Here is a 57,671-nt window from a genome sequence, read left to right as displayed (position 1 = left end):
TCCACATAGGAGATATATTCCGGTGGCGGGTCCACCATAAATTCATTTATAACAACAGATGATTGCCCAAAGAGATTACTACCCGGAAAGGCTAATAAACCGGCCAAACATAATAATCCAACAATCTTATGTAGAATTGTCCCCATTTCAATTCTATTTTTCTCTCTGTTTTTTTACTACAATGTTTTCAATTTACATTTTGAAGATGATCACCGCAAGAGAATCTATATTTTGATTCACAACCGTCATAAACGATCAGCCATGAAGACAGATCCTTATCACCTCTACAGGCTATCTATTTTCTCTCAACCTGATATTTTGTGATTGGGATTACCAAAGATTCATACTTAATGCCTATCTGCTGGCTAGGCACCTTCTAAAGGTAAGTTGCTAATATCTTCGAAAAAAGAAGGGAGAGCTTCGCTACACCTGAAATCCGCTATGAATGGGTGGAAATGAAAAACTCTATAAGATTTATGATGTTTTGAACAGTAATGATTTTGAATCATTCATAAATACAATACTTTAACCAACAGAAATTTCAATCTGAGTATACTATGAGCAGGCGAATTCCTTTTCGAATTAAAAATCTAAACTACGGCCTGACAGAAGCGAAGGGCTTACTCCATATTGGAGAGGATGAACTCGTATTGGAATTAGAAAGCCAGGATACCGTTGTTGGCCTCATTAAGTCCGAATTGAAAGAGATTGTCATTCCTTTCGGGGATGTAGAAGAAATAAATTACAAAGCGGGCTGGTTTAGTGCCAAGATTGAAATTGTAGGAAAATCGATGAAAGTGATGAATGATCTCCCTGGGGCTGATCACGGCTCAGCCACACTACATATTCGCCGAAGAGACAGGGAAAAAGCCGAACGCGTGTTAAGCCGCGCCCGGCTTGAACTTTCAGAGTTTAAACTCAAAGAGCTCGAAGGATAAATTCTCTTTATCTACTTGGCAAATATCTGACTCTCGTCTCTAAACGCCTTAAATTCAAGTGCATTTCCACTTGGGTCCAGAAAAAACATTGTGGCCTGTTCGCCGGGCTTTCCTTCAAAACGAACATAGGGTTCGATCACAAAGTTGATCTCATGCTCCTTTAATCGATCTGCGAGCTCTTGAAATTCATCCCACTCAAGGATTACCCCAAAATGTTTGGCCGGCACGGCGTGTCCGTCCACTTCGTTTGAAGCCGACTTGCCCGCGTCATCCGGACTTACATGAGCCACTACCTGGTGCCCCCAAAAATCGAAATCAATCCATTTATCGGAACTCCGACCGGTTTTGCAACCAAGAAGATCTCTGTAAAAGGTCATTGTTTTTTTTAACTCTTTAACGGGAAAAGCAAGATGAAACCGGGGAATTTTAGAATCTGACATAATTGCTAGTTCATTCATTTGGTGATTGGAATTTCTATAAATATACGTCCAGCAGTTTTGATGAGCAAAATCCGTTTAATAAGTATACTTTCACAATTCGCACTAAATATTTCTTGATTGTGAAACTTCCTGTTGTAAAGTTTCACCCAATCAATCATTCACTTGTCAACCCCTTTGTGCTTTCTGAAAAGTTTACTCAAATCTATTTTCAAGGTCGTCCAAAAATTGTTCGATTCGTTTCGCATTCACGCCCACATCACTTCGGCCAATTCTGGATTTAGAGCGCATGTCAACACGAGTTCCTTCACTGGTTTCAGAAAATCGCAAAACAACATCATCCTTAAATCCAAACCACGCCAGCTTTTCTGTGGCCTCAATCCTGCCTTGCTGCCGGTTAATGGCTACTAATTCCCACCTACGATTTACAACCAGCATTACCGCTTCATCCATTACATCTTGCAGATCTGCATCCAGTATCAAGGGCTGAATTTCGGGATACGCTTCACGCTGAGCATTTGCAGTTTCTTCACCCGCATATTCCGGAGGATTCGGGGCGTCAGTACGTAATCTTACCATAGCGTTAAACTCAGGCGGTGACTCCAGATCTGTAGAGATATCATGTATTGCCGGCACAGACTGTGCTCTTTGCTGCCAGTAGAGTGCTGTACCCGATGCCGCCCCCGACAGAAATAATATAATTACGAGGTAAGAGGTTGCCTTAAATCCGGACTTCCGTAAAAACCAGAGAGATACCGCACTGACTACAAATATCCCAATCAATGCATAAGCGGCATACCGTAGCAGTGTAAAACCTGTACCCAGCTCCCAGACATTCCACTGATAACCATAACCGGACATCAAAAATATCAAAGCAACAAAGAAGGTTAAATAGAGAAGAATTCTAGCAAATTTCATAAGAATAGTGTTTTAGTTAATCTCTTTAGGGGCCATTATCAAGAAGCAATCGGATTTGATTAGCCTTCGTTCATAAATCGCCGTATTTTTAAAAGCTAATTAAATTTCACCATAAAACAAGTTTCATGGAAGGATCAGTACGCGTTCGTTTTGCACCATCACCCACAGGATTTTTACACATCGGTGGACTCCGAACAGCACTATACAACTATCTGTTTGCAAAATCCCACAAAGATGGGAAATTTATTTTAAGAATAGAGGATACCGATCAAAGCAGATATGTAGAGGGAGCAGAACAGGACATCATTGACTCGCTGAATTGGTGTGGCATGGATATTGACGAAGGGCCAGATGAAGGCGGTGATTTTGGACCTTACCGGCAAAGTGAACGCCAGGAGATCTATAATAAATATGCCAAACAGCTAATTGACGAGGACAAAGCCTACTACGCGTTCGACACTACCGATGAAATCGATCAGATGCGGGAGCGCCTGAAGAAATCAGGGAATCCATCTCCAAAATATGACGCTGTTACACGTCAATCGATGAAAAACAGCCTCACTCTTCCACAGGATGAAGTTGAGAAAAAACTTGAAGCGGGTGATGAATATGTTGTTCGCCTAAAAGTACCGCGAAGAGAAACCATCCGTTTTGAGGATCTCATTCGCGGACATGTTTCATTCGAATCAAAAGGATTGGACGATCAGGTTCTGCTAAAATCTGACGGGATGCCTACCTACCATCTTGCAAATGTTGTGGACGATCATTTGATGGAGATCTCTCATGTTATTCGTGGAGAGGAGTGGCTCAGCAGTACGCCAAAGCATATTCTTCTGTATCAGGCGTTTGGCTGGGAACCCCCGCAAATGGCACACCTTCCACTTATCATGTCGCCAAGCGGGGGCAAACTCTCCAAGCGGAAAGCAGAGGAAGAGGGAATTCCTGTGAACACCAAAGAGTATATCAAACAACATTATGAGCCGGAAGCACTGGTCAATTTCCTGGCGTATCTAGGCTGGAGTCCGGGAGACGACAGTGAAATTCATTCTCTGAATGAACTCTGCCAGCTCTTTACGCTAGATCGGGTTAGCAAAGGCGGTGCGGTGTTTAATCACAAAAAGTTACTGTGGTATAACGAGCACTACCTGCGAGAGCAAACAAACAAAGCCATTGCCGAACGATTAAGGCCAATCGCAAAAACCAAAGGTGTTGAATTTCCGGATGATGAATATCTGCAGAAAGCAATTTCGCTTTTGAAAGACCGCGTCAGTAAAATTGATGAACTTCTGGAAATGGGAAGTTTCTTTTTCGAAGATCCTGAAGAGTATGATGAAAAAGCTCTCAAAAAGTGGAAATCCGACAGCTCAGACCTGGTTTCTCAATACAGAGAGAAAATTAGCGAGCTTGAGGATGACGAATTTAAAGCAGCCACATTAAAGAGTCATCTCGAAGATGTGATCAATGCAAATGATGTTGGTTTTGGTAAATTAATGATGCCTCTTCGTATTGCCGTAACAGGACAGGGTTTTGGGCCCGACCTATTCACCTCAATGCAGCTTCTTGGAAAAGAAACGGTACTCGAAAGAATAGATACTGCACTCGAGAAACTAGGATAAAGCGAAAATCAACTCGGATTTTTTAAAAGCCTGTTTTGCTTAATCATTTAGCACTACAGGCTTTTTTATTTTGGATCATAACTTTCCTGTACTCGAAAATTAGCCGAAACCTGTTATCTTATAAAAAATAGTACAATAACAATCGGAGACACATGAAAACCTTCCTCAAGATCTTCGCAGGCTTCATCATCCTGCTCACCATTATCATTGTAGCGCTGAACCTCTATTTCACTGATGACCGTCTAAAAGGAATGATTCTACCCGAAGTCCGGGCCATCACCGGCAGCGATGTTCAGGTTGAAAATATGTCGCTTACCTTTTTCCGAACCTTTCCACAGTTTGGTGTTGAGCTGGAGAATTTTCTACTTCCCACTCCGGAGGGAGATATGTTAGCAACCGTTGATGATCTTGTTGTAGGTGTTGAGCTCTTACCACTGATTAAAAGTGAGTTATCCATATCAGAGCTCTCGATTAATCGGCCTTCAATTTCGTATCATATTTATGAGGATTCCACATCTAATGTAGATTTCTTACTCGCTTTAGCTGACGAAGGATCTGCCGAGGAAGAGGAAGGTATGGCTATCGATATTTCCCGGTTCACGATCCGTGAAGCAGAACTCACATACAGAGATGAAACCACCCGTTCTCTGTTCAACCTATCGGAACTGGATGCCGACATTTCACTCCGTTTCGCCGACTTGATTGAAAGTACTGTGGATGCTCAACTCGGCTCCCTGAGTGCCACTATTGACGAAACCAATTACGTCAGCAATCTATCCCTAAGTCTAAACCAAACCTCCACACTTGATCTCGAAAATGAAGTTTTAACTCTGAGTGAAGGTGTTTTTTCCATTCGTGAACTGGCCCTGAACCTTACGGGTAACATCTCGAACTGGAGTTCTGATGCACCGTCAGTGGATCTCCAATTCTCATCCAGCTCAGATAATTTTGGGGAACTTCTGCGTCTGGCGCCGCCGGAATATGATGAAGTTCTTGCCGGACTCGAAACCCGTGGCTCAATGCGTCTGGAAGGATCAGTTTCAGGGCAACTAACGGAGGAGGATCTGCCTCAATTCGATCTTGTTATTGATGTGGCCGACGGATTCCTGCAAAATCCGGATCTTTCCGACGCTATCGAGGATATAATCATTCAGGTAGATATTAGTAACGACCTTGCTACCATCCGTGATTTTCGTGCACGGGCAGGAGACAATACCGTAACAGCAACAGGTACTCTCGAACGTCCGCTTGACGATGATGGGGTTTTCTCTGTTGAACTGGACGGCGATGTGGATCTCGGGACGCTGAGCCGTTTTTACCCTATCGAAGAGTTTGGAGTTGATGAACTTGCCGGAATAGTGGAAGCAAATGCCAATGCAAATGGTCAGATGGATCAACCTGAAGAGGCAACCTTTTCGGGAATTTTCAAGCTTACAGATGGCAGAATTAAATATGCGGATGTTCCTCGACCAATCGAAAATATAGAAGCCGATATTGAAGCGAATCAAGATCGAATTACGATCAATCAGTCGGGACTCAGAGCAGAGTCTAATCTGTTTACTATGACGGGATCTGTTCTCAACCCATTGAATGAAAATACCCGATCGGTTGACCTTTCAGCCAATTTGAATTTTGACCTGGCTACTGTCAAAGAATTCTACCCGATTGATGAGGACACGTTGATGATGCGAGGACAGCTGGATGCACAAATTCAACTTCAGGGAGAACCTGACCCGGATCAAATTGAAGCCCTTCTTCAAAGCAGTACAATTGAACTGCAGGACGGCTACCTATCGCACAGCAGTGTGGCCCGTCCGCTGGAAGACATCACCTTTGTTGCCGAAGCTACGGGTACACGCTTAACAATCAGCAATTCACGATTCCGAACCGGCGAAAATGCCCTCGCCATGACCGGTAGTGTTTCCAACTATTTAAGTGAAGATCCTACATTCGATCTAACATTCGATGGAAATGCTCTTTTTGATGACATCTCCACATACTACCCGCTTGAACCCTGGATTCAGGAACTGACAGGTAATGCAGTCATGAATCTGAATGCGCGGGGTCCGGCCGGTGATCCGACTCAAATTGCTCTGAACGGATCATTACAGGTAAGCAACGTCAATGCCATCGGAGACTCCATCCCCCTACCGGTAACGGATCTTCAGGGAAGACTGAGTGCAACCCCTGAGGTGATGACGCTGGAACAATTCTCCATGAATTATGGCTCGTCAGACTTTGAACTGGAGGGCTCACTCCGCAGATATCTCGGTTTCCTTGAAGAGAGTCACAATTCGGAAGCAACGATGCCAAATATGACGGGAAACTACCGCAGCCGATTCCTCAACATGGATGAAATGATTGACTGGGAGGAAGAAACAGATGAAGAGCCGCTGCCCATCAACCTGCCAAATCTGACCGCAGATGTAACGGCAAATATTGATAGTCTCGTAATATTTGGGTTGCCGATCACATCAATCACCGGTTCAGGACGAATGAACCCCGACGAGCTGATTCTGGATGAATCTGAAGCCAGCATGTTCGAAGGCGCTGCTACAGGTACAATGATCTGGAAAGTGCCCGATCCGCTTCGAACCAATGTTCAGTTTAACGGATCTCTTACCGATTTACGGGCAAAGGCATTTTTCCGTGACACCGGTTTTATGGGAAGCGACAGTAAGTTTCATGAATACATCAGCGGACTATTTAGCTCAGAATTTGAATATTATACCGAACTGGATGAAACGGCTGCACCGGACATCACCACAACGGATGCCTCAGGAACTTTCGGGCTGGCCGAGGGACGAATTGAAGGACACCCGATACAGCAACGTCTGGCTCAGTTCCTCCGGGCAGATGAACTCAACCGAATGAACCTGGATGAATTCACTTCCACTTTTGCCATCAAAGATACCGTAATGACACTGGAAGATTTCAGTCTAACCAGTGACAACATCGGCATGGAGTTGGAAGGAACGCAGCACTTGGTAACCGATGCAATTAATTACAAAGCCACACTTTTCCTTCCCGAACGGTTTAAACGTGGCATTGCAACAGTCATATCAAAAGAAGCGGCCGAGGCACTTCAGCGGGAAGACGGTACACTTGCAGTACCGGTTCTCATTACCGGAACATCGGAAGATCCACAGGTACGCCCCGATACGTCAGTCATTCAGGATATTCTCCGCGATCGTGCGGGAGACGCTCTTCGCAGAATTTTTGGAGGAAATTGATGATTTTGGAGCTGCCAATAATTTGAATGCAGCTTCCATCACTCTTTTGTATTTTGGACGGCGCCACTTGAACTAAAATCATCTTATGAACAACAGTAATCATATTGTCTGGGATTTTGACCCCGTATTGGTCAACATTCCTGAAATCACTTTTCCGGTTCCAATTTCTATCTGGGGGCTTGTAATTGCGGCAGCTCTCATCTATTTCGGATGGAGCAAGATTAAGCCTCCTGCACAAAATGGAAAACCGGCACCCGAACCGAAAGGATGGAAAGCTGCAGGGTTGATCATTGGAGCATTTATTGTCGGGCAGCTCCCCTTCCTGTTTATTAATTCTCCTACAATCAGTTCATTTGGTCCCTTGCAGCCTCGCTGGTACGGACTAATGTTTGCCATGGCGTTTATGTCCGGTTATTTCGTTGGGTTAAAAATGTACCGAGATGCGGGACGCAGCCAGGAAGAGCTCGACAGACTCCTTATCTACGTGATTGTAGCTACGGTAATCGGAGCGCGACTGGGGCACGTATTCTTCTATAACCCAGAGTATTTTCTCAGAAATATCCATCTGATTCCTCAGGTCTGGACCGGCGGTCTCGCAAGCCATGGAGCCGCAATTGGAATTATCATTGCAATGTATCTCTATGCCAGACGAACAGCCAAAACTTCTTTTATGTGGGTAGCCGACAGGGTTGTTCCGGGAGTTGCAATCGGCGGAATGTTTATTCGGTTTGGCAACTTTTTTAACTCTGAAATTATCGGAAATCCAACAGATCTTCCCTGGGGTATTATCTTTAAGAACTCCGCTTATCTTACTGAAGCGGAGAAGATGGTACCGCGCCACCCTTCTATGCTTTATGAATCTATGCTATGCGTGATTGTTCTCGCAATACTTTGGGTCATATACAAGAAATACAAAACAAGCCCGCCGGAAGGGGCGCTCTTTGGCACCTTTCTGGTTACATTGTTTACGGGCCGTTTTCTGATTGAATTCACTAAGGCAACCCAGGCCGATTTTCTGGTCGGTGCCGCTTTTGACATGGGTCAACTCCTGAGTGTTCCCTTCGTACTTATTGGAATCTGGATTCTATGGAAAAAAGTGAAGTGGTAAAATTTATTTAACCGAAATAAAAAAAGGAGTGTCAGGTTAAACCTGACACTCCTTTTTTGTTTTCAAGATGTTGCTTAGAAGTGAAACTGAAGATTGCCGGAGATTCCGGCCTGATTATCAACTCCATCGTTGAATTGGAGTAAGCCGTTTAGCTGAAAACTGACCAACTGCGTTGTCTGGTAGTTCCATCCAAGCACTACTCGGTTCGAATCATTTCCAAGTTCATCGTATGATAAATGGTCAACTCTTGCCAATAACTGACTCTGTTCTGAGATGTTACTTCCTACCGTTGCATAAAATCCTGTAATGGTTTCGTCCAAACCGCTTCCTGCTAACTCAAAATCAGTCTGAAGAAATTCAACGGTTCCAAAAAACGTGTCACTGTCGTATTTCACAAACGTTCCGTAAATCGTTCTGTCACCGGCAGAAATTAAGCCTGTATTTCCAACCGATTCTCCTTCAGATGTATTTACAGCACCGTTCAATCCAAAGTCGACTGTACCATTATCTTCGAGATTTACTTGATAGCCTAGTCGTACGGTGTAGAGAAAATTATTGTCATCGTTTCCAAGCTGGCGCCCGTTTCCATTATATATTCCAAAACGGTAGTTGAAACCTTCAGTTTCTCCTAAAGCTGTAACACCCAATTCACGGGAATTCAACATAGACCCCACTAATCGGGCACGGTTAATAAAATCTGTTGCGGCCGGACTCGGATCCAGATCAGAACTCAAAAAAGGTTTAAACATTCCGGTTACAATTCTGAACTGATCTGAGAACCGGTAGCCCACCTGCGCATCTATGATACTGGGTGATCTCCTGAAATCGAGCTGCATTCTGTAAATAAAATTGCTGGGAAGCTGCCCTTTGATGTCCAGTCGGGTTGCACCGAGTTCAAATTGTCGCCCCCCGTTAAAACTATCATCATCAAGCGAAAGTACCCCCACGGATTGAAGCAGCAGACCTACATTAAATTCTTCCGATTTGAGGCGGTTTTCCAAATCATCTACGGTATCTGAATTTGTCTGTCCATATGCCAGCGAAAGAGGCATTAATAAAACAACAATAAATAACGGCACCTTTTTCATAGAATCTTCTTTTTTAATTTTCTTAGTGATTGGCACTTATCGGCTGATCTGCAAATCAATTAAACATGGCGCATCTCAGCCTATTTTCAGTGATGTATAGGGTAATCTTTGATATCTGTTCCTTACAGTAGTTGAGATATAATTTCTTTAGAAATAGAACTGAAAATTCCCGGATACTCCGGCCTGACTATCAGAAACCTCATTTACCTGATAGATTCCGTTTAGTTGAATACTCACCAATTCTGTCATTTGGCGAGTCCAGCCCAACAGAATCCGATCTGAATCCTCAATTCCCGAAACATCGAACGAGAGGTGATCCCATCGAATCAATAAATCATCTTTATCAGTAGCATGATATCCAACCGTTCCATAAAACCCGGTGATTTTTTCTTCCAAAGCTGTATTGTTCAAGTCGAATTGGCTTTCCAGAAATTCGGCAGTTCCAAAAAAGGTCTCGCCATCATATTTGATATAGGCGCCATAAATAGACCTGTCACCGGCCGACTCTAAACCTGTGTTTCCAACAAATTCTTCCCGGGTCCTGTTCAGTGAAGCGTTCAAACCAAAATTAAAATCATCGGTTTTATAACCGATTCTACCCGTATAGAGAAATCTATTATCGTTGGCCCGGCTATAACCGGTACCATTATAAATCCCCACACGGTAGTAAAAGCCGTCAAAATCACCCAGGAAAGTCAAGCCTGTCTCTCTTGCATTGACCATAGCCCCAACCAGCCTGGCGCGATTGATCATATCTGTTTTGGCAGGACTAGGATCCAGCTCCAAGACCATAAATGGCTTCCTTTCACCGGCAATCAACCGGAATTTTTCTGAAATTCGATAACCGACAAATGCATCTATTACAGATGGTGTACGAGTAAGCTGCAATTGTAGCCGGTACATAAAATTATTTTGCAGAGATCCCTTGAAATCCAGCAGTGGGACCCCTATTCTAAATTCTCGTCCGCCGTTGAAATTATCATCCTGAAAAGAGATTGCCGCCGTAGATTGTAAAAGCATTATTACATTAAACTCCTCTGTTTTGAATCGCTCATTATACTCTTCGAGAAGTACTGAACTACTGTCTTGAGCCAGTGACATTGAGCTAAATAGAAGTGTAATTACTGTAACAAATAGAATTTTTTTCATAGCCTTACTTTATCTTGCTTATGGTTTCTCTATTTCTCTAAATATTTTTTACTAACAATCGGCTTTTTGGACACCTCCGTATCAATCTTATTAGATTCCGTGAGGCATTAGCAGTTAGCATTTTTCTTACCAATCAAAATAAGCACGCTTTCTCTTCATATCATTTTTAATTGATGAAAAAAGCTTTAATTGAAGAAAACCGCTTACAATCTTCTATCTATTTACGGTTCGATTAGCATTCTGACCACTCCATTTTTTAATAAATCAACAGACAGCTTAATCACACATTTTTTATTTTATAGAGAATTATAAGAAGCAAGTTTGAGAAAATAGTCTCGTTAACCTTACAGTAATTTTGATATCTATTTTTGAGTTGTTATTGATCTATTCACCGATGGAGCCGGGTGTAATTAATCATGGAAGAAGTGCTCTTATTGTTGTATTAAATAGACTTAGACTTCTAGGTTGAGGCAGGTTGTTATCCGATACTGAGTTAATTTTCCTAATCTACTGAATATTTACTTTCTTAATTCTTAAAGAAACAGTGTCAGGTACGTGCCGTTATAAGTAATTTGTTCCCAAATTAATTACAGAAAATGATGATGGTGTGGAAAAAACCGAGTTACGGGTTTCTGTTGATGTCCATTTTTTGGTTCTCAGTTAGCTTTTTGCAGGCAGATGCTCAGGAGAACAAAACGTATCAAAGTTTGCAGCACGCACTATTCTCAAGCGGGCAGTTAACCGGAAATCCGGGGCCATCAAATATTCGTTGGATTGACAATGGAAATCAATACTCATATCTGGAGAAAAACCTGCAGCACTTTGCACCTGAAATCAGAATTCATGATCTCACAACACAAGAAGACTCACTGCTGTTTCACCCGGCTGAACATATTTTTCCTCATACTTCCATGCCTTTTTACTTTGAGGACTACCAATGGTCGAAAGACGAAACAAGCATTCTATTTAAAACAAATACTATATCTCAACCTAACACCTCATGGAAATACAACATTTCAGGTATCGCCGACTACTTTCACTTTGATATCTCTTCGAAAGAGATCACCTACGTTGTTAATAGAGCATTCAACGCCAGGCTCTCGCCCGATGGCAAAAAGGTAGGGTATCATAAAAACGGTGAGATGTTTATTTACGATATCGAGACGGGAATAGAAAAGCAGCTCACAAATTCTTCTGTAGAAGATCTCTACAACGGCCGTTTTGGCTGGGTTTATGAGGATGCATTTAAGTTGACTCAGGCATGGGAGTGGAGTAACGACAGCCGGCACATCGCCTACTGGCAAAGTGATGAGCGAGATGTAAACCAGCTCAGTCTGCCCAATTATGAGGGACTTTACACGGAATACAACACGTTCCCCTATTCAAAACCCGGAACTAACAACCCAACTGTAAATATTGGGATATTGGACGTTAAAACCGGGGAAAATCAATGGGTTGACCTGGAAGACGAAAATGGCCTGATCCCACGTATTTATTGGACTGCAAATCCCTCAGAGTTAGCTGTTGTATGGATGAACAGAGAGCAAACAGAAATGAAGCTCTATTTTTATGACGTCATTTCACAAAAGAAACGACTGGTTTTGGAGGAAAAATCAGATGATGGGTGGATCGACATCCTAAGCTTCTTTTCGGACGCAAATAATTATCTCTTTTTTCCATCCGACCGAAACGAGTTTTTCCGGATGTCTGACAGAAACGGATTTAATCATATCTACCGATACGACTATGACGGAAAACTTGTAAATCAAGTCACTGAAGGAGATTGGGAGGTTACTCAGATTTTGTCAATCAATACCGAGACAGAGACAATCTATTATGAATCGACAGAAGCAAGCCCCCTTGAGCGGCATCTTTATTCCATCAGTTTCGACGGTACAAATAAAGTGCAGTACTCAAACTCACCGGGCAAGCATTCTTTTAATATGAGCCCCGACGGAAAATACTATTTCGACAGATGGTCCAATACAGAAACCCCGCACAAAATCGATCTCAAAACTACCCTGAATGGCGGTAAATTGATTGAGACTATTGACAATGGCGAAGCTGTTGAATCATATATTGAGGAGTATGCCTATCAGCCCAGGGAACTTTTCAATTTTACAACAGAACAAGGCGTGGACCTGGAGGGGTATCTGATACGACCGCACAATTTTGATCCCGATAAAAACTATCCACTGGTACTGATGATCTACGGTGGGCCGGGCCATCAGGGAGTATTCAATGAATTTGAAACATCAACGTGGGTGCAATATCTGGCCCAACAGGGCTATGTAATAGCCAATATCAACAACCGGGGAAGTAGCGGTTACGGCCGGGGTTTTAAAAAGTCAGTCCATAAAAAACTAGGGTTATTGGAAGCAGAAGATTATGCCGCTACGGCGAAACACCTTTCGAAACGATCCTGGATAGATGAAAACAGGATCGCTATTCGCGGGCACAGTTACGGTGGTTTTATGGCCGCACTTTCAGCAGTTCTACATCCGAACGTTTACAAACTAAGCCTGGTTGGCGCACCGGTAACCGACTGGCGACTCTATAAGTCGATCTATACAGAACGCCACATGGGGTTGCCGGATGAGAATGAAGAGAACTACGATAACATTTCAATTATGAAGCATGCCCATGAACTAAAAGCCAAAATGCTTGTAGCTCACTCCTCCTTGGATCAAGACGTTCATATACAGAACACCATGCAGATGATTACAGCTTTTACCGAAGCCGGCAAAGACGTAGATCTGAGGATCTTCCCAAAAGGAAGCCATGCGGTGACTTACAATTCTCAAAGTCATCTTCTTCTTTACCAGATTTACACAGATTATCTGGAAACACATTTAAAATGAATTTAAAGAGAATACAACTTTTATATGATCAAACCTGACCTTCGAATTATGAAAGCGGCCATAGAAATTGCCGAAGAAAATAGCACACCTTTTGGAGCCGCTTTAGCCATGGGAGATGAAATATTTATTACAGTAGCCAATCAAACAAAAAAATTACACGACCCAACCGCTCACGCCGAACTGTTGGCCATTCGAAAGTTAAGTAGTCTAGTTAAAAAAACAGACCTTTCAGGTTTTTCACTCTACACTACTTGCGAACCCTGTCCGATGTGTATGAGTGCTGCGATATGGGCAAAGATAGATGTTATTTATTTTGGTTGTGACATCCCCTCAATATCTAAAAATATGGACCAGATTGATATTCGGTCCAAGGATATCAACGAAAAAAGTTTCCACAATGTAACCATTCAAGGAGGAGTTCTGGAAAACAGATGTATGGAGTTACTGCAACTTTTCTCATAAGCTTTCTAAGACATGGATTGTAACTCCTGTACCCGGTATGTTTCCAATTTAACCTATTGTTCAGACTCTGCTTTTACAGAAAAAAATGATAAGTTTGGGCAGTTTGAAGTACAATTAATGAATTTACCATTTTGAAAATACTTATAGCAGGTGCCGGTGAAGTTGGCTTTGAGCTGAGCAAAGTGCTCTCCGAAGAACGACATGATGTAACAGTCATGGACAAAACACAACAATGTCTGCAGAAAGTCATTGACAATCTAGATGTACTCACCGTAGAAGGTAATGCAACCTCACCCAATGCCCTCGTAAACGCCGGCGCCAAAGAAGCAGATATGATGGTGGCGTGTACCAGCGTTGATGAAGTAAACATCATTGCCTGCATGATGGCTAAGCGGCTTGGAGTAAAAACCGCAATTGCCCGTGTGCGTAATGACGAACTTTCTCAAAAAGATGCTCCGGTTACTCCTTCTGAACTAGGCATTGATGTTCTCATTCACCCGGAAGAGAGTGCTGCCACTGAGATTCATCAGCTCATCAAAAGAGCTTCGGCAAGTGACATTGTGCCTTTAGCTGAAGGAAGAATGCAGCTTGTAGGTATCAGGGTTGAAAAAGGCGCGCCGGTAATCAATCGTACACTCCGCGAACTTGCATTGGAATATAGAGGTAGCGCATATCGTATCGTTGCCATCTCAAGAAGGGGAACAACGATATTACCAACCGGCAAGAATCGAATCATGGCCCTCGACCATATTTTTGTTTTAACAAAAACGGAAGGAATTGAAATTTTATCTAAGGCTACCGGTCATACGAATGAGAAGATTCGCCGGATTATGATTGCCGGCGGGAATGAAGTGGGACGAATCCTGGCCCGTAAGCTTAGTGCAGATGATCAAAAATGGGATATAAAACTGATAGAACCGAATAAAGAAGCTGCTACTGAAACAGCCAATGAACTTCGTGATATTTTGGTACTGCATGGAAATGCAACAGATCCTAACCTGCTTGCCGTAGAGGGAATTCAGGAGATGGACGCATTTATCTCCGTAACGGATGATGAAGAATCCAATATCATCTCTGCATTAATGGCAAAGCATTTAGAGGTTAAAAAAACAGTTGCTCTCGTATCTAAATCTCAGTACGTGCCGCTCAGCCAGACTATAGGTATCGACTCCATTGTGAATGTGAAAGCCTCTGCAACAGACGAAATACACAGAAATATTCGTCAAGGTACCATACTCATGGTAAAAGCACTTCATGGTATTGATGCTGAAATAATCGAAGTCATTGCAAGTGAAAATTGCAGTATACTCGATAAAACTATTAAATCCGTTCATTTTCCACACGGAATGATCATTGGGGCAATTATTAATGACGGAGATGTAGAAGTCGCAACCGGCGACTCAGTTATAAGGAAAGGAGACCGGGTTATTATCTTTGTTCAGCCACATGTTATTCAAAAGGTAGAAGAGATTTTCAATGATTGATCTGCTTGAGCAAGGTACAAACCGACCCCGAATTGATTTCAAAATTGTTATCGGGATTCTTGGAGGGCTGACTTTCTTTTTAGGCCTCTCACTGCTTGCTCCATTGGGAGTAGCTTTAATCTATAACGAGTCCTCCTGGCAGGCCTTTTTATTTACGGCGGTTCCCGCAATGATATTAGGGGCTTCTCTTTTTTATATTTTCAAACCGCAGTATGAGCTTCGCATGAGGGAAGCATTTCTGATCGTTTCCCTAACCTGGCTCCTCGGCTCTTTAATCGGTGCTTTTCCTTTTACACTTTCCGGAACGCTACATAGCTATACAGACGCCGTTTTTGAAACGATGAGTGGGCTTAGCACCACCGGAGCAACTATTTTGGGCGGAGTAACCAGCGACGGAATTCAAAATCCTGCCATTGAGGATATCGACAAAAGTCTGCTTTTCTGGCGGTCGCTCTCCCACTGGCTGGGGGGTATGGGAATTATTGTACTCACACTTGCTCTGCTGCCACTTCTGGGAATTGGCGGAATGCAGCTTTACAAAGCAGAATATTCCGGTTCCACATCCGATAAGTTAACCCCAAGAATTCAGGAAACAGCGTTTTTATTATGGTCTGTCTATGTAGGCATGACCGGTGTCCAGTTTCTACTGCTCTGGGTTCACCCCTCAATGGATTGGTTTGATGCAATTAACCACGCATTTTCAACTCTTGCAACCGGTGGATTCTCAACTAAAAACGGTTCCGTAGCAGGATTTGATTCAGTCTATATCGATGTAGTCATTACTGTTTTTATGTTTTTGGCCGGTATCAACTTTGCGATGCATTTCAGATTATTGAGCGGTGATACCAAAAGCTTCTTCGAAAACAGGGAAATTCGGTTTTTCTCCCTGCTTGCTGTCCTTTTTATAGTATTGGTTTCGGGCGGTCTCTGGCTAATCGATAACTACGAGTTTGGAGATGCCCTTCGCTACGGTTCCTTTCAGGTCGTCTCTATTATTACAACAACCGGATTTGGGACTGACGACTATGCACTCTGGATGCCATTTGCATCTTTTCTACTGTTCCTTCTCTTTTTTAGCGGCGGAACAGCCGGCTCAACCGGTGGTGGTATCAAAATGATTCGTATCCTAATTATTTTAAAAAATGTTGTCCGCGAATTTCGTCAGATCATCCATCCTCAAGCAGTGCTTCCGGTCCGGCTGGGAAATCGAATTATTGAATCAACCATCCTCAAAAATATTCTGGGGTTCTTCGTCGTCTACTTCATCATATTTGGAATTGGCGCACTCATCATGAGTTTAATGGGCTACGATTTTATGTCGTCCATGGGAGCAAGTATTGCCAGTCTTGGAAATATTGGACCTGCCTGGGGTGAATTTGGCCCGACGGATGAATATGCCGGAGTTCCCTACATCGGGAAATGGGTTCTGTTAATGTTGATGATGATCGGACGATTAGAACTCTTTACCGTTCTTGTCATTTTTACTCCATGGTTCTGGAAAAATTAACCGGTACTTTAAATCAGAAAATTTTTGGTGAATCGTTTTTCACCTTCAGTGGAACCAATCAATACAATTTCATCATCCTTTTTTAATACACGGTCAGGTGGAGGATTTACCAGCATTTCCTCATTCTTGCAATTCACCGCTATGACTGTACATCCGGTTTTTTGGCGGATGTTTGACTCAAGTAGGGAAATTCCGGAGAGCTTACTATCCACTTTATAATTGAAAATATTCAACCCTTCAGCCAGCATAATCACATCCTTATCTTCGAGGATATTAAAGATTGACCCGGCTCCCATCGAGGCATACGACATCACAAAATCTGCTCCCGCACGGTGCATGGTATTCACATTCCTTTCGTACGTAGCTCTACTGATAATTTCCAGGTCGGGTTTCAGCTGCCGGCAATAAATCGTCAGGTAGATATTTACATCATCATCGTGAGTCGTAATCAATACCGAGTGGGCATTTTCAAGTCCTGCTTTATTCAGCACACTCAAATCGGCGGCGTCTCCCAGAATATATTTACCGTTTTCGTGTGTTTGTATTCGATCCGGATTCTTATCAATGATTCTGTAGTCAATCTGACGGTCATCCATACTTCTGGCTGCGGCTCGGCCAACTCTGCCTGCACCAATAATTACAACCGGAGCGTCCGAAACGTTATAAATACTCATTATTTCGTCATACTTTCTGAGGTGCTCCACGGTACCCGCCAATACCAAAACACTTTTACTTTTAATCATCGTATCCGGCTCGGGATGAATAAATTTCCCTCTTTCCCAAATGCCTACAACATTCACTCCCAATCTTTCCCTTAACTTACTTTCTTTCAGATTTTTACCGATCAGTGGGGTCTCTTTTACGGTAACTTCACCAATCACAAGACTGTCGATATGCCCAATTACGTGAACTCTTGCATTGCCTCCCAACGTTCTTCGCGCGAGAGCTCTTCCCAGAATATCGCCCATCTGAAGCACATTGTTAGCACCTGCCAGTTTAAGTACATCAACGGAGTCTTCGGAATTGGCAGTTGCCACAATATTGATGTTATCGCTGAACTCCCTTGCTGTGAAAGTGACGTTAGTATTTATGGTGTCAGAATCTGCGGCAACCAGCATCGAGGCATTTTTTATAAACAGTCGGTTATAGGTATCGTAATCGGTTGGATCCAGGTTCACCACTTTATAGTCCAAATCTGACAAATCCAGAGCTTTTTGGAGGTCGGGTTCCAGCAGCACATAATCTATTTTGTACGATATCAATTTCTCGATAAGGGCTTCTGTTACAGCATTTAAATTCGTAATCACAACATGGCCGAATGTCTCCTCTTCCAATCTTTTTGGTGCACGCGCCTGATTTTGAGCTTTCATCCAGGGTGCATAGAAAAACTCAATAAATGTGAAAGGGAGCATCACCAGCAAAAAAAGTACTCCGGAAAACAGCACCAGCATAGAAAAGGCACGGCCTACATCTGTGGTAAATACAATATCACCAAAGCCGAGAGTAGACATAGTCACAATCACCCAATAGAAGCCGGTTAACCACGTATGATCCTGCCCCTCGTACATTGCCACGTAATGAAAAGCGATTGAGTACGCTACATACATCAGGAATAGAACACCCACAAACTTCAGCAGTTTCTTTACGTTTGTCTGCGTCCGCCTGTTAGCAAAAAAGTAAGAGAGTTGAGATCCTAAAAACTTCAAATGGAACTCCGTCTTTTTATTTGATTGATTAAACTGTCCTTAAAAAAAGAAAATAAGAAATAAAGTATACACTGTTTTACAAACTGTTATTGAATAAATTGGAAATTCATCCCTTTAAATGATTACTTTTGAGTGCCTAAAAACAAGCCGAAAAATTTAGATAAAATTCAGTGTTCCGCTACTTATTGGTTGTTGCCAGCTTACTATTTTTAACCTCTTCGACTCTCTCGGCTCAGAGCTCAGATCGTCTGGATCCCATTCCAAATGTATATCTGGACTGTAGTTCCTGTGATATATCCTATATTCGGTCCAACATTAACTTTGTAAATTACGTGCGGGATCAGGACGATGCGTCTGTTTATTTACTAATTAACGATCTTGCAACTGGTGGCGGCGGCAGAGAATATACACTCATTTTTTCTGAGATCGGTCTTCAGAACGGGCGATCGGATACTCTTCGCTATGTTTCCTCCAGCACCGACTCCAACGACGAACGAAGAATAGGACTGAATCGATATATCAAAATCGGGCTCATGCCCTATGTATCAGGAACCGTAGCCATTCGGTCACTTGATATTTTTTACGAGACTCCTGAAACAGACCTCGCCGATGAAGAGGATGATATTGTTGACCCATGGGATAGTTGGGTTTTTGATGTGAACGTTCGGTCTAATTTGAGAGGACAATCGAGCGAAACAAACTTCGGGCTCTATTCAGGCTTTCAGGCGGAACGAACTACTCACATCTGGAAAATCAGAACCAACCTGAGAGGAGAACTTCGAAGACGAACACTCGATGTTTCCAGCGGCACACTTAACATCAACCGGGATTGGGGAAATTTCTGGCAGATGTTTGGCTACAGTCTCAGTGATCACGCAACGGTTGCGCTATTCGCAAGTGCAAATTTTAACAGATCGAATAACATCGCCCTGCATACTTATGTTGCCCCGGCTTTTGAATACAACTTTTTTCCCTATAACGAGTTTCAGGAACGGCGGTTTATTGTTCAATATCAGTTATCACCGATGTTTCGGCGATATTTCAATACCACCGTATTTGGAAAAGATGAAGAGCTTATCATGTCTCAGGAAATATCCTCAAGATTAAGATATAATCAGCGCTGGGGAAGGATTGACGTCAGAGTTTCGGGATTAAACTACTTTCACGATACTGCCATAAACAGATTGGAAATAAACCCATCTTTTAACATTCGCATTACTCGCGGTTTATCCGTCAGTCTATCCGGGCGCTATCGGGTGATTAATGATCAGCTTTCACTCGAAGGTGCCGTCGATCCCAACGATCCGGAAAATATAATTAGCGGCGGGCAACGCCCCACATCTTACGACTATAGCATCTCTTTTGGCCTCTCATACACCTTCGGTTCAATTTACAACAATATTGTAAATCCGCGATTCTAATCGCCTGAGATATCATTTCCGCCTCATTGTTCGTAACTTTGGAGATATGATTAAAGAGAAGACCGATACCATTCAAAAGACAGATTTAAAATCCCTTACAAAACAAGAACTCTCTGATTATCTGAACGAACTTGGTTTAGCCGGGTACCGCTCGGACCAGGTACTTCAATGGCTGTATCAGAAAGGAGTTTCATCCTTTGACGAAATGACCAACCTTTCCAAAGATTTAAGGGCACAGCTTAAAGAGATTGCCGAGGTTAAGAAGATCAAGGTACACAGTAAGCAAGAGTCAACTGATGGAACCATAAAGTTCCTGTTTGAACTGGACGATCCAAATGCCTATAAAGTAGAGGCTGTGATGATACCTGACCTCTACCCCGATGGAGCCGCAAACCGGTTAACGGTGTGCGTATCATCTCAGGTAGGGTGTATGTTCGGGTGTTCATTTTGCGCAACAGGTAAAATGGGATACTTCCGCAGTTTAACTCACGGTGAAATTGTAGATCAGGTTCAGATTATTAATGAGTTGACCGAAGAGAAATTTGACAAAAAGATCACTAATATCGTTTACATGGGAATGGGCGAACCGCTTCATAATTATAAAGCGGTTGTGGAATCGGCTCGCATTATATCAGATCCATTGGGAATTGATCTATCACCCCGCAGAATCACTGTGTCAACCGTTGGTCTTACGAAACAGATCAAACAGCTTGCCGATGAAGAAATCGGAACAAATCTGGCCATTTCTCTTCATGCCGCTGACGACAAAAAGCGGGATGAGATTATGCCAATCAATGAGTCTCTGAATTTGGAGAAACTTGAAGAAGCGGTAAAGTATTACTTCATGAAAACAGAGCAGCCCCTTACCTACGAATATTTGCTATTTGACGAGTTCAACGATACTCCTCAGGATGCTCATAATTTGGTGAAAATTGCCCGATGGGTGCCTTCAAAGATAAACATCATCATGTATAACGATGTAGCGGGCGTAGCTTTAAAACGAGCCCGGGAAGAGCGGCTCAACAAATTCATGAAAACACTCACCGATCAGGGAGTAACGGCAACCGTTCGAAGAAGCCGTGGCGACGATATAGATGCAGGATGCGGTCAGCTGGCAATACGCGAAGGCCAGGAGAAAGGAAAGAGCTTGGTTAAGACGTAGTCAGGTCTCAGGTCTCAGGTCTCAGGTCTCAGGTCTCAGGTAAGTTTTATTTTAAATTAAAAAAACTCAAGTACTCAATAATCACTACCTGATACCTAATACTCAACAGTTAGTGAATTAAATTGAACAGTCTGTTGAATCTTGGGAGCCAGCGCTCACCGTCCCATGAGAAATAAATCATGCCCGCCTTGCCAATGATGTGATCTTCAGGTACAAAGCCCCAATATCGGCTGTCTTCACTATCATCTCTGTTATCACCCATAACAAAGTAATAATCTTTTTTGATGGTGTAGCGATTGGTATCTTCTCCGTTAATCGTGAATTGATCACCATCTTTCTGGATATCGGTCCGCTCGTAACGCTCCATCACAGCTTTGTAAAGATGCCAGTTATCTGAAGTCAGTTCTATTTCCTGACCTTGATACGGAATTGTAAATTCGGGTATGTTATCGTGGTTTGTAAAACCTTCAGAAAAGCTGAACGGCCTACGGCTGAACTCATCGAAGTCATCCGGTAATATGAAAAACTCTACCGCTTCTATCTCTGACCAGTTACGCATTTCATCTGCGAGTACAGGAGTCATATTGATAATGAAGGTACCATTATTCGATTGCAGTATATTCCCTCCGGCTTCGCGTACTTTAGCCGGGCTTAGTCGAATCCGTTCCCGGGTTTGTACCCTGTAGTTGTACATCAACGTTTCATAAGACTCCGACTGCTCTCCGTTTACATAGAGAAGCTTATCCTCAATTTTCAACCTGTCACCCGGTACACCAACAGCCCGTTTAATGTAGTTGGTTTTGGTTGATATTGGGCCGATATCCACCGGGTAGTTGAATACAATAATATCATTCCGATCCACATCAGAGTAGCCGGGGATTCGAGTCCATGGCAGATTGACTCCCGGTAAATAGATATCTGTGAAAGGAACAGACAGTGTCATCGGCGTGCGCGGACCGTATGCCAGTTTTGTCACAATCAGGAAATCTCCTGTGAGCAGGGTCTTTTCCATACTTGGTGTGGGAATTCGGTAAGCACCAAAGAAAAATGTTCTCAGAATGATTGCCGCAATTGCCGCCCAAAGAAATGCATCAAGCCACTCTCTTGCCCAATGTTTAGCTTTCGCATCAATGGAATGATCTTTGTCAGATTTTTTAGAGTTGTCCCAAAAACGCTTCTTCTTTTCTGAATCTTTTCTTCTTGCCAACTGTATTTATGCTCTTAATTAAAATTTCCGGGTCTGTCTATAGCCTCGTGTACAAATTCACCATCCTGATACTCTACAAGATACCATTGATCTCGCTCCGGGGAGTAAAAATAGTCACTGAAAGCTTCTAATTCTTCTGATTCATTCATTAGCATTCTATTCAACATCCGCTTCACTTGAGGCATCATATCGATATAGCGACTCGCACCCACATACACCAATCCATTTTCAAACGGGCCATCTAAATCCAGAATCATCAACGGCATTTCTTCATCAATAATAAACCAATATTCGAACTGTACGGCTTTTCCGGGCCTGAAGTTACGCTCGTTAATCAGATCACCGATTTTTTGTGTCGGATCACCAAAAACAGCCTGCAATCTTGAGCGAAGTTCCACTGTAGGAATTCTATCGATTGTGGTTGGATTGTAAAGCCCCTGACCAGTCCAGCTGATATCAGAGAATCTTTGTTCGAACTGAGACCGTTCAGAGTGTTCAACCTTACGGATTTCCGGATCTTCAAACTGAGCGTAGACATCAACACTGAAAAGTGCGATGAATAAAAATAATACTATTTTTTTCATATAAATCTTTGTTAATCTTCGTCGTCCATAGACAAAACAGCAAGGAAGGCTTCCTGTGGAATATCCACTGCGCCTACCTGTTTCATACGCTTTTTACCTTCTTTCTGTTTTTCGATCAATTTTCGTTTACGGGATATATCACCACCATAACACTTCGCGGTTACATCTTTACGAAGTGCGCGAATGGTGTCCCGGGCTATAACGCGTGAACCGATGGCAGCTTGTACTGCTACTTCAAATTGTTGCCGGGGTATCAGCTCCTTCAATTTGGCACACACTTTTCTGCCCTGATAGTAGGCTTTATCTCTGTGCGTTATACTTGATAGTGCATCAACAGGTTCCCCATTTAATAAAATATCTAAACGAACCAAGTCTCCTTTTCGATATTCTATAAATTCATAATCCAGAGACGCATAGCCGCGTGTTCCGCTCTTGAGTCTGTCATAAAAATCAAAAACCACCTCGGCCATTGGCAGTTCGTACGTTATTTCCACACGATTATTCTGCATAAAATGCTGATTAACGTATACTCCCCGACGATCCTGGCACAGCTTCATGATAGGCCCGATAAATTCGGCAGGTGTAATAATACTCGCCTTGATATACGGTTCCCATACTTTTTCAATATCACCCGCAGAAGGCATCTCACTGGGATTATCCACCTGAACCCGCTTTCCTTCTTCTGTATCTACTTCGTACTGCACGTTCGGAACAGTGGTAATAATATCAATATTAAACTCACGATCGAGGCGTTCCTGTACAATCTCCATATGGAGCATACCCAGAAATCCTGCCCGGAATCCGAAACCAAGCGCCTTTGAGGTTTCCGGCTGATAAGTCAGTGAAGCATCATTGAGCTGCAGTTTTTCCAAAGCCGCACGCAGATCTTCAAAATCTTCCGAGCTTGTTGGGAAAATGCCGCTAAAAACCATCGGTTTTACATCCTTATAACCCGGAATAGCTTTGTCGGCCTTCTTTTTTTGATGTGTTATGGTATCACCCACCTTGGCATCCTGTAACGATTTTACGCTGCCAATTACATAACCTACATCTCCGGCCTTTAACTCTTTAACCGGTTCTTTCTTCAGTTTCAGATAACCAATCTCTTCGGCATCATACTCTTTGCCGGTTGCCATAAAAAGTATAGGATCTCCCTTCTTGAGAGTTCCTTCCATTACCCGAACATAAGCAATGGAGCCACGATACGTATTAAAAATGGAATCAAAAATCAGAGCCTTCAAGGGTTTTTCATCATCCCTTTCTGGGCCCGGGATTCGCTCTACAATTGCTTCCAGAAGCTTTTCAACCCCTTCACCTGTTTTCCCGGATACACTGATAATCTCTTCATGGTCACAACCAATCAAATCAACAATTTGCTGACCAACACCTTCAGGATCGGCACCCGGTAGATCGATTTTATTTAATACCGGTACGATCTCCAGATCCTGATCAATCGCCTGGTAGAGATTTGAAATTGTTTGCGCTTCAATACCCTGTGCAGCATCTACAACCAACAGCGCACCTTCACAAGCTTTTAGTGCACGCGATACTTCATAGGCAAAATCGACATGACCGGGGGTATCAATTAAATTGAATGTATACACCTCGCCACTTGGACGTTTATAGTCCATCCGTATGGCGTGGCTTTTAATTGTAATTCCACGCTCCCTTTCCAGGTCCATATCATCGAGAACCTGCTCCTGCATCTCCCTTTCACTAATTGTTCCGGTGCGCTCCAGCATGCGGTCGGCTAATGTGGATTTACCATGGTCGATGTGCGCGATAATGCAAAAATTGCGAATATTATTCATACAGATGGATAGAAAATGCTAAAAATTATTCAGCCCTAAATATACAAAGCTTAAACGGTCATTGCATTTAATTGTTATATGACCCTCTCCTTGATTGTGTGGAACCACAAGCAATTTTAGGAAACGTATATCTAAACTGTTGAAGAAGAAAAGTCACTCTATCTCCTTGCGAGAAAGATGCTACTCTGAGGTGGGGCTCAACAGCTCAACATGAAATCTGAATTTTTGTCCTTCCAGCGTCATTGAATCGTAGACTTCTCGAATTAGTTCAAATACAACGTCCGAATCGCCTTTAATGCTTGTTGACAAATAGTTTACATCTACTTCAACATCATGCTGTGCGACAAATTCAAGCAAATCCTGAACTTGTTCTTTTGGATGATCAGAGTAAAGAGGTATGTACGTTAATTGAGCTATCGTCTTCATTTTGTTGGTTTTCGAAATTAAATTGGTATGTCAAGTATCGAAACGATATCGACAAATGGAACATTTTTAATAATAGAGCATTAAAATAGACTGAACTAACATCAAAATACAAACAAAATTGAGAGTAAAAAGATGAGAATACTAAGCACTATTTCAATATTTATTACAGCTATTTTTCTTTTGGCATCCTGCGATTTATCTGATGACCTTACAAATGATACCGGAACCCTGCAGGTCCTTTTAACAGATGCGCCCGCAAACTATGATGAGGTATGGGTTGATGTACAGGAAGTTCGCGTACACAAACAATCTGAAGCTGAGGAGGATGATAACGGATGGAGGACAGTTAATGACCAGCCTGTTCGAGTGAATCTGCTGGAATTGACCAACGGTAATTATGAAATATTAGGTGAAGCGGAACTTGAAGCGGGCAACTACAGTCAAATACGGCTCATTCTTGGAGAGCAAAATGAACTCGTTATTGATGGAGAATCTACTCCACTTACCACACCAAGTGCTCAGCAATCCGGTCTGAAACTGAATGTTAATGCAGAGATTGAAGGTGGCGAAAACTATACGCTACTTCTGGATTTTGATGCTTCACGTTCTATTGTAAAAGCAGGAAACTCCGGAATGTATATTTTAAAGCCGGTGATCAAAGCTGTTGAACTTGCAAAAACCGGCGCCATCGGTGGTAGCATTGAACCTGCTGAAGCACTTCCTTGGGTTTATGCCATTGCTGATGAAGATACACTCGCAGGTACGCAAGCAAGTGACGAAGGAGACTTTCTGATGATAGGACTTTTGGACGGTACTTATCAGGTTTCAGTAGCTCCAAGTATGGAAGAATATAACTCAGAAGTGATATCCAACATTGAAGTTACTGCTCCCGACACCACGTTTATTGATACCGTTACACTTTCAGAGTCCGGAGCAAATGTTAATGGTGAATAAGTCGTAAATCATATTTTAAATGATTCAAAGCCCGGTTCTTAAATGAGCCGGGCTTTTTCTTTTTACAGAATGATTTCAACAAATACGGATGTTTTAAACTTATCTTGGCATCCTAAGTTTTAAATGCATAATTTTGAGAAGTGAAATTTACGAACCGACATATCTCCACTCATCACCACTCCCATCATGGAGATCACGGCCATCCTGTGCATCATCATCATTAATTTACTCTTCCGTTAAGCACAGACTATTTAACCATTTTTTCTCACTACCCTTTTTAACATAAATAACTAACTAATTCTATGAGAACTCTGGATTCTTCCACCTCACTGAGAATTGCCGTTCAGAAAAGCGGCCGATTAACCGATAAAACCTTAAACCTGCTCGAAGGAATTGGGCTGAAGTTTGACGATTACAAGCGAAGTCTTCTGGTAAAATGCCGGAATTTCGACGTTGAACTTTTACTTATTCGCGACGACGATATCCCCGAATATGTTGAGGATGGCGTTTGTGATCTTGGTTTTGTCGGAGCCAACACCATTGCCGAAGACGAATCGGATGTAACTATTTTGAAAGGCCTCGATTATGGTGTCTGCCGACTTTCCATTGCCGTACCTAAAGACGGTGATATTCAATCCGCAAAAGACCTGCAGGGAAAACGTATTGCCACCAGCTATCCGGTTATCACCAAAAAATTTCTTGAAAGCAAAAACGTCGAAGCAGATATCATTACCCTGTCCGGATCAGTTGAGATTGCACCCCGTTTGGAAATTGCCGACGCTATTACAGATCTTGTTTCAACAGGCGGCACTCTGAAAGCCAACGGCCTGAAAGAAATTGAAAATATTTTCGATTCAGAAACCCAACTCGTAAAAACAAATAAACTTCTCTCTGAAGGAAAGCAGGCGCTGATTGATAAGTTTCTTCAGCGAATTGAAGGTTATCAAAAGGCAGAAAAAAGCCGATACATCATGATGAACGCACCGCAGGAATCTGTTGACGAAATCAAAAGAATTATTCCATCTCTGAAAAGTCCCACAGTAATGCCTTTGGCTGATAATGGAATGGTAGCCATTCATACCGTGGTTACAATTTCAACATTCTGGGATCTGATGGAAAAGCTGAAAGGTGCCGGTGCCACGGGAATTGTCGTTCTGCCAATTGAATCGATGATAGTTTGATGAACGGATTTGAGACATGAGACATGAGTCTTGAGAAAACTGAATTTTAAAATCATGAAAAATTACTCACTTAAAAACCTGGCCGATTCAGAAATTGAAAAGCTCTGTAAACGCCCTAAGATGGATTTTACTTCTGTTTTTGGTCAGGTTCAGCCGATCCTGGATGATGTAGAACAAAGCGGGGACGAAGCGATCCGGAAATACACCCGTAAGTTTGATGGAGTAGATCTTAATGAGATCACAATCGATCCAAACGATCTGAGCGTTACACTTGAACCAAAAATTCAGGACGCCATAGATCAGGCGTTAAACAATATTTTCCTATTCCATAAACATCAGTCTACCATGGATCTGGAAGTTGAAACGATGCCGGGTGTTGTTTGCAGGAGAGTGGCCAAACCCATAGAACGGGTTGGACTTTACATTCCTGGTGGAACTGCTCCCCTTCCATCAACAACCATGATGTTGGGAGTACCTGCAATGATTGCCGGTTGTTCAACAATTGTGATCGCAACTCCGCCTGATAAAGATGGAAATGTACACGAATCGATTATCTATATCGCTCAAAAAATCGGTGCAGAAAAGATCGTTAAAGCTGGGGGAGCTCAGGCAATTGCAGGAATGGCGTTTGGAACAGAATCCATTCCCAAAGTGGATAAGATTTTCGGGCCCGGCAATCAATATGTTACTGCCGCTAAAATGCTTCTGCAAAATAGCGAAGCAATGGTGTCCATTGATATGCCGGCAGGACCTTCAGAGGTTCTGGTTATAGCGGATAAAACTGCAGACCCTGCATTTATTGCTTCAGATTTGCTGTCTCAGGCCGAACACGGCTCCGATAGCCAATCGGTGTTAGTCATTACAAAAGATGCCGACATTCAGTCTATCAAAAAAGAGTTAGAGCTGCAGTTAAACGAACTGTCTCGAAAAGAATTCGCTGAAAATGCTTTGGCAAAAAGCTTCATACTCACGGTAGAATCTTCCGGTGAAGCCATGCAGTTTTCAAATCGTTATGCGCCGGAACACTTAATCATAAATACCATCGATGCCGATGAATTGGCCGAAAAAGTCCTAAATGCCGGATCTGTATTCATCGGTCCGTGGACTCCTGAAAGCATGGGTGATTACGCATCCGGAACCAATCACACACTACCTACGTATGGCTATGCCAAAATGTATAGCGGAGTTTCACTGAATAGTTTTCAAAAATTTGTCACCATGCAGAAAATCTCTGAAGAAGGATTACAAAATTTGGGACCTACAGTTGAAACCTTAGCTGAAATTGAAGGGCTCCAGGCTCATAAGCATGCTGTAACACTCCGTCTGGAAAAAATTAAAACAACTCACTGAATTATTACCCCAATGTTTGATATCGACAATTTAGTTCGAGAAAATATTCGCAAGCTAACACCTTATCGCAGTGCACGGGATGAATTTGACAGCGGGACTCTTCTGGATGCCAATGAGAACAGCTATGGCTCACCCATCCGAAGTACGTTAAATCTGCATCGATATCCATCTCCCACACAGGACGAACTTCGAGACAGAATTGCTGAATACCGCGATGTGGACAGAGAGAATATTTTTCTCGGTGTGGGCAGCGATGAACCGATTGATCTTCTGATGAGGATTTTTTGCGAGCCCGGCCAAGACTCTGTTCTCATTACTCCACCCACCTATGGCATGTACAAAGTGGCAGCAAATATCAACAATGTTGAAGTTCAGGAAGTTTTACTGAATGAAAAATTTCAGCTCCAGCCGGAGTCTATTATCGAGGAAGTAAATGAAAAAAGTAAACTGTTGTTTCTCTGCTCTCCAAATAATCCCACAGCGAATGATATGAAGCGAACCGACCTGCTTAAGCTGGTCGCAAAATTTAATGGAATTGTGGTAGTAGATGAGGCTTATATTGACTTCAGTCGGCAGGAATCGATGGCTCAGATGGTTCAGCAGTATCCAAACCTAGTTGTACTTCAAACATTTTCAAAAGCGTTTGGACTTGCCGGAATCAGATTGGGGATAGCCATCTCAAATCCTGATATCATCAACTACATGCTGCGTGTAAAAGCTCCTTATAATATCAATAAACTGACGGCCGATACTGCTATGAAAGTATTTGAAAATATGGAGCTGATGAAGTTCAATATAAATGCAATTAAGGATGAAAGGGACTACGTGGCTGAGCAGCTGAGTCTTAGCAGTGCCGTAACTAAAGTCTATCCTTCAGACGCTAATTTCGTCCTGTTCAAAATTGAGAATGCAAAGGAAGTTTATCAACAACTTGCTGAGCGAGGTGTCATAGTTCGTTATCGTGGAAATGAACCGCTCTGTGAAGATTGCCTGCGTATAACAATCGGTATGCCGGACGAAAATGTAAAATTCTTAAAGGCTCTTAAAGAAATTGTAGGCTAACAATATTAAACCACACAATATTATGGTCATTCTGGTAGAATCATCAGCACTTAAAGGTAGCAATGAGTCATTACTCGCTCCGGGAGCAGTCTATGGGTTAGGATATTTAAGGGAACACGGACACGAGATTGCCTGGAGCAGCTCAGCTCTGACTGAACCCCAAATAAACCTGCTTGAAAATGAAAACTTTCAAGCAGTAAAAACCAAAGATGGTGCTGATGCAATCATAACCCGATCCGAAAACTTGTTGCAGTTTCAGAAGGATGGTGAAGTTCTAAGCCAATCAGAATCATGGACAGAGCTGGTGCACCGGGTTCTTTTTCCATCCAGAATAGCGGAGATCAGTCGAACCACTAAAGAGACGGAAATCCACATAAATATCAACCTTGACGGAAGCGGGAAAAGTAATATTAATACCGGCCTGAATTTTTTTGATCACATGCTGGACCAAATTGCCAAACACGGTTTGATTGATCTTGAATTAACCTGCAAAGGTGATCTGGAAGTAGATGAACACCACACGATAGAAGATACAGCTATTGCACTGGGGCAAGCCATCAGCAAAGCTGTGTCGACCAATAAAGCCGGGATTCAGCGCTACGGCTTTGTATTGCCAATGGACGAAGCTCAGGCAACGGTCGCCATCGACCTTTCCGACCGACCCTACCTGGAGTATAATGTTGATTTAAAGCGTGAATACGTAGGTGATTTTCCTACCGAAATGTTAGAACACTTTTATTATACCCTGGCCATGAACGCAAAGGCAACCCTGCATGTTACCGCTAACGGAAAAAATGATCATCACATCATTGAAGCTACTTTCAAAGGTTTTGCCAGAGCCCTGCGTTTTGCCATAACTCGAAGTGAGCGTACCAGGGGCATCCTCCCTTCAACAAAAGGCACTATTTAACCCAATTTAAACTTTTTAGAAGCACCCAGAACGTTGATAGGAATTATTAAATATCAGGCCGGAAATCTGGCCTCCGTTGCAAATGCGCTTGAACGACTTAACGCAGACTATTTCATCTCTGATAATCAAAAAGAGCTGGACAGGGCGGACGGAATTATCTTTCCCGGGGTTGGACATGCCGGAGCCGCAATGGACGACCTGCGCTCACGAGATCTGGATGTATGGTTGAAATGTACCAAAAAACCGGTGTTAGGCATCTGTCTTGGCATGCAGCTTCTTTACGAATCTTCGGAAGAAGGTGCCAGTGATACGCTCGGACTGATACCCGGTAAACTGAAAAAGTTTGACGCTTCTAAAGCAAAAGTCCCCCACATGGGTTGGAACCGGTTTGAACCCAAAAAAGACCATCCGCTAATCAAAGATATCGACAATAAGCACTTTCTTTATTACGTGCATGGTTATTATGCTCCTGCCAACGAGTATACACTTGCAACCTGCAAATACATCAAAGATTTCTGTGCGGTTGTGTCAAAAGATAATTTTATGGGAGTGCAGTTTCACCCTGAAAAATCAGGTACCGTAGGTTCACTTCTCCTTCAGAATTTTTTGGATATTGTAGAAAAGTCTGCTCAAAAAACTACCTGATTTTTTAAACGTCGGTTTTCTGATTCGGCCATCTGTATAATTTCTTACCTTTGAGCATACTTCATCATTTAATTCAACTATCATTTTATATGAATATCATTCCCGCAATAGACCTACTTGACGGACAGGTTGTGCGACTGCTAAAAGGAGATTACAATAAAAAAACAGTTTACAATCACAATCCCATTGAAGAAGCAGCCAAGTTTAAGACAGCAGGATTTGATCACATCCATGTTGTAGACTTAAATGGAGCAAAAAATGGTTCATTTAAAAACCTTCCGATTATAAAGACCATCATTAACCAACTGGAATTAACGGTTCAAACCGGTGGCGGCGTTCGTTCCCAGGAAGACATTCAGAAACTTTTGGATGCGGGGTTGAGTGGAATCATCTGTTCCTCCATGGCTGTAAAAAAAACCGATGAGTTTTTAGCTGCCATTCGAAACAATCCCGACGAAATTATTCTTGGGCTTGATCTAAAAGATGGTAAAATGGCCTACGGCGGCTGGCTTGAAACTTCCGATAAACCGATTGAAGATTTTTTAAACCCGATGATTGAAGCCGGTTTAAATAAAGTATTAAGCACAGACATCGCCAGAGATGGAATGTTAACCGGCCCAAATTTTGACATGTACAGCAATCTTCAAAATCGCTTTCCGGAAGTCAAGTGGATTGCTTCCGGTGGAGTTTCCAATTTGCAAGATCTCATTCAGCTCAATAGTATTGGGGTAGATGGAGTTGTAGTAGGTAAAGCCTATTACGAAGGACACATCGGGTTGGATGACATGGGGCACCTTCACTCATCAAATTCATAACGTGAATTGACAATCATTTTCACTATTTTTTACAGCTGATTAACTCCTTACGTTCGATATGCTTACAAAACGAATCATCCCCTGCCTGGATATCAAAGACGGCCGAACCGTTAAAGGGGTGAACTTTGTCGGGTTGCGAGATGCCGGTGATCCTGTTGAGCTGGCTCAGCGTTATACGGAAGAGGGTGCTGATGAATTGGTTTTTCTCGACATTACAGCTACCAAAGAGAAACGACGAACATTAGTTCATTTGGTAAAAGAGATTGCGGCTCACATCAACATTCCATTTACAGTTGGAGGCGGTATTAAAACCGTTGAAGAGATTGAAGAAATCTTAAAAGCAGGAGCAGATAAGGTATCCTTGAACAGTGCCATTGTCCGTGATCCCGATTTAATTACCCGAGCTTCTGACGCATTCGGTTCGCAAGCAATTGTGGCCGCTGTTGATGCCAAAAAAGTTGGGGATCACTGGGAAGTATTTGTTAAAGGCGGTTCTGAACCGACCGGATTGGATGCCATTGAGTGGATCAAAAAAACGGAAGAACTCGGTGCCGGGGAAATACTGCTCACCAGCATGGACCGCGATGGGACAAAATCAGGCTTCGACAACGAGCTTCTTAAAGTTGTTAATGAAAATGTTACTATTCCGGTTATTGCCAGTGGTGGTGCCGGAACCACACAGCACTGTATCGATGCCGTAAAAAATGGAAAAGCAGATGCTGTTTTAGCTGCAAGTATCTTTCACTTCAGAGAAATTGAGATTTCTGAACTGAAACAGAAAATGGCTGAAAATGGTATCGAAGTAAGAATATTGAATTGACTACATAAACTGAATTAAACGAATGGCTAAGCAAGAAATCGAATTTCTCTACGACTTGGAACGAGTACTCTTAGAACGAAAAAAAGAACTACCCAAGGGCTCCTATTCAACACGGCTTTTTAAAAAGGGGATTGACAAAATTGCCCAAAAACTAGGCGAAGAAGCTGTAGAAACAATCATCGCTTCCAAAAACAAGAAAGACTCTGAAGTAATCTACGAATCAGCAGATCTGATCTATCACCTGATGGTACTTCTCGTAGAAAGAGATATCTCCCTTGACACAGTACTGCAGGAACTTATTGTACGAAGTAAAAAATAGTCCTGAGATTTGAGTCTTGAGATGTGAGATATATTCTCACGACTCACGACTCAAGACTCATGACTCATATCTACTAGTTTGCGGGATAAACGTAATTCGCTTCGAAACTGAGCGGAATTCCAATCCACCAGTAGAGCAGCAAGAAGATTGTCCAGACGACCAGGAAGATAATAGAATAAGGAAGCATCATGGAAATGAGCGTTCCAATTCCCGTTTTCTTCACATATCTCTGACAGAATACAACCACAAGAGGGAAGTATGGAAGAAGCGGTGTGATAATGTTCGACACTGAATCTCCTACACGATAAGCTGCCTGAGTTAAGTCAGGAGAGATTCCTAATTGCATGAGCATCGGAACAAATATTGGAGCAATGAGCGCCCATTTTGCCGAAGCTGAACCTACAAGGATATTCACAAAAGCACTCAGAAACACGATTCCCACAATGGTGATCTGTCCCGGCAGGGCAAGAGACTGAAGGAAATTTGCCCCTTTCAGCGCTATCAAAAGTCCAATATTTGATTTAGCAAATGCATCAATAAAGAGTGCACAGAAGAAGGCCATTACAACATAATACCCCATGCTTTCCATCGATTTAGTCATGTTGTCGATCATGTCCTTCGAACTCTTATACTTTCCGGAAGCGTAACCGTACACAACACCCGGAATCAGCAGCAGAATAAAAATGAGTGGTACAATTGCCTGCATCAGCGGTGCATTAAAGGAGAAGAGTGAACTCACTTCGGGATTGTCCCAATTTGGATCACGCAATGAAGAGCCTTCAGGCCACGCCCATATGAACAAGCCAATCAGACCTAGAATCATGGCTGCAAAACCAAACCAGAATGCCCGGCTCTCTTTATCTGTAACATCTTCCATTTGAGGCATTTCGTCCTCGTCGCCATCAACTTTTATTCCTTCAAGCCGAGGCTCTACAATTTTATCTGTGATGTACCAACCTACGGAGACAATCAAAATACTGGAGAGAGCGGTAAAGTAAATGTTATTGAGCGGATTTAGCATAATTTCGGGATCCAAAATTCTTGCCGCTTCCAATGTAAAACTCATTAAGAGAGGATCAATAGCCGATGGGATGAAGTTTGCCGAAAATCCTCCACTCACTCCGGCAAAAGCTGCAGCTATACCGGCCAGCGGGTGCCTTCCGGCAGCATAGAAAATCACACCTCCAAGTGGAATTACGAGTACGTAACCGGCATCAGCGGCCGTATGACTCACAATCGCGATTAAAATCAGCATTGGGGTTAACAGCGACTTTGGTGTAAAGCCAAGAAGCTTTTTCAGACCGGCGTCTATCCAGCCGGAGTGCTCTGCTACACCAACGCCCAGCATCGCTACCAGCACAATACCAAGCGGAGCAAATAGCACAAATGTCTCAATCATGTTCGCCAGAAAAGAGGCTAAATTTTCTCCGGTAAGCATATTTTGAACATTCAATGCTTCCCCTGTTCGGGGGTGAACTTCACCAAAATCGATAGGCGAAAGAAGTGCAGAAAATACCCACACAATCACCAATAGTAAAAAGAAGAGCATTGCCGGGTCGGGAAGTTTATTCCCCGCCTTTTCAATGAAATTCAGAAATTTGTCAAATAATGAGCCCCTTCCTTCAGATTCAGGGACTTCATCCTCGTTTATTTTCTTTTCGTCAGCCACTTTAACTTGTTTTAGTTAATGTTTGAACCATCAGTTGAAGAAAATACGAGATTCGAACCTCTATGCAAGAAGAAATGAGTAATCTATATCAAATTTACCTACCGGCTAAGATGGATCATCCATCCGTAACACAACCCTCACTCGCTGTCGAAACCAACTTGGAATACTTGTAGAGTGCACCGCTAAGGTAATTTAGCTCCGGGACTTTCCAGGACTTACGGCGGGTGTCGAGTTCTTCATCCGAGATATCTACATTCAGAATCCGTTCTTCGGCATCGATGGTAATGGTATCTCCGTTTTTTAACAGTCCAATTGCCCCGCCAAGCTGAGCTTCCGGTGTTACGTGGCCGATCACGAAACCATGTGTACCGCCTGAGAAGCGTCCGTCGGTTATCAACGCCACATCATTACCGAGCCCTGCGCCCATTATGGCTGCTGTGATAGAGAGCATCTCGCGCATGCCGGGGCCGCCTTTCGGTCCTTCATACCGTATCACAACCACATTCCCCTTTCCTACCTTACCGCTACGAATTCCCTCAAGAGCGTCTTCCTCCGATTCAAAAACCACGGCAGGGCCTGAAAAACGGGTTCCCTCTTTTCCGGTGATCTTGGCCACACTTCCTTCAGGAGATAGATTTCCGTAAAGAATCTGAAGATGCCCTGTTTTCTTTACGGGGTTAGATATTGGATGAATAACCTTTTGCTCTTCCAAAAGGCCCGGCAGTTTTTCAACATTTTCTGTAAGTGTTTTACCGGACACAGTCATACAATCTCCTTTCAAATAACCCTCTTTTAAAAGCAGTTTTTGCACCGCAGGTACTCCACCCACGTTATATAGATCCTCCATCACATACTTGCCACTCGGTTTGAGATCAGCCAGGAATGGCGTCCGGTCGCTTACAGCCTGAAAGTCATCAATTGTAAACTCCACTCCGGCTGCATGAGCAATGGCAAGCATATGCATTACGGCGTTTGTTGAACCACCCAGGGCAATGATCATGGCAACTGCATTTTCCATTGAATCCTTCGTAATAATATCTTTTGGTTTAATATCCTTTTCCAAAAGGGTCCGAATCACAGCTCCTGCTTTTTCACACTCTTGAATTTTTTGATCATGCGTGGCAGGTATCGAAGAGCTGTAAGGCAAGCTCATTCCCAATGTTTCAATGGCTGATGCCATGGTGTTGGCCGTGTACATTCCTCCACAGGCACCGGCTCCGGGGCAGGCATGCTTCAGTACGTTATTCATCTGTTTTTCATCAATCTCTTCTGATAAAAATTTCCCATAAGACTCAAACGCCGACACAATATCCAACTTCTCCCCATTTAAGTTTCCGGGTCGTATAGTCCCGCCATACACCATAATTGAAGGCCGGTTCACTCTTGCCATCGCCATTACGGCACCGGGCATATTTTTATCACATCCCACTACCGAAATATTGGCATCGTACCACTGAGCATTCATTACCGTTTCGATCGAGTCGGCAATAATATCACGAGAAGGAAGAGAGAATTTCATTCCCTGTGTCCCCATCGAAATACCGTCGCTCACACCGATGGAATGAAATACAAAACCGACCATTTCATTTGCCCAAACTCCCTTCTTTACAATATCAGCCAAACCGTTCAGATGCATGTTGCACGGATTGCCGTCCCAGCCGGTACTTGCAATCCCAATTTGAGCCTTTTTCATATCATCCTCGCTCAAGCCGGTGGCATAAAGCATTGCTTTGGATCCGACCTGCGACTGACTTTCGGTTAATCGTGAGCTAAATTTGTTGATTTTTTGGGCCATTTTGGTACCACTTTTTTAGTTGTTTAAAGACAATAACTTACACGTCTATTTTTAGATACATGGAAGCGCTTTTCAATAATCTATTATTTCGTCTATATGATATTCAAAGATTTATTTAAAAAAAATCTTGACTTGTGTGAGTTGGTTGTATAGGTTTTTTGGAGCGATAAACAATCACAAACAAATTCGTTTGAATTCACAACAATCACATAGCGTTTCTACTGCTCTTCTTCGGGAAGATGCCATGGGCGTGATTGCTGTCTTCAATTTGATATTTGTGCTACTAGCAACTCTACCTGTTATCGCTTTAAGTGCTTTGATCATTTCTATTAGCACTTTAGATATTATTATCAGCCTACTGCTGATTATTCTATCTATTCTAATTTCTGGCATTCTAATTCTAAACCTAATTATTAGATAACCCACCCAGCCAGAGGTTAGAAACCAAATCCAAACATCGCGATTTATTTTTTCCTCTGGCGGGTAAAGTATACCCGTGAGTAAAAAATGAAATCAACCCATTCAACATCTTCCGCAAATACGAATACTCAACAGCCATCACTCAAAACAGTTGGGAAGCCACAAAGCCAGCCCCATAACGGTGCCGAAATCCTGATTAAAACCCTGACTGACCTTGGGGTTGATACTCTTTTTGGATATCCCGGTGGTGCTGTTCTTCCGGTTTATGACACACTTTTCGATAACCATGACCTGAATCACATTTTGATCCGCCATGAACAGGCCGGCACCCATGCCGCCGATGGATATGCACGGGCGACTGGAAAGCCCGGCGTGGTTTTGGCCACCTCAGGACCGGGCGGGACAAACACAGTAACCGGAATCGCCACTGCTATGATGGATTCGATTCCACTTGTAGTTTTTACCGGACAGGTACCCACAGGCGTAATCGGAAACGATGCCTTTCAGGAAGCGGACATCGTGGGTATTACCCGTCCCATTACGAAACAAAACTATTTGGTAAGAGATGTAAATGAGCTGGAAGATGTAGTTCGTGAGGCGTTTCACATTGCAACCAATGGCAGGCCGGGGCCTGTATTAGTCGACTTACCAAAGGACATGCTGAATACCAAAAGTCGTTATTCGGGTTTGAAAAAGGTTGAGATCCCCAGTTTTAAGCCTCATACAAACGGCCATCATCCGCAGATTGCAAAAGCTGCCGAAATGCTAAGTAACGCTAAAAAACCATTGCTCTATGTGGGTGGGGGCGCAATTTCCGGCGAGGCGTGGGAAGAAGTCACAACCATGGCCGAACGCCTGAACGTCCCTGTCACAACCACACTGATGGGACTCGGTGCTTTTCCGGAGAGTAAATCGCAATCGCTCGGAATGCTGGGAATGCACGGAACCTGGTATGCGAACATGGCGATGACAGAGTGTGATGTACTGGTTGCAGTAGGTGCACGTTTTGACGACCGAGTGACAGGCAGACTGAACGGATTCTCTCAAAAATCACGAAAAATACACATCGATATCGACCCTTCATGCATTGGTAAGAATGTAGCCGTTGAGGTACCCATTGTAGGAGATGTTAAAAATGTAATTCCCGCCATCGACAATCTTGCCAATCCACCAGAAGTCGATGAGTGGTGGAATACAATACATAAATGGAAGGAAGAGCATCCACTAAAGGTGCCTCAGGCAGACGACAGAATTTATCCCCAGCATATGGTTAAAATGATTTCGGAAATCACCAATGGTGATGCCATTGTGGTGACCGATGTTGGTCAGCATCAGATGTGGGCAGCTCAACACTACAAATATAATCACCCCCGGTCGTGGATTTCATCCGGCGGTCTCGGAACAATGGGGTATGGATTTCCTGCCGCTATTGGAGCCGCGCTGGCCCAACCCGATCGTGACGTCGTTTGCATTACCGGAGACGGCGGTTTCCAGATGTGCTCATTTGAACTGGCTACTGCCGTTGAATACAAGATTCCGGTCAAGATTGCCATTATGAATAATAACTGCCTTGGCATGGTTCGTCAATGGCAGCAGCTCTTCTTCGAAAACCGAACCAGCTATTCCGTATTTGGCAAGAACAACCCCGACTTTGTGAAAATGGCGGAGGCCTACGGAGCTGTAGGAATGCGTGCTACCTACCCTGATCAGATGCAGGATGTTTTGAAAAAAGCCATGGCCATTAAAAAAGGTCCCGTCTTGATGGATTTCAGCGTAATTGAAACTGAAAACTGCTACCCCATGGTGCCATCCGGAGCTGCACTAAATGAAATGGTAGAGTCAGATGAGGAGTGTAAATAATTATGGCTGTAACCACGAATAGCATCAGCGCCAAGCATACACTCACCGTACTGGTAAAACATAACCTGAACACATTTTCCAGAATCATTGGAATATTCAGTGGAAAAGGGTTCGAGCTGGACAGCGTAACATTTGCCGCCGAAGCTGAACCCGGAATGGCAAGGATTACCATTACAACACACGGTGATGAACATACTGTGGAGCAGATCAACAAGCATCTGCATAATGTAGTTGATGTACATAAAGTCACAAATCTGACACATAAAAAGTGTATTGAACGCGAACTGGCCATCGTGAAAGTATCCACAGCGAAAGCCGGCCGTCCTGAGATTATGCTGATTGCACAGGCCTTCAAGGCCAAAGTAATCGACATAACCAACGACAAACTGGCCCTGGAAGTAACCGGCAATACTGACAAGGTAGATGCCATGATCGCAGTCATGAAACCGTATGGCATTACTGAGATGTCGAGAACCGGAAGCGTAGCTCTCAAACGAGAGTTCCAGGGAGCGGTGAATATTAATTGATTTAATGATGATGACATGAATCAGAAAGTCTCCCCTTCAGGGGAGTGTGGCGTAAGCCGCGAGGGGTGTTAACGGGGCCTTGATCTGAATCAGATCTTAATTCAGATCTCTTCGCCTTATCGAACATCCCCCTTCAAAGGAGGACTTTTAACTCAACCCATTTAAAGCATAACAAACACAACAAAAGATAAAATGAAAGCAACAACATATTATAACGGCGACGCCAATTTGAATCATCTCTCAGGAAAAACAGTAGCAGTGATCGGTTACGGAAGTCAGGGCCATGCTCATGCCCGGAACCTAAGCGACAGCGGAGTAAATGTCGTGGTTGGTCTAAGAAAGGAGAGCTCTTCCTGGAGCGCCGCTGAAAATGCCGGCCTTACCGTAATGGAAACAGCTGAAGCAGCCAAGGCAGGTGATATAGTTATGGTACTCATTCCCGATCAGCATCAAGGTGATGTATATCAATCCGACATTGCCCCTAACATGGAGGCGGGTCAGGCTTTGATGTTTGCACACGGTTTCAATGTCCATTTCGGACAAATTAAACCACTCGAAGATGTAGACGTATTTATGGTTGCTCCAAAAGGACCCGGCCACCTGGTTCGAAGAGTATATACTGAAGGTTCAGGAGTTCCCTGCCTGTTTGCCGTATACCAGGATGCTACCGGAACAGCAAAAGAAACTGCACTAGCTTATGCAAAAGCTATCGGCGGAACCCGCGCAGGGGTGTTGGAAACAACCTTTAAAGAGGAGACCGAAACTGATCTTTTTGGAGAACAAGCTGTACTCTGCGGTGGTGCGTCCGAACTGGTCAAAACCGGATTTGAGGTCCTGGTAGAAGCCGGATATCAGCCCGAAATTGCCTACTTCGAGTGCCTTCATGAATTGAAGCTAATCGTCGACCTGTTGTACGAGGGGGGTATTGAGCGAATGTATTACTCCGTAAGCGACACAGCCGAATATGGCGGACTATCACGCGGAACACGTGTCGTGGATAATGAGACCAAAAAACGGATGAAATCCATCCTGGAGGAAGTTCAAAAAGGTGAGTTTGCCGATGAGTGGATGAAAGAAAACAGTGATGGACTGCCAAATCTTAGAAAAATGAGGAGTACCCTTGGTGACCACAAAATTGAAAAAGTTGGTAAAGAACTCAGGTCCATGATGAACTGGATTCCCGGTAACAAAGAACAGACCCACGAACCGGAACCGGCGGAATGATAGGAATCGGTCAAAGTCTCACAATCCCCTCTTGAGAGGGGATAGATCCGTGAGCGTTTAGCGAACGGGTCAGGTGGTGTGTTGAATAGGGCAAAAACCCTGAAGATGAACACACCCCTCGCTCAGCGAACAGCGCTTTGCGCTTTCGTTTTCACATTCCCCTCTCGAGAGGGGACTTCTGAAACCCGAATTTGAATAAAAACACCAAACATAATTTATCCCCAATATCTCATTATAAAGTCCCCCTTCTTTACGCACTCGTAGAGAGGGGGCAGGGGGTGAGTCAAAAACATAACCTATGTCTAAAACCATTCAAATATTCGATACAACTCTTCGCGATGGAACCCAGGGCGAAAAAGTCTCTTTTTCAGCCGAGGATAAGTTCCGAATCGCTAAACGGTTGGATGAGTTTGGTGTACACTATATCGAGGGTGGCTGGCCCGGTTCAAACCCGAAAGACATGGCGTTCTTCAGCAAAACCAAAACGCATACTTTTAGAAATGCAAAAATTGTCGCTTTTGGGAGTACTTATCGGGCCGGTAACTCACCCGATGAGGACCCCAATCTGAACGCTTTGATCGAAGCAGAAACACCGACGGTATCAATTTTTGGAAAATCGTGGCTGCTTCACGTTTCGAAAGCTCTCCATATTAAACCGGAGGAGAATCTTGCCCTCATTTCAGGCTCTATAGAATATCTGAAACGGTTTGACAAAGAGGTGATTTATGATGCAGAGCACTTTTTTGACGGATATAAGGATAATCCAGAATATGCCATCTCCACATTGAAGGCTGCGGAAAAAGCAGGTGCCGATATTCTTGTTCTTTGTGATACAAACGGCGGTACCCTCACACACGAGATCTCTGAAATTGTGACGGAGGTGGCTCAAGAAGTAAATACCCCGCTCGGAATTCATACTCACAATGATTGTGAGCTGGCTGTAGCCAATTCATTGGCAGCTATTGAAGCAGGAGCTATACATGTACAGGGGACAGTTAACGGATATGGGGAGCGATGCGGAAATGCCAACCTCTGTTCAATAATTCCCACCCTTCAGCTGAAGATGGGTTACACTTGTGTTTCTTCAGATAAACTAAAGCATCTCATCACCCTCTCAAAATTTGTGAGTGAACTGGGCAATTTGAGCCCCGACCATAAACAGCCGTTTGTTGGGCGAAGCGCATTTGCACACAAAGGTGGTATACATGTAAGTGCAGTAATTAAAAATGAGCAGACATACGAACACATACACCCTGAACTTGTAGGCAATAAACGCAGGGTATTGGTCTCTGATCTTTCAGGTAAAAGTAATGTTTGCTACAAATCAGATGAGCTTGGCCTTGATGTGGATAAATACTCCAAAGAAAGCTCTGAAATCGTCCAACAACTCAAAGAGCTTGAAAACCAAGGGTATCAGTTTGAAGCGGCAGAAGCATCATTCGAACTGCTTGTCAAACAGATGACCAACAGCGCTCCGGACTTTTTCTCACTGGAAGGATTCCGAATTATCATGGAGCGTGATGCCAGCGGAAAATCCCGATCTGAAGCAACCATTCGAGTAAAAGTTAACGGCCAGATTGAACACAGTGCAGCAGAAGGAAACGGCCCCGTTCACGCTCTTGATGCCGCTCTTCGGAAAGCGCTGAGGGAATTCTATCCGGAAATCACCTCTATGAAACTTCAAGACTATAAAGTACGGGTGCTAAATGAGAAAGATGGCACAGGTGCACGCGTTCGGGTTCTCATCGACTCCTCAAAAGATGCAGCCACATGGGGCACCGTGGGAGTTTCAGAAAATATAATCGATGCAAGCTGGCAGGCTCTCACCGATGGAATTACCTATTACCTGATGAACCAAAACAGTAAACCGAAGAACCTTAATTCATTGAACGAAAGTGAAATTTTAATAGGCTAAACATCTCCCCTTGAGGGGAGTACGGTTTAAGCCGGGAGGGGTGTAATACCCTCATACATCCCCTTATCAAACCAACAATAAACAATCAGAATAATGGACAATCACATAAAAATCTTTGACACTACGCTTCGAGATGGCGAACAGTCGCCGGGATACAGTATGAACCAGAAAGAAAAACTCCGTCTGGCTCTGCAGCTCGAAAAACTGGGTGTTGATGTGATTGAAGCCGGTTTCCCGATTGCATCAGACGGTGATTTTGAAACAGTACGTAAAATTGGAAAAGTTATCAAAGAAAGCAGTGTTGCAGCTCTTTGCCGCACCCGCAATATCGACCTTGAACAAGCAGTTGCTTCACTTGAATTCGCTAATAAACCGCGTGTCCACACCTTTATTGCAACCAGCGATATACACATGAAGTACAAACTTCAAAAGTCGCGCGATGAAGTGCTCGAATCTGCCGTACAAGCGGTAGAATATGCAAAAAAACATGTGGACGATGTGGAATTCTCAGCTGAGGATGCCTCGCGAAGCAACCCTGATTTTTTGATTGATATTTTCACAGCCGTAATTGAAGCAGGCGCCACAACCATTAATGTCCCCGATACGGTTGGATATGCCATGCCCTGGGAATACGGTCAGCTGATTAAAACACTGAAAGAACGCATTCCAAATATTGAGGAAGCCACTATTAGCGTGCACTGTCACAACGATCTTGGTGTAGGAGTTGCAAACTCATTGATGGCCATACGGAATGGTGCTCGTCAGGTTGAATGTACCGTAAATGGAATTGGAGAACGGGCGGGAAATGCCTCTCTCGAAGAGCTGGTGATGGCGCTCGTAACCCGAAAAAACATCATGGATTATACCACATCGGTAAACACCCAAGAAATTTTCCCATCAAGCCAGCTCCTTGCCCAGATTACAGGTAAGGGGGTTCAGCCCAACAAAGCCATTGTCGGCGAAAATGCATTCGCTCACGAAGCGGGGATTCACCAGCACGGTGTTCTGAAAAATCCTCTTACTTATGAAATTATGACCCCGGAATCTGTCGGTCTCACATGCAATAAAATTGTAATTGGAAAGCATTCTGGGCGATTTGCTCTCTGCAAAAAACTTGAAGAACTCGGCTACCACCTCAACAAAGAAGATTTGAACAGGGTATATCTGAAAGTGACAAAAGTTGCCGACGAAAAGAAAGTGGTGGAAGAGCAAGATCTAATATCCATCATGTCTGTGATGAACGATCTGCCTGCTCAGCAACCACAATCAATGGCTTCCGGTGGATGACCAATTGATAACAAACATTTTTTAAATAAAACAACAAATCAAAAAAAACTACTGCAACCATGGGAATGACACTCACTGAAAAAATTCTTGCCAATCACAGCGGACGAGATCGGGTCGTACCCGGCGAAAGTGTTTGGGTAGATGTAGACGTATTAATGACGCACGACGTTTGTGGCCCTCCTGCTATCTCTATTTTCCACAGGGAGTTTGGGGATGATGCCAAAGTTTGGGACAAAGATAAGCTTGTCATCATACCCGACCACTATATCTTCACCAACGACAAATATGCTAACCGTAATGTAGATGTACTTCGGGCATTTTCTGCAGAACAGGACTTACCGCATTTTTATGATGTGGGTACCGACCGTTACAAGGGAGTTTGCCACGTAGCACTTCCCGAAGAGGGCTTTACCCGACCGGGCGAAGTATTGTTTGGAACCGATTCTCATACCTGCACGGCCGGAGCTTTTGGGCAGTTTGCAACCGGAATCGGAAATACGGATGCTGCTTTTATTATGGGTACCGGTAAACTTTGGGTGAAAGTACCCGAAACGATGCGCTTTGTTTTCGAAGGCACCTCTTTGCCTCCTTATCTGATGGCTAAAGATATCATCCTTAAAATTATCGGTGATATCGGAGTGGATGGGGCAACCTACAGAACCATGGAATTTGCGGGACAAGGAATTGAAGTTCTTACGATGGAAGACCGCATGACCCTGACCAATATGGCGATTGAGGCAGGTGGAAAGAATGGAGTAGTAGAACCGGATGCAGTAACCGAGGAGTACGTAAAAGCACGCACCGATAAACCGTTTGAAACCTTTCGCAGTGATCCTGACGCCAACTATTTCAGTGAACATTTTTACAACCTTGAAGAGCTGGTGCCTATGGTTGCAAAACCACACAGTCCCGATAATAAAGCCACCGCAGAAGAGCTTGAAGGTGTAAAATTGGATCGTGCATATATCGGTTCGTGTACCGGTGGCAAGCTCTCTGACTTTGTTGCAGCCGCTGAAATTATCCGAGGTCATCAATTGAAAATCGACACTTATATCGTACCGGCCACCACAGAAATCGCCCGTGGGTTGGAAACCGAAACCCTGCTCGGCACCCCACTGATCGAGATCTTTAAAGAGGCTGGCTGCAAGATCGGAAATGCTTCATGTGCTGCTTGTTTAGGCGGCCCGTCAGACACCTTTGGGCGTCTGAATAAAGAGGAGGTCTGCATTTCATCCACTAACCGGAACTACCCGGGACGGATGGGGTCAAAGGCTGCTCAGGTCTACCTTGCTTCTCCATACACCGTTGCAGCATCAGCAGTAACCGGGGTAATTACCGATCCCAGAGTTTTTATACAGGAGACGGTGATATGATGATGTTCAGGATTCAGGGCGAAGAATACATCCCCTCTTGAGAGGGGATAGATCCGTGAGCGTTCTGCGAACGGAGCAGGGGTGTGTCGAGTAGGATTCGGAGATCTGAAACGGTACACACCCCTCGCTTGACGAAACGCGCTTCGCACTTTCATCTTCACTTTTCTCCTCTCTAGAGGGGACTTTTTACACTACTATTTAATTCAACTAAACTCAACATCATGACAAAAAAACCAACATCCATTAAAGGAAAAGCTTTCGTACTTGGAAAAAACGTTGACACCGATCAGATCATCCCGGCCGCTCACCTGGTTTACAGCCTGAGCGATCCGGAAGAGCGGAAGCTGTATGGGAAATATGCCCTCTCGGGAGTGCCGGCACCTGAGTCGGGGTTGCCGAATGGAAACATTCCGCTGACCAAGGAAGGGGCAACCGAGAGCGAATTCAGTATTATTGTGGCCAGTGACAATTTCGGATGTGGCTCCTCTCGTGAACACGCACCCGCTTGCCTTGAAATAGCCGGGATCAAAGCTATTGTCTCCCCTTCCTATGCTCGGATTTTTTATCGTAATTCTGTCGACGGTGGGTTTTTAACGCCATATGAAAGTGTAGAAGATCTCAGCAAAGAGGTTCACACAGGCGATCAGCTTGAGATTAATCCGGAAATACCGGCCCTAATTAATCACACTCAGGGGAAAACTTACGAACTGAATTCCTTGGGAAGTGTTGCCGACATCGTTCACGCCGGCGGAATCTTTGCCTATGCAAGAAAGACAGGAATGGTACCACAATAGTTTGATGAAAAAGTCTCCCTTCGAGGGGAGTGCCCCGACAGCTGTCGGGGTGAAGGGTGTTCCCAAAGCATAAATTTGATCCATAACCATGTAAACTTCGTGTGCCTTAGTGACATCGTGGCAAGAATTACCCAACACCTTTTCCGATAGAAATCCAAGAATTCTTAAGATCAATCAGATACCCATGAAAGAAGCAACCATCATCACTCTCCCCGGTGACGGCATCGGGCCGGAAGTAACCGAAATAGCTGTAACCATATTAAAAGAAACCTGCCGTGCATATAATTTAGAGATCAACACCATCGAAAGAAACTTTGGAGGCATCGGGTACGACCGCGATGGCGAACCCGTGACTGAAGAGACACTTGATCTCTGTAAAAAACACAAATTCGTGCTTCTGGGAGCTGTTGGCGGCCCAAAATGGGATGACCTCTGCGCCAATAAGCGCCCGGAAGCTGCTTTATTAAAACTCCGAAAGGAATTGGGAGTCTACGCAAATCTCCGGCCAATACAAGTTTTCCCTGATCTTGCCGGTTCTTCCACCCTGAAAGAAGAGATCATTTCAGGAACAGATATCCTGATTATGCGTGAACTCACCGGCGGCATCTATTTTGGAGAACCCAGACTAACCTCAGAAGAAAACGGGGATCCATTTTCAGTTGATACGATGAAGTACAGTCGGTTGGAGGTTCAGCGAATCGCAAGAAAAGCATTCGATGCGGCACGTTTGCGTGATAAACGAGTCTTATCTGTAGATAAAGCCAACGTACTGGAGAGTTCCAGAATGTGGAGGAAATCAGTCATTGAAGTATCCGAAGAGTATCCGGATATAGAGCTGTCCCACATGTTGGTTGATAACTGCGCCATGCAGCTGGTCCGCGATCCAAAGCAGTTCGACGTGATCGTAACCGGAAATCTTTTCGGTGATATCCTCAGTGATGAAGCTGCGATGCTGACCGGATCAATCGGAATGCTTCCATCGGCCAGTCTCGGTGAAACCAATGGGCTCTACGAACCTGTACATGGATCAGCGCCTGACATTGCCGGAAAGGATACGGCCAACCCACTGGCTGCTGTAGCATCAGCTGCACTCTTATGCCGGTATTCATTTGGCATGGAAGATGCCGCAAAAAAAATTGAATCATCAATAGAAACAGTATTGAAAGAAGGATATAGAACGGCCGACCTTTTCAGGGATGAACCGGAAACAAAACGTATCGGCACAAAGATGATGGGCGAACAGCTTCTAAAGGTACTCCGCCAGGATATCAAATCGTCCGAAGTAACTATTGAAATATAAACTTTAAAGTCACTGCACTATTACAGAATCAGGATTAAGAATCGGCATCTTCATAAATTTTATAATGAAAATAGTGTTCAGGCCAACCTAAAAACCTGAGTTCGACACTGAGACAATGAACTCAAAAGTCCCCCTTAGCAAAGGGGGGATTGAGGGGGATGTTCATAAGATTTATGAAAAAACCCGATGGACACCACTCTACATTTCGTTTCACGTGTCGCTAACGCTCGAAGCCCCTTTTTTAAGGAGACTTCTTCATTGGTTTAAATAAGATTATTAATCGAACTGAGGTTAAAAAATAATTTTCCTCACTGTCGAAATCTTCAGCAGTAAATTACTCCACTCAAAGAGATTGGAAATTGCTTGTTAATTTTTGATAATTCCTTCTACCTTATTTTTAAATGACTCAAAGTTTCTCATCTTAGAAAAAGTTTTAAAGAACAAATTTCGAATACCGGTAAAACTATGGTTAATGATTTTATAAAAATCTTAAATAGGGATCTTAGTAGGCTAAGCACCGAGATTTCCGCTTTTGAGAAGGAAGAAAATCTTTGGAAAACTACCGGAAAGATCTCCAACAGCGCCGGTAATCTTGCCATTCACCTCATCGGAAATCTCAACTATTATATTGGTACAAAGATTGGTGACACAGGCTTTGAGCGCGACCGTCCTGCCGAGTTTAGCACCAAGTATGTACCCCGCGAACAAATACTTAACAAAATTGAAATGACCCGAGAAACTGTTTCATCTGTGTTGAACAATCTAGACGGCTCCCGGCTCAACGAAGAGTTTCCCGAAGCTCTGTTTGGTCATCCCATGACGTATAGTTTTTTTCTTGTACATCTCTCAGGCCATCTGATGTATCATTTAGGACAGATCAATTACCTAAGACGGACACTCGAAAAAGATTCCTGATCAAATAGAATTCCTGCATTTCTTTATAAAAGTAATTTTTCATCTACTTAGAACGTCTAATCGAATGATAGAGTGATTTTTTCTGTCTTGATGACAGGTTTCCATCTTCGATATTCTTACATATTTATTCAAAACTAAATTCTAAACTATGGACAAAACCTACTACAACCCCGAAGACCTCAAAAAGTTTGAAAAAGTAACCGATTTCCAGGAGAAGCTGGGGAAGAAATTTTTTGATTATTACGGCTCTGTTTTTGAAGAGGGAGCGTTAACCGCCCGCGAAAAATCACTCATTGCCCTGGCTGTTGCTCATACCATTCAGTGCCCATACTGTATTGATGCCTACACTGAAGACACTCTGGAAAAAGGGTGTTCTGAAGAGCAGATGATGGAAGCTGTTCACGTTGCGACGGCCATTCGTGGAGGAGCCTCACTTGTTCACAGCGTTCAAATGATGAACAAGGTGGACAAACTCAGTATGTAGTACTCAGATATGAGTCCTGAGAATTGAGATATGAGATATGAGATATGGGTTACTCCGAATTACTTAATCGCCTAATAATTCTCCCCTAAAAAGGGGAGAGACAGAGGGGTGTCAGATCTATTTAACGAAATATATTGAATTACACCCCTCACGGCTAACGCCGTACTCCCCTCAAGGGGAGATTTTTCACGTTTCACTTTTTCCTTTTCACTTATTTTCCAAAGAATTATGAAGTCCCTAATTGCACAAAGTCATTCACTATCTGATCCTTCCGTTCAGCTGGATGTAATTAACAATCACACCGAAAAAATTAAATCCCTCGATAAATTCGAAGAAAAACTGGAAGGCATTGGGCTCTTTCCGCTAAAGCCGACAGGAATTGAAATCTTTCAAATCAATGTGGGCTACATGTGTAATATGACCTGCAAGCACTGCCATGTAGATGCCGGCCCCGATCGACAGGAGATTATGACGAAGGAGACCCTTCAGTATTGTCTGGATGCATTAAAGGATTCTGACATCGAGACTGTAGACCTGACAGGTGGTGCACCCGAGATGAACCCGCATTTTCGCTGGTTTGTGGATAAAGTTTCAAAACTTGGAAAACACATTATCGTTCGGTCCAATCTTACCATTCTGGACACCCGGAAATTTGAGGATCTACCGCAGTTTATGGCCGACCGCGGAGTGGAGATCACCTGCTCCCTGCCATTTTACAGCAAGCGCAGAACCGATATACAGCGAGGCCAAGGTACCTACGACAAGTCAATGAAAGTTCTAAAATTGCTCAATAAAATTGGTTATGGGAAAGAGGATTCCGGGCTTTTACTGAACCTTGTTTATAATCCGGTGGGCGCATTTTTGCCGGGTGATCAGGAGAGTCTCAAACAGCAGTATAAAGAGCGCCTTTGGAAAGATCATGAGATTGTATTCAACGATCTGTTTACAATTACCAATCTGCCAATCAGCCGCTACCTCAATTTTCTGGTAGAGAGCGGGAATTTGGAGGAGTATATGGAAAAACTGATCAACGCGTTTAATCCTTCAGCAGCCATGGGCGTAATGTGCCGGAACACTATCTCCATTGGCTGGGACGGTTCGCTATATGATTGTGACTTCAACCAGATGCTGCAGATGAAAACCAATCACGGAGCACCGGATCATATCAAAGACTGGAACCTGGAAAAACTAAACAACCGGGAGATCCTTACCGATCAACACTGTTTTGGCTGCACAGCCGGGGCGGGAAGCAGTTGTGGTGGTGCTGTAACCTGATAGCTTATCAAGAATCATTAATGTATTCCATCAGATTCAGATTTTTATTCTTCCGGCAGCCGGTTTAAAATCTGGCCCGAAATCTGAAGCAGTTCAATTTCAGACAGTTTTGCCTCCACTCGCTGCGAAATGAGAGCCTGACGTGTTTCAAGAAGATTGAGCTGAGCTTCCCTGAAGTCCGTATTCGAAACCTGCCCCTGCTCAAAAGCCATCTGAGTTCTTTCAAAATTCAGTTCTGCCGTTTCAACATTTAATTGCTGCTTTTCCAATAGATAGAGATTGGAATTGTAGGTTTCATAAGCGTTTAAAAGTGCACTTTCAATCTCCTTCTCAGTAAGCCGTCGCTGCTCCTCACTATTTTTTACCCGGATTTTATCATTTTGAACCGAGATATTTCGCCTGAATCCGTCAAATATTGGGAAGCTAAAAGTAATACCGGCATTGAAACCATCCGTCTCCTGGAATGTAAATTGTCCCGCATCGCTCTCCAGCCTGTTGTAGTTATAGCTTGCATTGGTCGATATCTGAGGATAGCGACCGGACTGTGTCTCCCGAAGCTGAAGTTTTGCCTGCTCCAGCTCAATGGTGGCAGACCGTAAACTGGCATTATTGGAAACTGATTTGACGAGTAAATCATCCAGAGATAGTTGTTGGTCCAGATCAAATTCCTGCTGAACCATAACATCTCCGGAAGGATTGTCGCCCAACAAAACCTGTAAATTGCGTTTGGCCCGATTCAGGTTCACTTCGGTTTCAACCACCCGAACACTATCCTGATTCAAATTCACCTCCGCGTTCAGCACATCCACCCGGGACCCTCCGCCTGCATCAAAATTTTCCTTTGCACGGAGATATCGTTCATTGGAGATCTCAACGGCCTCCTGCGTTACATCCAGAAGCTGAGCCTGTGTACTTACTTCAAGATATCTTTGAATTACTTCAAGAAGTGTTGCCTCAATTTCAGATCTGCTTTGAACTTCACTCAAATCACGCCCCCTTTCAAGTGACTGAAGCCGGTATCTGTTGCCGAACCCATCAAATAGCACCCATTCCAGATCAAGACTCGCATTAAACTGCTTTGAGCGACTCCCATCGACATCCTGCCCTTGTTGATTTGCAAACTCCAACCGTGAATCTTCGATTGATTCCCTGTATGAGCTGTTCAGCGATAGATTTGGCAAATATCCTGCGTTCCCAAGAGTGGCACTATTCTCATCAATTTCTGTCAGATTTCTGGAGATAATAATTGAATGATTTACATCAAGAGCTTTATTGATAGCCTCACTCAACGACAATTCATCTGTGTTTTGTGCAACAGCCAGAAAAGGTATTAAAAATAGTATCACTAGCAGATAAACAGTTCTATTCTTCATTTTCACGCTCCCAATTTAAATCTTTAACAACAGGCTGAACCGACTCGATGGTAATCCACTCTCCTTCCCAGATCCAATGTAAGGCACGAATCAGGTTACTTGAGGTAATGAGCAAAATGGGAAGTAATATTAATAAAATAAATGTTGCTCCCAACAGTCCGTAGGCTACACTCACCGCCATGGGAATTAAAAACTGCGCCTGAAAGCTCTGGTCCAATATAAGTGGAGCCAGGCCCGCAGCCGTGGTTCCGGTCGTCAGAATAATCGGACGAAAACGGGACCGGCCGGCTTCAATCATCGCCTCATAAACATCCATCCCTTTTCGAAGGTTATCATTGTAGGCCGTTACGAGTACAAGACCGTCATTAACCAAAATTCCTATGAGGGCGATAATTCCTAGAAGAGAGAGTATACCAAGCGGAATTCCATGAATAAAGTGGCCCCACACCGCGCCAATAATCCCAAATGGAATAATGGCAATAATCACCAGCGCCTGGGAAATGGATTTAAATGTGAAGACAATAACCGTGAATATCAGAAGTAAAATAACAGGAAGCACTGTTTTTGCCGCATCAAATACTTCCCCGGTTTCCTGAGCTTCGCCCTGCAGCGCATAACTGATCGCTGGGTAGGATGATATGATTTCGGGCAGCACGCTGTTCTCGAGATTACTGAGTTCTTCAGGTGCAGATACGGTTGGATCCGACACATCCGCTTCCACCAGTACTTCTCTTACACCATCCCTGTGATAGATGGCCACCAATCCCTGCTGATAGCTCAAATTTGCAATTTCACTCAGTGGATGACGGCCTCCACTTGCATCCGTAATCTCCATGTTGAGAATGTCGGCCTCGCTTCTGCGCTCATTTACTTCGTACCGAACCCAAACACGAACCTCATTTTTTCCACGCTGCAGCCTCTGAACTTCATTTCCAAAAAATCCATCCCTAACCTGCCGGCTCACCTCTGCTGTTGTTAAACCAAGTGCATATGCCCGGTCTTTCAGCTCAATATGAATTTCAGGTTCTTCATCGTCGCGGTTATCCAGTACATCAGCCAAATTTGGGTTTTCTCTCATCTCCTCCATCAATCTGTCGGCAGCAAGATTCAGTTCGTCAAAATTCGACGAAAACAGGGAGATCGCCACCGGTTTTCCGAAAGGAGATCCGCCTCCATACGAAACACGTTCGGCTCGAGGAATATCCCCTACTTCTTCGCGTAAATCAGCAATGATTTCTGAAGTTCGAATGGGTCGCTCCTCCGAAGACATCAAATAATAGCTCATATTGAGCTCATTGGTTTCGTACCCGACTCTCATCTCGATATTCTGGATAACATCTTCGTCAATATTGAACTGGTCGCGATACTTTTCATTAAGCCTCTCCCCTGCAGCCACCATTCGTTCACCCTGCCGCTCCGTGTACTCTACATTAATTGCACGGGTGAGAAGTACCTCTACCGAAATACTGTTCTCTTCAATATCGGGGAAGAATGTGGTGCGAATGATCGATCCGTTGATTGCTGCGATACTGAATACCAAAACGGAGAGCGTGCAAAAAAATACAAATGCCTTATTCCGAAGCGAAAATTCATAAACCGGGATATAGTATCGGTCCCGAAAAGCCTTGATGGAGTTTGCAACTTTCTTCTGAATCTTGCCGTTTGAACGATTTTTCTTTAACGATTTGGAGTGGGCAAGGTGCGCCGGAAGGAAGATGAAAACTTCAACGAGTGAGACGATCAGAGTAGCGGAAACCACAAAAGCTACATCAGAGAAAAACTCTCCTAGTTGTCCGGGGATGAAAAAGAAGAAGGAGAATGCAAGAACAGTCGTAATAATTGCGGATGTTACAGCAGATGCCACTTCCAATGTCCCCTCCACAGCAGCTTTGATTGGTGGCAATCCCTCCTCATATTTCTGAAAGATGTTTTCACCGACAACAATTCCATCATCCACCAGAATACCTATCACAATAATCATCCCGAACAGGGAAATTACATTAATGGTAAGCCCATACCAGACTGCCAGGATGAACATTCCGCATAGAGAAATCGGTATACTTAAGGCCACCCAAAACGCGAGGCGTACCCTAAGAAACATTCCCAAAAGTAGAAGAACCAATGCAGCCCCCAAAAGACCGTTGGCTTGCAATAATCCAATCCGCTCTCTCAAATTTTGAGTGGCGTCATCCACCAAAACAAGTTCAACTTCGGACCGTCCTTCATTAAACTGTTCGATGTACTCCTTTATACTTTCCGAAGCTTGAAGGATATCTTCATTATTGGTTGTGTTCACAGAAATATTTATGGACCGCTCCCCATCCAGAAATACACGCTGTGCTCCCTCTTCAACATCATCCTCAACATTTGCAACATCACTCAAACGAATAATGGTGCCGTCTGCCTGTGTTAAAACAGGAATATCCTTAAATCCCTTTGCGTAGTAGTCTCTCTGCTCTACCCTGATCCGGTATTCAAGTTCACTTCCACGCAGTATCCCACCCGTAGACCTGATGTTTTCTGCTGCAACTGCATTGGCAATATCATCGATAGTGAGACCGTAATTTCTGAGTGCCGACTCCCTGACGCTGATCTCAACCTCAGGGTCGTTGTAACCAAATATGCTGACTCGCGATATATTCTCATATTTGCGAAGTTCATCTTCAACCTGATCTGCGAGTTCCTGGAGTGCCGTAACAGAAACATCGCCACGAAGTACCATACGTCCTCCGGGATTGAGCTGGTCCTCCTTAGAAACCGTCAGCTCCTCAAGTCCCGTAGGAAATGTACTGATACGGTCTACCTCATTCTTAATCTCCTGAAGGGCAACATTTGGATCTATACCTGTCTCAATTTCAACCGTAACCGTACTGCGGTCTTCTTCGGTACGTGATGTAATTTCTTTTACTCCGTCAACTGCTTTTACATTATCCTCGATCTTAAGAACAATGCTCTCTTCCATTTCAATGGGAGAAGCGCCTGGGTAAACGGCTTGCACATTGATAAAACGGGGTTGTTGCTCCGGAAAAAATGTTGAAGACAAATTGAAAGCAGCAAGCACCCCGAAAAATAGAATCACTAAAATCGAGAGGTTAACCAGAACGACATGCTTGACGAAAAAATTGATCACTCTTCGCATCTACTCTTCCTCCCGCTCCGTTACCTTCGCGTCTTCAAACACAGCATTTCTAAACTCATCAATAATTCTTGTTCCGGGTTCGAGACCTGAAACAATCATGCTGTCACCCGCACTGGCCATGAGCTGCACGGTTTGAAGTTTGGCCCGTTCGTTTTCGACCACAAAGAGCTCATTATCCCGAACCAAAATATCTTTATGTACCTTGAATGCATCCTCAAAACTTTGCCCCTGAATTTCGCCCTCAAGGTAATTACCCGGCTCAAGTTCCGAATTTGTAATCTCCATATAAACTTTCAGACTCTGAGTACCCGGATCGATCACCGCATTTTTCCGACTGATGACGGCGTTAAAACTCTCAGAGAATGTATCCTCTGACCGTACAGTCACCTCATCCCCTACAGAAATATATCGCGCTTCGGATGCCGGAATTGAAGCTTCAATTTCCAGATTTTCAGTGCCTGTAAATTGCCCCAGCTGCTGACCATTCTGCACCAAAGTACCTGGGTTGATAGAATGATTCGTTACAACTCCGTCATAAGGTGCACGAATAGTGTATTTCTGAAGCCTGACTTCCTGACTTCGTATCGAAGAAAATTGACTGAAAACATTTTGACGGTTTAGAAACATCCGAAACTGCCGGTCCGAAACTGCCGGTAACGGTTTCAGTGATTCGGTTGCGTCAAGTTCATCGAGATAAGCCTGCCATAAATCATATTGTTCGGAATAGTCGATGCTGATATCCGGTAAAATCTGTGAGATGAGAGCTGCAAATTCATACCGGGATGCTTCTAGATTCTGTCGTTCCTCAACATCATTGATTTGAATAATCACCTCTCCGCGATTGAAAGCTGTTCCGGTCTTAAAAACCCGGTCACTTTCCTCATAAATACCTGATACCTCGGCTGTAATGTCATATTGATCAAATGGAATAACACGACCTGTAAATTGAATAGTGGATTGAATTGTTTTTGGTACATATTCCAACATTAGAACCGGAGCTCCTTCCGTGTCTTGAGAAACACCTTCATCTTCATCAACGCCTGAAATGATATACCAGGAGAGAAACAATGTTGCTACAAAAATTATGATTCCAGAGAGCACCGATATTTTTCGGTTATCCATACATTCTACTTAAGATTACAGTTCATTTACGCCTATTTAACTCAGGAGAGGACTGTATAGTTCAGTTTCCGAACTGACTTTTAATTAACGCTTACTTCTATTCTTGTAGTGAAATGCTTTTTGCTTCATTAAGTAAAACACCTGATAATAAATGGTTAATCAGCAATGTTAAATGAAATCGTAAAAGTTGTTCCTTCTCCTGCATGTGACGAGTACAATAAATGACCGTCCAATTGTTCTTTAAGTGTCTGAACAATCTCCATCCCTATCGATCCCGAATCTAAAGAAAAGCCCTTCGGTAATCCGATTCCGTCATCTGAAACTTCAATGTTCAGATGATCTTTTTTGACATCACATGATATTTGTATCTGTCCTCTCTCTCTTCCTTCAAAAGCGTGTTTGTAAGCATTTACCAGCAATTCCGAAAGCAACAAACCCAGAGGCACAGCCTGCATAAGCGGAATGGTAAAGTCCTGGCATTGAATATCGACAGTAATAGTTTTACCCGGCAGAATTATTATCTCATCTACATTCTCAGCCATCTGGTGCAGGTACGAAATCAGAGATATATTAGCGTCCAGTTCGGCGTCCTTATAGAGCTGTTCATGAACCTGTGCTATGGACTGCAGGCGACAATAAGATGTTTTAAGACTTTCCACTACGGCTTCGTTAACCGAAGCTTCAATCTGTATGTAGAGAAGACCGGCAATAACGGCCAGGTTATTCTTCACCCGGTGGTGCACCTCCGCCAGCAGAATGGCCCTCTCTTTTACATGACTCTGCAGCTGTTTCTCTGTTTCCTTTTGGTCCGTGATATCCCGGATCACACTTACAACTCCTTCTTCCCAGCCTTGCTCTTTATTCAAGGAGCTTACCGTATGGTAGGTATCAATAGTACTCCCGTCTTTTCTTTTCATCTGAAATTCACCCTTATAAACTTCACCGCGGTTGAGAACTTCTTCACTCTCTTCTCCAAACTTCTCGTAATGTTCACGGCTTACGTGTAATATTGATGTTTTCTGACCAATCAACTCACTTTTGCTGTAGCCGAAAAGGTCCTCCGTTACTGAATTACAATTTCGAATGATTCGACCGGATGGATCAACAATAATTACAGCCTCCCCAATACTATTCAGAATAGCACTATTCATTTCGTCCTGAGACATTAAACTTTCCTTCATAATCTTACCCTATTCCGAATATTCTAATTGAAACGCGGAGACAGTGTTTCGTCACATTGAACATTATAATCCGCTTATGATCGATCTCCACTCATATCCCCTGTTGTGTGGCACTCTGTCAATTCCGATTGAATAAGTTATCAAAGTTGTACAGTCTGGTAACTCGTCATAAGCGATAAATAGACTTCTATACCGCTTGATTTGTTGAATGATCCCAATTTTTTAAAAGATTAATGGGTTAAATTGGGAAAAGGAGAGTGGACGCAGCAATAACTTGGCCTGCTGTCGAATTCAAAAAATTTCTTACTAAAAGTTCGAAGGAGAAATTACTGGCATTTCATTGAACTTCATGGCTTAAACAATTTTTTAGATCCGAAGCACCAAAAAGAAGATAGAAATAGAGTGATTTGGAGAAAACGAAAAGATTTCCCTCGATATTTTTCACACTCTATCGCTTAATACATTTGCTCAGCAACGAATTTAATCACGTACATAAAAAGGAATATTTGCTGTAGCTACCCGATTAATTTCTTCGTCTTTCAAATAGACAAAAATACGGTAAGGGCCCTCCTCTTCCGGGGCATTGAGTCGGACTGTGGTGCCTTCTCTCCGGCTCAATCGACCATGGACCTTCGGAGGTTTTTCTTCCCGGTCACCGCCATCCTTCAGATCGGTGCTTTCATGAAAGACGTCCCACTCAACCTCTATGTTACCTGACGATCGGTTTATTGGAAACACCTCTGCGTCAACCTGCTGACCCGGGTTCAGGTAGATACTGTCAAGAGCCGTTTTTCCGTCAAGCCGGTAATCATCAATTCCGGGAGAGCGTTTTTCCGGCCACTTT

At 43.5% G+C, this 57,671-nt stretch carries 46 protein-coding genes and 1 pseudogene (1 of these 47 running past the window's edge); 30 read left to right on the top strand and 17 right to left on the bottom strand.

The genetic code is table 11. The features are described from left to right. On the bottom strand, nt 1–146 hold the 5' portion of the coding sequence (locus ACESM0_RS00235; RefSeq protein WP_372902472.1) for a lamin tail domain-containing protein. It extends 3,181 nt beyond the left edge of the window; the window shows 146 of its 3,327 coding nt (coding positions 1–146); it begins with the start codon at nt 144–146; the stop codon falls past the left edge of the window. 411 nt (nt 147–557) lie between these two features. On the opposite strand from ACESM0_RS00235, the gene ACESM0_RS00230 reads away from it, so the two are divergent. Then, nucleotides 558–938: a hypothetical protein gene (locus ACESM0_RS00230; RefSeq protein WP_372902470.1), complete on the top strand. Its 381-nt coding sequence runs from the start codon at nt 558–560 to the stop codon at nt 936–938. An 11-nt stretch (nt 939–949) separates the two neighbouring features. Here ACESM0_RS00230 and ACESM0_RS00225 read toward each other — a convergent pair whose 3' ends face one another. Together ACESM0_RS00225 and ACESM0_RS00220 are read right to left on the bottom strand one after the other, a co-directional pair. Then, nucleotides 950–1,378, bottom strand: coding sequence for a VOC family protein (locus ACESM0_RS00225; protein WP_372902468.1), 429 nt, complete (start codon nt 1,376–1,378; stop codon nt 950–952). 192 nt (nt 1,379–1,570) lie between these two features. Beyond that, complete coding sequence (locus ACESM0_RS00220; protein ID WP_372902466.1) at nt 1,571–2,293, bottom strand: DUF1499 domain-containing protein; 723 nt, start codon at nt 2,291–2,293, stop codon at nt 1,571–1,573. A 125-nt stretch (nt 2,294–2,418) separates the two neighbouring features. On the opposite strand from ACESM0_RS00220, the gene gltX reads away from it, so the two are divergent. The 3 genes from gltX to lgt all read left to right on the top strand — a co-directional run bounded on the left by gltX (nt 2,419) and on the right by lgt (nt 8,250). After that, the gene (gltX, locus tag ACESM0_RS00215; RefSeq protein ID WP_372902464.1) at nt 2,419–3,909 is read left to right on the top strand and encodes a glutamate--tRNA ligase; all 1,491 of its coding nucleotides are present in this window, start codon (nt 2,419–2,421) and stop codon (nt 3,907–3,909) included. Between the two features lie 152 nt (nt 3,910–4,061). Next, nucleotides 4,062–7,142: an AsmA-like C-terminal region-containing protein gene (locus ACESM0_RS00210; protein WP_372902462.1), complete on the top strand. Its 3,081-nt coding sequence runs from the start codon at nt 4,062–4,064 to the stop codon at nt 7,140–7,142. A gap of 85 nt (nt 7,143–7,227) precedes the next feature. Further along, entirely contained in the window at nt 7,228–8,250 is a 1,023-nt protein-coding gene (gene lgt, locus ACESM0_RS00205) for a prolipoprotein diacylglyceryl transferase (RefSeq protein WP_372902460.1), read from the top strand. A 74-nt stretch (nt 8,251–8,324) separates the two neighbouring features. Here lgt and ACESM0_RS00200 read toward each other — a convergent pair whose 3' ends face one another. Both ACESM0_RS00200 and ACESM0_RS00195 read right to left on the bottom strand, forming a co-directional pair. Further along, nucleotides 8,325–9,338 (bottom strand): porin, encoded by a 1,014-nt coding sequence (locus ACESM0_RS00200; RefSeq protein ID WP_372902458.1) that lies wholly within the window; start codon nt 9,336–9,338, stop codon nt 8,325–8,327. 147 nt (nt 9,339–9,485) lie between these two features. Beyond that, nucleotides 9,486–10,487 (bottom strand): hypothetical protein, encoded by a 1,002-nt coding sequence (locus ACESM0_RS00195; RefSeq protein ID WP_372902456.1) that lies wholly within the window; start codon nt 10,485–10,487, stop codon nt 9,486–9,488. A gap of 596 nt (nt 10,488–11,083) precedes the next feature. Between ACESM0_RS00195 and ACESM0_RS00190 the strand changes: the two genes are divergently transcribed. From ACESM0_RS00190 to ACESM0_RS00175, 4 genes are all read left to right on the top strand, one after another. Next, on the top strand, nt 11,084–13,348 hold the full coding sequence (locus ACESM0_RS00190; protein WP_372902454.1) for a S9 family peptidase: 2,265 nt from the start codon (nt 11,084–11,086) through the stop codon (nt 13,346–13,348). Between the two features lie 24 nt (nt 13,349–13,372). Further along, complete coding sequence (locus ACESM0_RS00185) at nt 13,373–13,810, top strand: nucleoside deaminase (protein WP_372902452.1); 438 nt, start codon at nt 13,373–13,375, stop codon at nt 13,808–13,810. A 131-nt stretch (nt 13,811–13,941) separates the two neighbouring features. Next, nucleotides 13,942–15,294 carry a Trk system potassium transporter TrkA gene (gene trkA, locus ACESM0_RS00180; RefSeq protein WP_372902450.1) on the top strand — a complete coding sequence of 451 codons (1,353 nt, stop codon included), beginning with the start codon at nt 13,942–13,944 and terminating at the stop codon, nt 15,292–15,294. Continuing rightward, nucleotides 15,287–16,801 (top strand): TrkH family potassium uptake protein, encoded by a 1,515-nt coding sequence (locus ACESM0_RS00175; protein WP_372902448.1) that lies wholly within the window; start codon nt 15,287–15,289, stop codon nt 16,799–16,801. The genes trkA and ACESM0_RS00175 overlap by 8 nt, the downstream gene beginning before the upstream one ends. A gap of 8 nt (nt 16,802–16,809) precedes the next feature. Here ACESM0_RS00175 and ACESM0_RS00170 read toward each other — a convergent pair whose 3' ends face one another. Next, the gene (locus ACESM0_RS00170; protein ID WP_372902446.1) at nt 16,810–18,507 is read right to left on the bottom strand and encodes a potassium channel family protein; all 1,698 of its coding nucleotides are present in this window, start codon (nt 18,505–18,507) and stop codon (nt 16,810–16,812) included. A 170-nt stretch (nt 18,508–18,677) separates the two neighbouring features. Here ACESM0_RS00170 and ACESM0_RS00165 point away from each other — a divergent pair, with 170 nt between their 5' ends. Together ACESM0_RS00165 and rlmN are read left to right on the top strand one after the other, a co-directional pair. Next, nucleotides 18,678–19,928 (top strand): hypothetical protein, encoded by a 1,251-nt coding sequence (locus ACESM0_RS00165; protein WP_372902445.1) that lies wholly within the window; start codon nt 18,678–18,680, stop codon nt 19,926–19,928. 46 nt (nt 19,929–19,974) lie between these two features. After that, nucleotides 19,975–21,090 (top strand): 23S rRNA (adenine(2503)-C(2))-methyltransferase RlmN, encoded by a 1,116-nt coding sequence (gene rlmN / locus ACESM0_RS00160; protein ID WP_372902443.1) that lies wholly within the window; start codon nt 19,975–19,977, stop codon nt 21,088–21,090. A gap of 109 nt (nt 21,091–21,199) precedes the next feature. Here rlmN and lepB read toward each other — a convergent pair whose 3' ends face one another. The 4 genes from lepB to ACESM0_RS00140 form a co-directional block, all read right to left on the bottom strand. Continuing rightward, nucleotides 21,200–22,297, bottom strand: coding sequence for a signal peptidase I (gene lepB / locus ACESM0_RS00155; protein ID WP_372902441.1), 1,098 nt, complete (start codon nt 22,295–22,297; stop codon nt 21,200–21,202). A gap of 14 nt (nt 22,298–22,311) precedes the next feature. After that, on the bottom strand, nt 22,312–22,881 hold the full coding sequence (locus tag ACESM0_RS00150) for a hypothetical protein (RefSeq protein ID WP_372902439.1): 570 nt from the start codon (nt 22,879–22,881) through the stop codon (nt 22,312–22,314). 11 nt (nt 22,882–22,892) lie between these two features. Continuing rightward, a complete protein-coding gene (gene lepA / locus ACESM0_RS00145) occupies nt 22,893–24,692 on the bottom strand; it encodes a translation elongation factor 4 (RefSeq protein ID WP_372902437.1) in 1,800 nt (599 codons plus the stop codon). A gap of 180 nt (nt 24,693–24,872) precedes the next feature. After that, nucleotides 24,873–25,118 (bottom strand): YkoF family thiamine/hydroxymethylpyrimidine-binding protein, encoded by a 246-nt coding sequence (locus ACESM0_RS00140; protein ID WP_372902435.1) that lies wholly within the window; start codon nt 25,116–25,118, stop codon nt 24,873–24,875. A gap of 132 nt (nt 25,119–25,250) precedes the next feature. Here ACESM0_RS00140 and ACESM0_RS00135 point away from each other — a divergent pair, with 132 nt between their 5' ends. From ACESM0_RS00135 to hisE, 9 genes are all read left to right on the top strand, one after another. Next, the gene (locus ACESM0_RS00135) at nt 25,251–26,072 is read left to right on the top strand and encodes a DUF4382 domain-containing protein (RefSeq protein WP_372902433.1); all 822 of its coding nucleotides are present in this window, start codon (nt 25,251–25,253) and stop codon (nt 26,070–26,072) included. Between the two features lie 302 nt (nt 26,073–26,374). Beyond that, a complete protein-coding gene (hisG, locus tag ACESM0_RS00130; protein WP_372902431.1) occupies nt 26,375–27,253 on the top strand; it encodes an ATP phosphoribosyltransferase in 879 nt (292 codons plus the stop codon). Nucleotides 27,254–27,307: 54 nt separating this feature from the next. Beyond that, entirely contained in the window at nt 27,308–28,603 is a 1,296-nt protein-coding gene (gene hisD, locus ACESM0_RS00125) for a histidinol dehydrogenase (RefSeq protein ID WP_372902429.1), read from the top strand. A gap of 12 nt (nt 28,604–28,615) precedes the next feature. Further along, nucleotides 28,616–29,665, top strand: coding sequence for a histidinol-phosphate transaminase (gene hisC, locus ACESM0_RS00120; protein ID WP_372902427.1), 1,050 nt, complete (start codon nt 28,616–28,618; stop codon nt 29,663–29,665). Between the two features lie 22 nt (nt 29,666–29,687). Next, nucleotides 29,688–30,575, top strand: coding sequence for an imidazoleglycerol-phosphate dehydratase HisB (hisB, locus tag ACESM0_RS00115; protein WP_372902425.1), 888 nt, complete (start codon nt 29,688–29,690; stop codon nt 30,573–30,575). Between the two features lie 33 nt (nt 30,576–30,608). Then, nucleotides 30,609–31,220, top strand: a complete 612-nt coding sequence (gene hisH, locus ACESM0_RS00110; RefSeq protein ID WP_372902423.1) for an imidazole glycerol phosphate synthase subunit HisH — start codon at nt 30,609–30,611, stop codon at nt 31,218–31,220. Nucleotides 31,221–31,309: 89 nt separating this feature from the next. After that, the gene (gene hisA, locus ACESM0_RS00105; RefSeq protein ID WP_372902421.1) at nt 31,310–32,035 is read left to right on the top strand and encodes a 1-(5-phosphoribosyl)-5-[(5-phosphoribosylamino)methylideneamino]imidazole-4-carboxamide isomerase; all 726 of its coding nucleotides are present in this window, start codon (nt 31,310–31,312) and stop codon (nt 32,033–32,035) included. A gap of 58 nt (nt 32,036–32,093) precedes the next feature. Beyond that, the gene (gene hisF / locus ACESM0_RS00100; RefSeq protein WP_372902419.1) at nt 32,094–32,855 is read left to right on the top strand and encodes an imidazole glycerol phosphate synthase subunit HisF; all 762 of its coding nucleotides are present in this window, start codon (nt 32,094–32,096) and stop codon (nt 32,853–32,855) included. A 22-nt stretch (nt 32,856–32,877) separates the two neighbouring features. Next, complete coding sequence (hisE, locus tag ACESM0_RS00095) at nt 32,878–33,174, top strand: phosphoribosyl-ATP diphosphatase (RefSeq protein ID WP_372902417.1); 297 nt, start codon at nt 32,878–32,880, stop codon at nt 33,172–33,174. Between the two features lie 73 nt (nt 33,175–33,247). Here the strand turns inward: hisE and ACESM0_RS00090 are convergent, their stop codons facing one another. Together ACESM0_RS00090 and ilvD are read right to left on the bottom strand one after the other, a co-directional pair. Further along, a complete protein-coding gene (locus ACESM0_RS00090) occupies nt 33,248–34,843 on the bottom strand; it encodes an AbgT family transporter (protein ID WP_372902415.1) in 1,596 nt (531 codons plus the stop codon). A gap of 115 nt (nt 34,844–34,958) precedes the next feature. After that, on the bottom strand, nt 34,959–36,638 hold the full coding sequence (ilvD, locus tag ACESM0_RS00085) for a dihydroxy-acid dehydratase (protein WP_372902413.1): 1,680 nt from the start codon (nt 36,636–36,638) through the stop codon (nt 34,959–34,961). A gap of 507 nt (nt 36,639–37,145) precedes the next feature. Between ilvD and ilvB the strand changes: the two genes are divergently transcribed. The 11 genes from ilvB to arsS all read left to right on the top strand — a co-directional run bounded on the left by ilvB (nt 37,146) and on the right by arsS (nt 50,012). Beyond that, entirely contained in the window at nt 37,146–38,918 is a 1,773-nt protein-coding gene (ilvB, locus tag ACESM0_RS00080) for a biosynthetic-type acetolactate synthase large subunit (protein ID WP_372902411.1), read from the top strand. Between the two features lie 2 nt (nt 38,919–38,920). Next, a complete protein-coding gene (gene ilvN / locus ACESM0_RS00075) occupies nt 38,921–39,445 on the top strand; it encodes an acetolactate synthase small subunit (RefSeq protein WP_372902409.1) in 525 nt (174 codons plus the stop codon). Between the two features lie 192 nt (nt 39,446–39,637). Further along, nucleotides 39,638–40,669, top strand: a complete 1,032-nt coding sequence (gene ilvC, locus ACESM0_RS00070; RefSeq protein WP_372902407.1) for a ketol-acid reductoisomerase — start codon at nt 39,638–39,640, stop codon at nt 40,667–40,669. 298 nt (nt 40,670–40,967) lie between these two features. Then, nucleotides 40,968–42,584, top strand: coding sequence for a citramalate synthase (gene cimA, locus ACESM0_RS00065; RefSeq protein WP_372902405.1), 1,617 nt, complete (start codon nt 40,968–40,970; stop codon nt 42,582–42,584). Nucleotides 42,585–42,677: 93 nt separating this feature from the next. After that, nucleotides 42,678–43,871 (top strand): 2-isopropylmalate synthase, encoded by a 1,194-nt coding sequence (locus tag ACESM0_RS00060; RefSeq protein WP_372902403.1) that lies wholly within the window; start codon nt 42,678–42,680, stop codon nt 43,869–43,871. Nucleotides 43,872–43,930: 59 nt separating this feature from the next. Continuing rightward, complete coding sequence (locus ACESM0_RS00055; RefSeq protein ID WP_372902401.1) at nt 43,931–45,244, top strand: 3-isopropylmalate dehydratase large subunit; 1,314 nt, start codon at nt 43,931–43,933, stop codon at nt 45,242–45,244. Nucleotides 45,245–45,465: 221 nt separating this feature from the next. Further along, complete coding sequence (locus ACESM0_RS00050) at nt 45,466–46,038, top strand: 3-isopropylmalate dehydratase (protein WP_372902399.1); 573 nt, start codon at nt 45,466–45,468, stop codon at nt 46,036–46,038. A gap of 184 nt (nt 46,039–46,222) precedes the next feature. Then, nucleotides 46,223–47,338: a 3-isopropylmalate dehydrogenase gene (gene leuB, locus ACESM0_RS00045; protein WP_372902397.1), complete on the top strand. Its 1,116-nt coding sequence runs from the start codon at nt 46,223–46,225 to the stop codon at nt 47,336–47,338. 465 nt (nt 47,339–47,803) lie between these two features. Beyond that, on the top strand, nt 47,804–48,253 hold the full coding sequence (locus ACESM0_RS00040) for a DinB family protein (RefSeq protein WP_372902395.1): 450 nt from the start codon (nt 47,804–47,806) through the stop codon (nt 48,251–48,253). 148 nt (nt 48,254–48,401) lie between these two features. Continuing rightward, complete coding sequence (locus ACESM0_RS00035; protein ID WP_372902393.1) at nt 48,402–48,737, top strand: arsenosugar biosynthesis-associated peroxidase-like protein; 336 nt, start codon at nt 48,402–48,404, stop codon at nt 48,735–48,737. 228 nt (nt 48,738–48,965) lie between these two features. Next, a complete protein-coding gene (gene arsS / locus ACESM0_RS00030) occupies nt 48,966–50,012 on the top strand; it encodes an arsenosugar biosynthesis radical SAM (seleno)protein ArsS (RefSeq protein ID WP_372902391.1) in 1,047 nt (348 codons plus the stop codon). Nucleotides 50,013–50,056: 44 nt separating this feature from the next. Here the strand turns inward: arsS and ACESM0_RS00025 are convergent, their stop codons facing one another. The 5 genes and pseudogenes from ACESM0_RS00025 to ACESM0_RS00005 form a co-directional block, all read right to left on the bottom strand. Beyond that, the gene (locus tag ACESM0_RS00025; protein WP_372902389.1) at nt 50,057–51,385 is read right to left on the bottom strand and encodes a TolC family protein; all 1,329 of its coding nucleotides are present in this window, start codon (nt 51,383–51,385) and stop codon (nt 50,057–50,059) included. Further along, on the bottom strand, nt 51,375–54,524 hold the full coding sequence (locus ACESM0_RS00020; protein ID WP_372902387.1) for an efflux RND transporter permease subunit: 3,150 nt from the start codon (nt 54,522–54,524) through the stop codon (nt 51,375–51,377). The genes ACESM0_RS00025 and ACESM0_RS00020 overlap by 11 nt, the downstream gene beginning before the upstream one ends. Beyond that, nucleotides 54,525–55,646, bottom strand: a complete 1,122-nt coding sequence (locus ACESM0_RS00015) for an efflux RND transporter periplasmic adaptor subunit (RefSeq protein ID WP_372902385.1) — start codon at nt 55,644–55,646, stop codon at nt 54,525–54,527. A gap of 155 nt (nt 55,647–55,801) precedes the next feature. Continuing rightward, the gene (locus ACESM0_RS00010) at nt 55,802–56,827 is read right to left on the bottom strand and encodes a sensor histidine kinase (protein ID WP_372902383.1); all 1,026 of its coding nucleotides are present in this window, start codon (nt 56,825–56,827) and stop codon (nt 55,802–55,804) included. A 480-nt stretch (nt 56,828–57,307) separates the two neighbouring features. After that, nucleotides 57,308–57,671, bottom strand: a pseudogene (locus ACESM0_RS00005) (hypothetical protein); the annotation flags it as partial.

Source organism: Rhodohalobacter sp., from assembly GCF_041686455.1.
Classification (GTDB): Bacteria; Bacteroidota; Rhodothermia; order Balneolales; family Balneolaceae; genus Rhodohalobacter.
This window is presented reverse-complemented; position numbering and strand designations above follow the sequence as displayed.

What these genes read in the sequence shown, in the direction of transcription:
- ACESM0_RS00230 (WP_372902470.1), top strand. Translation starts at nt 558, where the DNA reads ATGAGCAGGCGAATTCCTTTTCGAATTAAAAATCTAAACTACGGCCTG.
- ACESM0_RS00225 (WP_372902468.1), bottom strand. Translation starts at nt 1,378, where the DNA reads ATGTCAGATTCTAAAATTCCCCGGTTTCATCTTGCTTTTCCCGTTAAA.
- ACESM0_RS00220 (WP_372902466.1), bottom strand. Translation starts at nt 2,293, where the DNA reads ATGAAATTTGCTAGAATTCTTCTCTATTTAACCTTCTTTGTTGCTTTG.
- gltX (WP_372902464.1), top strand. Translation starts at nt 2,419, where the DNA reads ATGGAAGGATCAGTACGCGTTCGTTTTGCACCATCACCCACAGGATTT.
- ACESM0_RS00210 (WP_372902462.1), top strand. Translation starts at nt 4,062, where the DNA reads ATGAAAACCTTCCTCAAGATCTTCGCAGGCTTCATCATCCTGCTCACC.
- lgt (WP_372902460.1), top strand. Translation starts at nt 7,228, where the DNA reads ATGAACAACAGTAATCATATTGTCTGGGATTTTGACCCCGTATTGGTC.
- ACESM0_RS00200 (WP_372902458.1), bottom strand. Translation starts at nt 9,338, where the DNA reads ATGAAAAAGGTGCCGTTATTTATTGTTGTTTTATTAATGCCTCTTTCG.
- ACESM0_RS00195 (WP_372902456.1), bottom strand. Translation starts at nt 10,487, where the DNA reads ATGAAAAAAATTCTATTTGTTACAGTAATTACACTTCTATTTAGCTCA.
- ACESM0_RS00190 (WP_372902454.1), top strand. Translation starts at nt 11,084, where the DNA reads ATGATGATGGTGTGGAAAAAACCGAGTTACGGGTTTCTGTTGATGTCC.
- ACESM0_RS00185 (WP_372902452.1), top strand. Translation starts at nt 13,373, where the DNA reads ATGATCAAACCTGACCTTCGAATTATGAAAGCGGCCATAGAAATTGCC.
- ACESM0_RS00175 (WP_372902448.1), top strand. Translation starts at nt 15,287, where the DNA reads ATGATTGATCTGCTTGAGCAAGGTACAAACCGACCCCGAATTGATTTC.
- rlmN (WP_372902443.1), top strand. Translation starts at nt 19,975, where the DNA reads ATGATTAAAGAGAAGACCGATACCATTCAAAAGACAGATTTAAAATCC.
- ACESM0_RS00150 (WP_372902439.1), bottom strand. Translation starts at nt 22,881, where the DNA reads ATGAAAAAAATAGTATTATTTTTATTCATCGCACTTTTCAGTGTTGAT.
- lepA (WP_372902437.1), bottom strand. Translation starts at nt 24,692, where the DNA reads ATGAATAATATTCGCAATTTTTGCATTATCGCGCACATCGACCATGGT.
- ACESM0_RS00140 (WP_372902435.1), bottom strand. Translation starts at nt 25,118, where the DNA reads ATGAAGACGATAGCTCAATTAACGTACATACCTCTTTACTCTGATCAT.
- ACESM0_RS00135 (WP_372902433.1), top strand. Translation starts at nt 25,251, where the DNA reads ATGAGAATACTAAGCACTATTTCAATATTTATTACAGCTATTTTTCTT.
- hisG (WP_372902431.1), top strand. Translation starts at nt 26,375, where the DNA reads ATGAGAACTCTGGATTCTTCCACCTCACTGAGAATTGCCGTTCAGAAA.
- hisD (WP_372902429.1), top strand. Translation starts at nt 27,308, where the DNA reads ATGAAAAATTACTCACTTAAAAACCTGGCCGATTCAGAAATTGAAAAG.
- hisC (WP_372902427.1), top strand. Translation starts at nt 28,616, where the DNA reads ATGTTTGATATCGACAATTTAGTTCGAGAAAATATTCGCAAGCTAACA.
- hisB (WP_372902425.1), top strand. Translation starts at nt 29,688, where the DNA reads ATGGTCATTCTGGTAGAATCATCAGCACTTAAAGGTAGCAATGAGTCA.
- hisA (WP_372902421.1), top strand. Translation starts at nt 31,310, where the DNA reads ATGAATATCATTCCCGCAATAGACCTACTTGACGGACAGGTTGTGCGA.
- hisF (WP_372902419.1), top strand. Translation starts at nt 32,094, where the DNA reads ATGCTTACAAAACGAATCATCCCCTGCCTGGATATCAAAGACGGCCGA.
- hisE (WP_372902417.1), top strand. Translation starts at nt 32,878, where the DNA reads ATGGCTAAGCAAGAAATCGAATTTCTCTACGACTTGGAACGAGTACTC.
- ilvD (WP_372902413.1), bottom strand. Translation starts at nt 36,638, where the DNA reads ATGGCCCAAAAAATCAACAAATTTAGCTCACGATTAACCGAAAGTCAG.
- ilvB (WP_372902411.1), top strand. Translation starts at nt 37,146, where the DNA reads ATGAAATCAACCCATTCAACATCTTCCGCAAATACGAATACTCAACAG.
- ilvN (WP_372902409.1), top strand. Translation starts at nt 38,921, where the DNA reads ATGGCTGTAACCACGAATAGCATCAGCGCCAAGCATACACTCACCGTA.
- ilvC (WP_372902407.1), top strand. Translation starts at nt 39,638, where the DNA reads ATGAAAGCAACAACATATTATAACGGCGACGCCAATTTGAATCATCTC.
- cimA (WP_372902405.1), top strand. Translation starts at nt 40,968, where the DNA reads ATGTCTAAAACCATTCAAATATTCGATACAACTCTTCGCGATGGAACC.
- ACESM0_RS00060 (WP_372902403.1), top strand. Translation starts at nt 42,678, where the DNA reads ATGGACAATCACATAAAAATCTTTGACACTACGCTTCGAGATGGCGAA.
- ACESM0_RS00055 (WP_372902401.1), top strand. Translation starts at nt 43,931, where the DNA reads ATGGGAATGACACTCACTGAAAAAATTCTTGCCAATCACAGCGGACGA.
- ACESM0_RS00050 (WP_372902399.1), top strand. Translation starts at nt 45,466, where the DNA reads ATGACAAAAAAACCAACATCCATTAAAGGAAAAGCTTTCGTACTTGGA.
- leuB (WP_372902397.1), top strand. Translation starts at nt 46,223, where the DNA reads ATGAAAGAAGCAACCATCATCACTCTCCCCGGTGACGGCATCGGGCCG.
- ACESM0_RS00040 (WP_372902395.1), top strand. Translation starts at nt 47,804, where the DNA reads ATGGTTAATGATTTTATAAAAATCTTAAATAGGGATCTTAGTAGGCTA.
- ACESM0_RS00035 (WP_372902393.1), top strand. Translation starts at nt 48,402, where the DNA reads ATGGACAAAACCTACTACAACCCCGAAGACCTCAAAAAGTTTGAAAAA.
- arsS (WP_372902391.1), top strand. Translation starts at nt 48,966, where the DNA reads ATGAAGTCCCTAATTGCACAAAGTCATTCACTATCTGATCCTTCCGTT.
- ACESM0_RS00025 (WP_372902389.1), bottom strand. Translation starts at nt 51,385, where the DNA reads ATGAAGAATAGAACTGTTTATCTGCTAGTGATACTATTTTTAATACCT.
- ACESM0_RS00020 (WP_372902387.1), bottom strand. Translation starts at nt 54,524, where the DNA reads ATGCGAAGAGTGATCAATTTTTTCGTCAAGCATGTCGTTCTGGTTAAC.
- ACESM0_RS00015 (WP_372902385.1), bottom strand. Translation starts at nt 55,646, where the DNA reads ATGGATAACCGAAAAATATCGGTGCTCTCTGGAATCATAATTTTTGTA.
- ACESM0_RS00010 (WP_372902383.1), bottom strand. Translation starts at nt 56,827, where the DNA reads ATGAAGGAAAGTTTAATGTCTCAGGACGAAATGAATAGTGCTATTCTG.